The sequence below is a fragment of the Bradyrhizobium jicamae genome (assembly GCF_018130695.1).
Lineage (GTDB): Bacteria > Pseudomonadota > Alphaproteobacteria > Rhizobiales > Xanthobacteraceae > Bradyrhizobium > Bradyrhizobium jicamae_B.
On sequence record NZ_JAFCJX010000013.1, the window covers coordinates 170,134 to 225,612 of the forward strand.

Consider the following 55,479-nt stretch of genomic DNA (forward strand, 5'->3'; position numbering starts at 1 on the left):
CGCGGCCCGCCGAGCCCGCGATGGCGCCGGCACCGGCTCCCGCTCCCTCGCCGAAACTCTCTGCGGCGAAAGCGGTCGCCGCCGCCGCTGAAGCCTTCTCCGAGCGCCGGAGGGCCAACGGCCTCGCTGCATGAAAACGTTCCGTGACATCAGGGTCATTCCCGTCGTCCTGGTCGCGATCTTCGGCCTGATGGTTCTGAAGATCGCCGGCCTCGTGCTCGATGGCGGCTATGTGTTCGACTACGATCCGCAGTCGACCAAGTCGTCATGGGCCCAGGAGACGTTCAATTTCCCCGGTGGCAACAAGAGCGCGACCGTCGAAGCGAAGCCGAGAAGCGAGTCCGGACTGAGGCTCAAGGGTGATCCCGCCGACATCACGGGCTCCGTGCACGGCAAGGAAGAGAAGAAGGAAGAGCCGAAGCCCGCCGCCAGCAACGAGCCGCCGCCGAAGCCGGACGGCGTCGTCGTCAACATGGATCAGCCGCCGCAGGTCTCGGCGTCCGAGCGCGCCATCCTGGAGCGGCTGCAGGCGCGCCGCCAGGAGCTCGAGCAGCGCGCGCGCGAGGTCGAGATCCGCGAGAGCCTGTTGAAAGCTGCCGAGAAGCGCATCGAATCCAAGGTCGAGGAAGCCAAGGCCAACGACGCCAAGGCGGGCGCTGCCGCGGCCGCCAAGGCCGAAGCCGACGCTGCCCGCTTCAAGGGCATCGTCACGATGTACGAGAATATGAAGCCGAAGGACGCGGCGAAAGTGTTCGACCGGCTGGAGATGGGCGTGCTCTATGAGATCGCCTCGCAGATCCAGCCGCGCAAGATGTCCGACATCCTCGGCCTGATGCAGCCGGAGGCCGCCGAGCGGCTGACCGTCGAGCTCGCCCGAAGAGCCAGTGGCGACAAGTCGCAGGTCGAGGCGGAACTGCCGAAAATCGAAGGCAAGATGCTGGCGCCCAAGACGAATTAGCGCATGACCCGGAAAAGTGTGAAGCGGTTTTCCGAAAAGGTCATGCGCCAACAATGACCTAAGGCGCGATTCCTCGCGATTTAGTTTCGTATTTAACAAGTCCTTAAGCCAGCCAATCCAAGATCAGCCACGTGGGCGAGGGCATCTCGCGCCAGGTTTTATTGAGGTCCGAGAAGACGTTTCGAGATGGCGCGAACGGCTGCCGCTGGAACATGGTCGCAAGGCCGCGCATGGGCGCGGGCTGCCCGGTCATGCGCGCTCGTCTTCGGCCTGATCCTCACCAGCGTTTCCGTCCCGACTGCCGCGCGCGCCGATGATCCGGTCCCGGGCGTGGCGACCTTCTCCTCGGCCGGCGGCTTCGCCCGCCTGATGTTCAAGCTCAAGGAAGACGTCGAGTCCGAGGTCACGACCGCCGGCCAGATCATCGTGATCCGCTTCAAGCGCCCGGTCGACATCTCCGTCGACAAGCTGTCGGACGCGGTGCCCGACTATGTCGGCTCGGCGCGGCGCGATCCCGACGGATCGGCGATCCGCCTGTCGCTGCAGCGGCGGGTGACGGTCAACACCATGACCGCGGGCGAGCGCATCTATGTCGACTTCCTTCCCGACACCTGGAAGGGCCCGCCGCCGTCGCTGCCGCAAGACGTGATCAAAGAGCTGTCGGAGCGCGCCCGCAACGCCGAGCGGCTGCTGCGCGCGCAGCGCGCCGCCGATCTCGCCAAGAAGAGGCCGCCGGTGCGGGTGCGCGCGCTGGTGCAGCCGACCTTCGTGCGCTTCGTGTTCGAGGTGCCCGATGGCGTCGGCGTCAATTCGGTGCTCAACGAGCAGAAGCTGACATTGTCGTTCAACGCGCCGCTGGCGTTCGATCTCGCGGATGCCAAGATCGCAGCACCTCCCAATGTCGCCTCCATCAATGCGCGCGGCGACGCCGACACCTCGGCGGTCGACATGAGCCTGATCGGCGACGTCGATGTGCATTCGTTCCGCGACGAGAAGAACTACATCGTCGACGTCGCCTTCCAACAGAATGACCAGCCGCAGCCGGCCGCCGCGGGCCACGGACCGGCGCCGGCAAAGTCGTCGTCGCTGCCGGCCGTGCGCGGCAAGCTGAAAGAGGCGATGTCGCTGCAGCAGCCCGCGACGATCCCGCCGGCGACGTCGGAAACCATCGCCGAGCAGGCAAAGATCGAGATCAAGCCCGAGGCGGCCAAACCTGAAGCCGCAAAACCTGCGCCGGCCGAGCAGGCTGCGACCGAAGCTGCGCCGGTCGCCGAAAAGCCCGTCGTGGCGGAGAAGGCGGCTGAGAAGCCTGCGCCGGAAGTAGCGCCAACGGCTGCCGAGATGCCGACCGCGCCTGTCGCCAAGAACGCGGCCGCCGCCGGCGAGAATCCCGCCGAAGCAAAGCAGGCCGCGGCGACCGAAGCCGCGCCCGTCAAGGAGACGCCGGCGCCCGTTGCCGAAGCCGCGCCGAAAGCAAAGCCGGCCGCATCAGAAGCATCGTCCATCGCAAAGCCCGCCGGCAAGGCGGCCACCGTCGATGCGCAGCGCGACAGCGACGGCTTGCGCGTCACCTTCTCGTTCTCTGGCCCGGCGCCGGCCGCTTTGTTCCGCCGCGCCGATACGGTGTGGATGGTGTTCGACACGCTCGAAACCATCGATGTCGATCCGATCCGCGCCAAGGGCGGCGCGATCATGGCCGATGTCAGCCGCGTGCCGCTGGAGAAAGGGCAGGCGGTGCGCTTCCGCCTCAACCGTCCGCAGATGCCCTCGCTGGAAAGCGACGACCGCTCGCGCGGCATCAGCTGGACGCTGACCTTTGCCGACCGCGTGCAGAAGCCGCCGCTGCCGTTGTCGGTGGTGCGCAACATCACCGATCCCGCGCTCGCCAATGTCAGCGTGCCCCTTGCCAATCCCGGCCAGCTGCACCGGCTGGTCGATCCCGATGCCGGCGACACGCTGCTGGTCGTCACCGCGCCGCCGCCGACCCGCGGCCTGATCAAGCGGCAGGATTTCGTCGAGCTGTCGCTTCTGGAGTCGATCCACGGCCTCGTGGCGGTGCCGAACTCCGACGACGTCAAGGCCGAGGTCGGCGCCGACAAGGTGATGCTGGGCCGGCCGGGCGGGCTGACGCTGTCGTCGGCCGACGTCGCGGCCGAGCGCGCCACCGCGGCGGTGCGTCCGCTGTTCGACGTCGACGAGTGGCGCAAGAACAAGGCGGAGACGTTCCTGCCGCGGCTCGACAGCTTGATCAACGCTACCTCTGCTGTCAACGCCGAGCAGCTGCCGCAGGCGCGGCTCGATCTCGCCAATTTCTACATGGCGCGCGGCATGTATGAGGAGGCGCATGCGGTCGCCAATCTGATCCTGTCGGAGAGCAAGCGCGGCTCCGAGGAGCCCGCGGTGGTGATGGTGCATGCCGTCTCCAGCATGCTGATCGGCAAGCCGGCTGCTGCGCTGAAGGACCTCGCCAATCCCGTGATCGGCAACGGCTATGATTCCCAGCTCTGGAAGGCGCTGGCTTTCGCGCGCCAGGGCAAGTGGGCCGATGCGCGCGAGAAATTCAAGAACGCCGAGTTCTCGGTGGCGACGCTGCCGGCCGACCTGCAGCGCATCATCTCGATGGACTCGATGAAGGCCTCGCTCGAGGTCAAGGACTATGCGGGGGCCTCGAGGCGCAAGAGCGAGCTCGATGTGATCGGCGTGCCCGCCGAGATCAAGCCGGCCGTGGCGGTGCTGCGCGGGCGGCTGGCCGAGGCGCTCGGCCAGGAGAAGGACGCGCTCGACGCCTACCGCTACGCCGCGTTCTCGCCGGATCGCCAGGCCGCGGCCGAAGGCAAGCTGCTCGAAACCCTGCTGCGGCAGAAGCGCGGCGAGATCGGCCAGACCGAGGTGCTGAAGGAGCTCGAGCTGCTGGCGATGATGTGGCGCGGCGACACCATCGAATTGAAGACGCTATCCGTGCTGGCAAAGATCTACTCCGACACCGGTCGCTACGCCGACGCCTTCGCCGCCACCCGCGCCGCGACGCGGCTGCAGCCGAACTCGCCGGAATCGCGCCAGGCGCAGGATGCGGCGTCCGCGCTGTTCGTGCAGCTGTTCCTCGGCCCCAAGGGCGACGAGTTGCCGCCGATCGACGCGCTCGGCACCTTCTACGAATATCGCGAGCTGACGCCGATCGGCCGTCGCGGCGACGAGATGATCCGCCGTCTCGCCGACCGCCTCGTCAGCGTCGATCTGCTCGACCAGGCCGCCGACCTGCTGCAGTACCAGGTCGACAAGCGCCTCGAAGGCTCGGCGCGCGCGCAGGTCGCTGCCCGGCTCGCGATGGTCTATCTGACCAACCGCAAGCCCGACCGCGCCATCGCCGCGCTGCGTTCGACCCGCATCGCCGATCTCTCCGGCGAGCTGCGTCAGCAGCGGCTGCTGCTGGAGGCGCGGGCGCAGAGCGACGTCGGCCGCCACGATCTCGCGCTCGACATCATCTCCAATCTGACCGGCCGCGAGGCGATCCGTCTGCGCTCCGACATCTACTGGGCGTCGCGACGCTGGCGCGAAGCCTCCGAGCAGATCGAGCTTTATTACGGCGACCGCTGGCGCGACTTCGCGCCGCTCAATGCGGGCGAGAAGGCTGACGTGATCCGCGCCGTGGTCGGTTACGCCCTTGCCGAGGACGCGATCGGCCTGTCGCGGTTCCGCGAAAAGTATTCGCCGCTGATGTCGGGCGAGGCCGATCGTCTCGCCTTCGACGCCGCGAGCAAGCCGGTGGCGACGAGCAGCGCCGAATTCGCCGACATCGCGAAGATGGCGGCCAGGGTCGACACGCTCGACGGCTTCCTGCGCGAGATGAAGGCCCGCTTCCCCGACGCCGCCACCGCCCGCGCGCCGCTCGTTGATCCGGTCTCGACCGGTTCCCTGCCGGAGATCAGCCGGGCCGATCCCGTGCCGTCGCTGCCGCAGATCAAGGGTGAGCGCCGCGCTGCTGCGCGGTAGGCATGATCCGGAAAAGTGTGAAGCGGTTTTCCGAAAAGATTATGCCGAAACAAAGAGCTAAAGCGCGCGCGCTTTAGACCACTCGACAGACGCCGGCCAAATCGGCAACCTTGGCATCAACCAGAAATGCCGGGGAGATGTTGCGACCATGAGCAAGCCGATCAAGACTGAAGCCGAACTCATCGGGATGGCGCGCGCCGAGCTCAAGGCGCATGCCGACGGACCCGACGGCTTCGATATCTCCATCATCCGCGACGGCGACAGCTGGGAGTTCCGCGCCAGCGCCGACGCGGCCACGGTGGCAAAGCCCGGCTATCCCGAATCCGTCGCGATGCTGGTGCAAATCGGCGATCACCTCAGCAAGCAGTATGACGTGAAAGGGTAGGGCCAGAACGGCGGCCGGGCTACCGCATTTGCCTGAGCAATGTCTGCGCTTCGTCGATCTCAGGGAGATCGCGCTCCCTGTCAAAATCGCGGAGCACCGGCGTGAGTAGTTCGGATGCTGCCGCCGTTCGATCATATCTGACGTAAAGGCGCGCAAGTCCAAGGGCGCTGCGCAGCTCGAAAGTCTTGGTCTGTTGGTGCCGGGCAATTTCCAGCGCTTGATGAAAGGCCTCTTCGGCGGCGGGAATGTTCGACGGTTCGCTCCTCGACAAAAGGTCACCACGAACACGATGCAGTTCGGCATCCAGCCAATGCTGGCCGGTCTGCTCCGCCCAGCCGATCAGATTTCTCAGGATATCGAGGCCCGTCTCGCGTTGCCCCGCCTCTGCGTTCGCCAGCGCAACGTGCATTCCCCAAAACGGCTCACAGAGGTAGCAGTCATTTTCGTGAAGGAGCGCCCAGCCTCGCTGCATGTCCGCGAGTCCTTCCATTCGGTCGCCGGTGCGCCACTTTGCCAGGCCGCTCAAGTGCGTGCCGGCGGCCACATACAGCGGCATCGCGTGGTCGCGGGCGAGGGCAAGGATTGTCTCTGCTGCTTCCAGCATGCCTCCGCGCAGCCCTTCGAAAACGGCGCCGTGAACGAGCGCATTGACTTGAGCAAGCGCACGCTTTTCGCCGGGGGCACTCACCGCCTCCGCGGCGAGCCAGCGCGATCGTTCGATCTTGCCAAGCGGCCAAAGCACCAGAGCAAGAAACCTCTTGATGACGGACGGCAGGTCGAGCGTCGATGCCTTGAAGATCGCGGGATTTGGCTCGGCATCGTAGACCGCGAGAGCTTGCTCGAGATGCAGCCTGGCGTTCAGGTACTCGCCTCCGAACCAGGCGGTCACGCCGCTGGCGTAATGCGCGATGATTGAAGCTAGCGGCGAGTCCGGTCGCCGGTCGGCGGTGCTCGCTATTGCCGCTGCCAACTCTCGCATCGGCGCGAGCTCGCCGTGAGTCAGGCTGGCATTGAACAGGCCCGACTGGATCGGCGCCAGTTCAAAGGGATCATTGATGTCGGCGGCGATCTGTCGAGCGCGCGTCCATGCGGCCACGGTTTCGGGGGCGCTGTGTCCGAGGCTGCCCCGCAGCGCACGGCCATACGCGATTTGAAGATGCAGCCGGTTCACGGGGCCGCCCGGCTCATCGGGCAGCTCATCGGCGATCGCAATGGCCTTGCCGAGATGTGCGATGGCTTCGGAATATGCCGAGCGCTTCAGCGCCTGCTCGCCCGCCTTGCGCCACCATTCGAGGGCCACCACGCTCAATCCGGCTTCGGTGAAGTGGTATGCGACTATTTCCGGCTCGTTCTCGGCGATGACCGGAAACCTGTCGCGCAGGACGTCGCCAATGGACTTGTGCAGGATTTGCCGGCGGCTCCTGAGCAGGCTCTCATAGGCTGCCTTCTGAACCAGCGCATGCTTGAAGCTGTAGGTCGCATCCGGCGGCGTCCCATGGCGCAACAGCAGTTCGGCCTGCTCGAGCTGCCCCAGTGCGGCGCTCAGCGCCAGATCGTCGCGCCCTGCCACACAGCGCAGCAGCATGTAGGAGAAGTCGCGGCCAATTGCGGCGCCGATCTGGGCCACCTCCTTGACCGGCGCCAGCCGGTCGAGCCGCGCCATGAGCGAGTCCTGCAGCGTCGCGGGAATGGCGAGCGGTGGTACCGGAGTATCAAGGCGATAGCGCCCGGTATCTTCTACGAGCAGTCCGGATTCCAGCACCATCTTGGTCAGTTCCTCGACGAACAACGGGACACCGTCCGTCTTGTCGAGGATCTGCGTCAGCATTTCGCCCGGCAGCTGTCGTCCCACGGCCACCTGCTCGATCAGGGCACGGGTGTCTTGCCGGTCGAGCCGATCGAGCTGAAGCAGGCTGACATTGGCAAGACCGGTCCAGGGCGGCTCGAACTCGGGCCGGAACGTCATGAGCAGGAGGACCGGCAGTCCCCTGATCCGATCGACCGTGAGGTCGAACAGCTCGAGCGTCGTGGCATCGGCCCAATGCATGTCCTCACACACAACCAGCACCGGTTGCTGCCGCGCCAGGCCCTCGAGCTGGTCGAGAAGGGTGGCGAAGGTTTGCCGCCGCTGCTGCACGGGATTCAAGCCGAGCGACGGATAGCGATCGCCTGTCGGGATCGAAAGCAGCGCGGCAATGAGCGGCGTCGCTATGGCGAGCTGCTGCGTCCCGAGCGCCAGCATCGCCTCGAGCTTGTCGAGCTTCTGGCTGGACGTGTCCTGCGGCCGAATGCCGGCGGCGCGCTCGAGCTGGGCGATGAAGGGGTGAAGCGCGCTGTTGGTGTGGTAGGACGAGCACTGGTAGCGCACCCGGAGGTGTGAGCCGAACGCCAGGCGCTCCGACAGCGCTGCCACGAGGCAGGATTTTCCGATTCCGGCCTCGCCGGAAATCAGCACCACCTGGCCTTGTCCTTTGCCTTTTTCTTTGCCTTGGCTCTGCCACGCCAGCTGCTGCCGCGCGAGCACGAATTCGATCTCTGCCTTGCGGCCGACAAAGCCCAGGGAGCGGGCGGTGCGCACCGCCTCGAAGCGGCTCTCCGATGTCGTTCCACCTTCGACCACCCAGAGCTCGATGGGTTCGGAAATGCCCTTGACCTCGCGGCAGCCGAGGCTGCGAAACGTAAAGAGATCACCGAGCAAGCGGCGCGTCGAGGCAGCAACGACAACCGCTCCGGGCTCCGCCAGGCTCTGCAGCCGGGCGGCGACGTTCGGTGTATCGCCGACCATGGCCTGCTGTTCGGACGCGCCTTCGCTGATGAGGTCGCCAACCACGACGAGCCCGGTCGCAATCGCGATCCGCACTGCGACCCGTTCTTCCGCGCGCGTGTCGAGTGACCTGATGGCCGCGACGATGTCGAGCCCCGCTCGCACGGCGCGCTCCGCGTCATCCTCATGGGCGCGGGGATAGCCGAAATAGGCGAGGATTCCGTCGCCCACGAACCTGGCGATGATGCCGTCATACGTGGCAATCACCCTCGCGCAGGCGGCCCGATAGGCGCGGATCACCTCCCACATGTCCTCGGGATCGAGGCGCGTCGAGAGCGCAGTCGACCCGACAAGATCGCAAAACATGACGGTGACGTGTCGCCGCTCGGCATCGTGCTGACGAGCCGGCTCGGCGACCAACTCGGATTGATTGAGCTCGGCGATCACGCGCAGCATTTTGCGACGATGGCCGAGCAGGACCCCGAGCCGTTCCAGGTCCTGATCCGTCAGCTCGGGAAGGACACTGAAATCGATCCCGTTCTCGGCAAAACGCAGCGCGTATTGCCCAAGCCCAAGCTGTTCAAGCCAGTCCGCAATCTGCTGCATGGGCTCCACCGACTGTTGGGGTTGGCGGCTGGCCGAACTTTGGACCACGGCAACAGAAACGTTATTCCAATATTTCCCGGATGGCACGTCCTGTTTGCGGCCGTCCGGCGGCAGCTAGCGGTGGCTGCTCGCAACCTCGCGCAACCTGACTGATATGTGCAGACTGCGCCACGAGCGACACGCGGCAAGCAAACTTCCGCGCCGCGGAAAGCTCGAATTGCACGCAATGATGAAGATGATTTTTGGAGATGCCTCGCGTCGCGCGCGCAGGGCGGGATACGCCTCTTCTCACGCGTCGATGCATCGACGAGCTCGATTGCCAATTTTTCCCAAAAAGGTAAAGCTTGTGATCCAGTTCACTGCGCATTCCAGAAAGAATGATAGCGTGGGAGCTGGGTGCAGATGACATGACGGGAGTGAACCATGCCCGCCATATTCGACATTCTCTACCGCGAATACTGCCGGGCCCGCCTGGCCGAAATGCGCAAGCAGTTCCTGATCTCGCCTGAAAAGCACAAGGTCCCGGAAGCTCTTTCCGAGATCAAGGATGCTGACGAGGAAGACCAGGTGAGCGGCGGTGGGGGCGCAAAGCGCGAACTGCGGTACCAGTAGGCAAGGCCGCCGGGAAAGAAATGCCTCGCACATCAGCGATGAGATCGCCCACGCAGCTGACGGGTAAGAACCCATGACATGGGGACACCCGTCGGACGGGACCAAATCCTTGAGAAGACGCATCAAAGCATATCGGCCAACCCTTCTGTAGACACCACGTTCAGGGGTATTTGCCCGCCGGTCGCTTCCGACTAATTTCATCCCGGACACTTCCAGCAAGCGAGCCGTGATGGACCGCATCGACGCCATGAAAGTCTTCGTCGCCGCGGTCGATGAGGGCAGCCTTGCTGGCGCTGGGCGGCGGCTGAGGCGGTCGCCGGCGGCGGTGAGCCGGGCGATTGCATTTCTCGAGCATCATGTCGGCGCCGAACTGCTGCACCGGACCACGCGCTCGCTGAAGCTGAGCGAGGCGGGCGAGCGTTATGCGGCGGCGTGCCGGCGGGTGCTGACCGAGCTGGAGGAGGCCGACATCCTCGCCGGCGGCGAGCGGACGGCGCCGCGGGGCATGCTGACCTTGACCGCGCCTGTCGTGCCGGGCGAGGACGTGCTGCGGCCGGTGCTCGATGCCTTCATGAAGGAATATCCGGCGGTGACGGTGCGGCTGGTGCTGCTCGATCGCACCGTGAACCTGATCGACGAGGGGATCGACGTCGCGCTGCGCATCGCCCATCTCGCCGATTCCAGTTTCGTGGCGATCAAGCTCGGCGAGGTGCGCCGGGTGATCGCGGCTTCGCCCGCGTATCTGGCGCAGCACCCTGTGATCGACGAGCCTGCTGATCTGGCAAAACACCAGATCATCTCGATGACGCATTTCGGAATGGACTCCTGGAGCTTCCCGCCGGCGAAGAAATCCTCCGTGCCGCGCGCGGTGCAGTTCGCGCCGCGGCTGATCGTCAACACGGTGCGCGCGGCGGTCGCCTCCGCCGCAGAAGGCCATGGCGTCACGCGGCTGTTCTCCTATCACATCGCCGAGGAGATCCGCGAGGGCCGGTTGCAGATCCTGCTGGCGAAGGACGAGTATCCGCCGCTGCCGGTGCATCTGCTGGCGCCGCAGGGACGTTTCGCCGTGCCGAAGGTGCGCGCCTTCGTCGATTTCGCCGGCCCGCGGCTGAAGCGGTATTTCGAAAAACTGTCGCGCGAGGCCAGCCGGAACGCCGCGGCCATTCGTTCGCCGCGCGGAAGAGTGTCGTCCGAATAGCGGGCATTCGCTCAGGCAACGGACGGATCTAGCTTGCTCTCCATCGAGGCGGACATGACGCCCGCTTCTTCAAACGACGGAGAGAGATCATGGGTGCAGAGCAGAAGGTTGCCATCATCACCGGTGCGTCGCAGGGCATCGGTGCAGGCCTGGTCGAAGGCTTCCGCAATCGCAATTACCGCGTCGTCGCCAATTCGCGCAACATCAAGGCGTCGTCCGATCCGGACGTGCTGGCGGTGGCGGGCGACATCAGCGACCCCGAGGTCGCAGATCGTGTCGTCAAGCAGGCGCTTGGGCGCTTCGGCCGCATCGACACGCTGGTCAACAATGCCGGCATCTTCGTCGCAAAGCCGTTCACCGATTACACCGCCGAGGATTACGCCACGGTGCTCGCGATCAATCTCGGCAGCTTCTTCCATCTGACCCAGCGCGCCGCGCAGGAAATGCTGAAGCAGGGCTCCGGCCATATCGTGCAAATCACGACGAGCCTGGTCGATCACGCCAACAGCAACGTGCCCTCGGTGCTGGCCTCGCTGACCAAGGGCGGCCTCAATGCGGCGACCAAATCGCTCGCGATCGAATATGCCCGCAAGGGCGTGCGCGTGAATGCGGTGTCGCCCGGCGTCATCAAGACCCCGATGCATGGTCCGGAGACGCATGATTTCCTGTCCAACCAGCATCCGGTCGGACGGATGGGTGACGTCAAGGACATCGTCGATGCCGTGCTCTACCTCGAAGGCGCAGGCTTCGTCACCGGCGAGATCCTGCATGTCGACGGCGGCCAGAGCGCGGGTCACTAACGGAGCGGGTCGTGCCCATCGTCACCATCCAGGTCACACGCGAGGGGACGGCGCCGGGCGCGTCGTCCACCACGCCGGAGCAGAAGGCGGCCCTGATCAAGGGCACCAGCGAGCTGTTGCGCGACGTGCTCGGCAAGCCCGTGGAATCGACCTTCGTCGTCATCGAGGAAGTCGACACCGACAATTGGGGCTGGGGCGGGCTTCCCGTCCTCGACTATCGCAAGAAGCTTGCGGCACGCGCGAGCTGAGCTCGCCGATGACGGCGCAAGGTTTCCTTGCGCCGTCATCGCCGCGAACGATCGCAGCAATCGCAGCTGAGAGCGGTCGCGTCTCCGCCGGAGGTGGAACCCGCCCGGAACCGTAGTCCGATACAGGCGGTCCTAAATGCAACCATAAGTTAACTGCAACCGCAGCGAGAGGGCGGGATTGTTGGCGAGACTTTTCTGATTGTTAATGGGACGCAGAACAGTTTGGTTTCGGACACAAACCGGGATCGTGGGAACCATGCCGTCTCTCTCCATCGACGCTGCGCATGATGGCGCCAACCATCGGCTCGTTCGCTTTTTCAGTATCTGCCTGAGTTCCCTGGTCTTCATCTACGCCCTGCTGTCGATCCGCCTGTTCATCGAAGGACAGGCATTCGGTGCCGCCGACTGGCTGCTGATCGGCCTCCGCGTGCTGCTCGGCGCGGCGGCGCTGGTGGTTGCGATCTATCCGGCCTGGCTTGCCGCGCCTGTCGATCGCGAAATCGAGCGGATGGGCCAGTTGTTCGAGACCGGCTTCGCGGCGACCGAGACCCGCGACAAGGTGCGGCTGATCGTGCTGGTGACGATGGTCAGCCTGCTGCTCGAACTGATGATGATCCGCTGGCTCGCCTCGGTCTTCCCGGTGTTCTCCTATTTCAAGAACTTTACGCTGCTCGCCTGCTTCCTCGGGCTCGGCGCCGGCTACGCGGTCGCCGAAAAGCAGCCCTGCGCGCCGGCGCTGGTGCTGCCGATGCTGGCGGCATTCGTCACCATGATCACGCTGCTGCGCTATGACGTCGGCGCCTCCGCCGACGTGTTCACCGGCCTGCCGATGCAGGAGCAGACCTCGATCAGCATCTGGATGGACCGGCTCGACTGGTTCGCGATGATCCAGCAGAGCGTGCCGCTGTATCTGCTGCTCGGCATGAGCTTCGTGCTGTGCGCCTGCATCTGCTATCCGGTCGGACAGCTCTGCGGCAAGCTGCTGGGCAGCACCGATGCCCTGCGTGCCTACGGCCTCAATCTCGCCGGCAGCATCGTCGGCGTGCTGGTGCTGTTCGTGATGAGCCTGTTCTGGCTGCCGCCGGCGGTGTGGTTCACCGCGGTCGGCGGCACGCTGCTGGTGTTCGTGCTGGCGCGCGACGCGCGGATGCCGCTCGGCGTCGCCAGCCTCTGCCTGCTGCTGGTCGTGCTGTCCTGGCCGGTGCAGACCGAGATCCAGCGCATCTATTCGCCGTATCAGCTGCTGGAGCGGATGGGCAAGTCCGACGGATTGATGAACATCCTGTCCGGCGGCTCCTACTACCAGAAGGTCTTCAACTTCGCGGAAGCCAATCGCGGCCATGAGTCCGAGGAGGACGGTTATGTTCGCGCCTATTACGAGTTCCCGTTCAACTTCAAGAGGGCGCCCGAGCGCGTCGCGATCGTTGGTGCGGGCAGCGGCAACGACGTCGCCGCTGCGCTGCGGATGGGCGCCTCGCATGTCGATGCGATCGAGATCGATCCCGCGATCGCCTTCCTCGGCAAGCGCTATCACCCCGAGCACCCCTATGATGATCCGCGCGTCACGCTGCACATCAACGACGCCCGCAACTTCTTCCGCACCGCGCATCAGAAGTACGACCTGATCATCTACGGGGTGCTGGATTCCCACACCTCGCTGAGCCACGCCTCCAACCTGCGCGTGGATTCCTATGTTTACACCAGGGAGGGGATCACCGAGGCGTTCCGCCTGCTGAAGCCCGACGGCGTGATGTCGATCGCATTCGCGCTGCCCAACGAATCGCTCGGCTTCAAGCTGTCGCACATCCTGCAGGGCATTCCCGGCGCCGGCAGGCCGCTGGCGATCCGCGTCGGCTACGACTCCAAGACCACGACCGCGTTCGTCGCCCAGAACGGCCGCGACGTCAGCCTGGCCGATCCCGGTGGGCACGCCAAGTTCGGCTTTGCCGACGTCTCAGCGCATTTCGCGCAACCCTATCCGGCCGAGAGCATTCCGACCGACGATTGGCCGTTCTTCTACATGATCGCGCGGACCTATCCGGTGAGCTACATGGTGGCGCTCGGCATGGTGCTGCTGCTGTCGACGATGTTCGTCCGTCGGACCATCGGCTGGACCGGACCGGTCGAGCGCGGCTACCTGCCGTTCTTCTTCCTCGGCGCCGGCTTCATGCTGGTCGAGACCAAGGCGATCACCGAGCTCGGCCTGCATCTCGGCGGCACCTGGTTCGTCGTCGCGGCGACCATCATCATGGTGCTGGTGATGGCGTTCCTCGCCAATCTGATGGCGCAGCGCAAGCTGCTGCCGCGCACGGGGCTCGCCTATCTCGGCCTCTTGATCAGCCTCCTTGTCGGCTATTTCTCCGCGCGCAACCACGAGCTCACCATGTTCAGCCTGCCCGCGGTCGGCCTGGTCGTCAGCTGCGTGCTGCTGACGATCCCGCTGTTCTTCTCCGGCATGGTGTTCTCCGGCCTGATCGGCAAGGCGGACGTCAACGTCTCGACCGCGCTGGCCTACAATCTGATGGGCGCGCTGTTCGGCGGCCTGATGGAATACAACTCGATGTATTTCGGCTTCGCCTTCCTGTATCTGCTGGCGATGGGCTTCTATGCGCTGGCCTGGCTGTTCTCCGTGGCGCCTGCGGCGGCATGGACCCGGCGCCGCCTGATCGGCCAAGGGCTGCAATAGGCCGTGCGATTTGCGACGGCGGCCGTGCTTGCCCGGCCGTCGTCAAGTTTCTAATCTGCGCCGCGACCCGCGACCCGCGAACCAGAGCGTGGGCCTCGCCGACGCGAGCTTGATCCCTCAGGGAGCGCAGCGCTTGATCTCCTACGCCCAGAATTTCGAAGACGTGATGATCGCGCGATTGTTTCCGTCGGATCACCGCGGCTTCTACATCGACATCGGGGCGGCGGATCCGGTTCGCTTTTCGGTGACGAAGCATTTCTACGACGCCGGCTGGCAGGGCGTGAACGTCGAGCCGCTGCCGCATTTCTTTGCGCGGCTGACGGCGGCGCGGGCGCGCGATGTCAATCTGCAGGCCATGGTCGGCGTGGGGCAGGGGCTGCAGCCCTTCTACGAGATCGCGGAGTTCCGCGAGAATTCGACCGGCGACCAGAACGTGATGGAGAGCCTCAGGCAGCAGGGCGCGACGGTCCACACCCATGAGGTCGGCTGCACCAGCCTTGCCGAAATCTGCGAGCGCCATGCCGGCGATCGCGGAATCGATTTTCTCAAGATCGATGTCGAGGGTAGCGAGCGCGACGTGCTCGACGGTGCGGACTGGCGGCGCTTCCGTCCCGTGCTCGTTGTTGTCGAGGCTGTGGCTGTGAATCGCCGTGATGAAACCTGGGCCGTATGGGAGCCCGCGCTGACCGGGCACGAGTACGAAAAGGTCTGGTTCGACGGGCTCAACAATTTCTATCTGCGGCGCGAGAGTCTTGAGCTGAAGCGGCATTTCCAGCTGCCGCCGAATGTGTTCGACAAGTTCACGAAGGCCGAGCTGCGCGCGTCTGATGATGGCTGGATCGATCTGTCCGAGACGGTGCAGGTGATCGATGCCGATCGTATTGCCAAGCAGGCGGTGATCGATCACCTCATCAGGGATCTGGACGCCGCCAATGCGGACCGCGCGGCCAAGCAGGAGATCGTCGATCGCCTGGTGGCCGATCTCACCGCTGCCAACGCCGACCGCGAGGCGAAGCAGGCGGTGATGGACCGCCTGGTGGCTGATCTGACGTCAGCCAATGCGGATCGCATGGCGAAGCAGAACCTGCTCGACAGGATGACCGAGCGGATCACCGCGCTTGTCGGCCGATCTCAATGAATGCCGTCGTCGGCATCATTGGATCGCTAAAGCGCGATGAGATTGGGTTGAATCTTCATCGCGCTTTAGCTCTTTGTTTGAGCATGATCTTTTCGGAAAACCGCTTCACACTTTTCCGGATCATGCTTTAGATGATCTGATCCGCCGGCACGTCGCCGATCTTCACCGCCGGATTGCCGGCGACGATGGTGCCATCAGGCACGTCGCGCGTCACCACCGAGCCGGCACCGACCAGCGCGTTCTCGCCGATCGTGACACCGGGGCACAGCACGCTGCCGCCGCCGACCCGCGCGGCGCGCAGAATGCGCGGCGCGCGGCGGTCGAAGGTGAGCGACGGGCGGCGATGCGCGATGCGCTTGTCGTTCATGGTCAGGATGCCCGGACCGCAAAACACCTCGTCCTCGATGATGACGCCGCGCGTGATGTAGCAGCGGCTCTGCAGCGAGACGAAATGGCCGATCCTGACTTCGCCCTCGATGTCGACATAGGAGCCGATCACGCAATTCCTGCCGATCATGGTCCGGTCGCGGATCAGCACGAAATTGCCGATCCGCGTGTCGTCGCCGATCTCGGCATCGTCGGCGATCACGCAGTGCTGTCCGCTGGTCAGGGCCATGAAATTCCTTCCGGGAGAGCGGACAGCGATCAGCCGGCCGCGGCCGCCTATTTACGGCGGAACAGGCGCTCCCGCCAAGCGCCGGCGTGATGACGCAGTGTCGCGAGCGGCGACTGCAGGATGCTGTTGAGCTCGGCGTTCTCGGCTTGCGCGCCCGCGATCGTGGTCTCCAGCGTCTGCTTCAGCATGGCATATTCGTCTCGCAGGGTGTGCAGCTCGTCGTCAAAGGCCTGACGCAGCGCGAGGATGTCCTGGTCACGCGCAGCGATGCGGGCCTCGAGCGTCTGCTGCTGCTGCAGATGATCCTCGGCCAGCAGATCGGCGCGCGCCTGCAATTGCGCGAGTTGCTGCCGCAGCGTGGCGTTCTCGGCGACCACGCCCTGATGCTCGGCCGCGAATTTGTGGGCGGCCTGCAGCGTGTCGAAATTCTCCGGGATCATGCCTTCGCCGAGCCGGCGCAGCCAATCCGTGATGAAAGCGCCGGTGGCGCGGAGGTCATCCACGGCATTGGGCACGAAGCGATCGGCGAGGAGGCCGCGGTGAACGGCCTCGACCTGATCGAGATAAGCCGACAGTGATGCGGTTTCGCGGATGCGCGCAGAGGCGAGCGCGGCGTCGGCGGCATCGTAGCGCGCGATCTCGGCGGCGATCGTCTCCGGACCAGGCTGACGCGTCAGCAGGCTGAGGCCGAAATTCCTGGCTCGCCAATCGTCGACCACGGATGATGTCACGAGCCCGGCAAGCCCGCGCCCGTCGACGACGATCACGGCGCAGCCGACTGCAATCGCCTCCAGCGCCATCCGCGCGGTGGCGAAGACGAGGTCGTAGCCCTTCAGCCGCTCGTGGAGATCGTCGGCCTCGTTGCCGAAGGCGCTGCCGATCTCGTCGAGCGCGATGCCGGCCTTGCTCGCCGCAATGCGGACAGCGTCGGCATGGGCATTGTTCTTGGCGAGCAACAGTGCGCGCATTGGTTTTGCCGGCAGCGCTACGCGCGGCTCGAACAGATCGGTGTCGACGGCGTTGAGCAGCAGGGTGATCTCATCGCTGCCGCGGCCGGTGTCGGTGGCGACACGCGTGCGGCAGGCCTCATCGACCGCGCAGAGTTTTCGCACCCGGGGCAGCGCGGGCGGGCCGTCGAACCAGAAGTTCGAGGAATGGCAGACGAACAGCGCCGGCGCCTTCGGACAGGCGGCGAGCGCCGCGGCCAGCACGTGATTGTGGTGACCGTGGATGACATCAGGCGACCAGGGGATCTTGGCGGGATCGTCTGCCACCACGATGTCGTGGCGCCGTAAAATCTCGGCGCTTGGGCCCGGCATCGGCGTCAGCACGCAGACCTCATAGCCGCGGCGGCGCAGGCCGAGCGCGAGATCAATCGTCACCACCTCGGTGCCGGAACGGCCCCGCAGGGAGCAATTGGTGGTCAGCACGCGCATCTATAGAGGCAGCTCGCTCCGGAATCGTCGGAACCATAGTGCGGGCAGGGCCGTTGGCGGGCAACCCTCGGGAGCCTAATGGGGTGCCGATTTCGCCGGCGCAGAGGTGACTATTTCGGCGGAGGCGAGGTTGACGTCGCGATGACCGCCGGCGGCCGTGAACAGGACGAAGCCGGCCAGGATCGATCCGTAGACCGCAAACGAGGTGAGGGCGACGCGCCGCGCCAGATGGCGATCGGCGTCGCTCAGTTCGTGGAAATGCTTTTGCATGGGCGCCTCCAGGTTTTCTTTTCGAGGAGATTGCACAGCGGTCATCACGGCTGATGTGAAGCAGTTCACGTTTGAGCGGCGAGCTTCGGCGGCGTGGTTAGGGAACCCTGACCAATCCGCCGGCGCATGGACTGAGAGCCGCGAAGATTTAATCCGGCTTTACCAATCGCTAACCGTGAATTCTAACTTACCCTCCACGGATGCGACTTATGCTCGGTACCGGGTAGAGAAACGCGTGACGGCTGAAGTGCTCGCCAGGAGCCGGGGTCCGTCGTGAAGTGCGAGCAGACAAACAAATTGCGCCGGATCGCAAAACCATCCGAGGTGGGGCAGTCATATGCCGTGCGCCTGATGCAGCACCTGGTCGTGCCGACCTTCGTGCTGAATCCGGCGCGTGAGGTCGTGGTCTGGAACCGGGCCTGCGAACGCCTGACGGGGGTCGCCGCCGAGGACGTCATCGGCACCAAGAAGCACTGGCGCGCGTTCTATCAGACCAAGCGCTATTGCCTCGCTGATCTTGTGGCGCTCGAGCGTCCCGATCTGCTCAACAGCCTTTATCCGGAATTCACGGTGTCGGCGCACGGGCTCGGCTTCAGCGCCGAGAACTGGTGCGTGATGCCGCGCCTCGGCAACCAGCTCTATCTCGCGATCGACGCGGGCCCGATCCATGACGAAGACGGAAGGCTGATCGCGGTGGTCGAGACGCTGCGCGACATGACCGACCAGAAGCGCGCCGAATCCGCGCTGCAGGCGCTGGCCTCCAGCGACGGCCTCACCGGGCTCGCCAATCGCCGCTCGTTCGACCAGGCGCTGACGCTGGAATGGGCGCGGGCGCAGCGCACGCGCTCGCCGCTGTCGCTGCTCCTGATCGATGTCGATCACTTCAAGCTCTACAACGACCTGCACGGCCACCAGAAGGGCGACGACTGCCTGCGCGCGGTGGCCGCCACCATGGGCGCCAGCTTAAGGCCCGCCGATGTCGCGGCACGCTATGGCGGTGAGGAATTCGCGATCCTGATGCCGGATACCACCCACGATATCGCGCTGCATGCCGCGGAGCGGCTGCGTGAAGCCGTGTGCAATCTGCGCGTGGCCCATGGCGCGGCACGGGCCGGCAAGCACGTCACGCTCAGCCTCGGTGTCGCCACCGAAGTGCCGATGGACGAGATGAACTCGGACAACCTGGTGACCCGCGCCGACCAGGCGCTTTATGCCGCCAAGCATTCCGGCCGCGATCGCGTGCTTTCGAGTGAGCGGGCGCTGGCCGCGTTCGCGCAGGGCGCAATGCCGTCAGGCAAGCGGAAAGCCCGCACGCGCTAACGACGCACGATCTTTGCAAGTGTTGCCACGAAACGATCGGCATCCGCTTCGTCATTGAACACGTGCGGCGAGACCCGCATGCGGCCGAGCCGCAGCGCGACGTAGATGTTCTCCAGCGCAAGCTTCTCGATCAATCCGTCCGGCAGCCCGCCGGCAAAGCCGAGGCTCAAAATGTGCGGTGAGCGCAGCCGCCGCTCCAGCACATTGACGCCGAGATCGCGCACGCCGTCGGCGATGCGGTCGGTGAGCATCGCGATCCGCTCGGCGACAGCAGCCGCGCCCCAATCGGAGAGCATCTCCATCCCGATCGCCGCCATCTCCATCGAGATGAAGTAATCGCGCTCGCCCATGTCATAGCGGCGCGCGTCGTCGAGATAGGCGAGATCGGTGAAATAGACTGCGTTCTCGGCGCGCACATTGCGGCGTGCGGCGGAGATCTGCTCCAGCGGCACGCCATTCTGGTGGCGTTTGGCCATATAAAGGAACGCGCGGCCATAGGGGCCGAGCAGCCACTTGTAGGTCGGGAAGATCACGACATCAGGGTCGAGGCGCTTGACGTCGAGCGCGAGCACGCCGGCGCCCTGTGTCGCGTCGATCAGGAACATCGCGTCATGCCGGCGCAGCGCGACCTGAATTCGGTCGATGTCGAGCATCCCGCCGTCGGACCAGTGCACCGAGGAGATCGAGGCGAGGCTGACCGGCGGCGCGCCCGTGCGTTCGATCGTGGCAAGCACGGCCGAGGTCCAGTCGCCATCGGCGGGCTGCTTCACGGTCTCGACCGTGAACCCCTGCGCTTCGGCGCGTTCGTGCCATTCCAGCACCGGCGAGGAGTGGTCGTTTTCCAGCACGATGACGCGTGAGCCGCGCGGGATGGTCAGCACCTTGGCCGCGGTGGCGACGCCGTAGCTGATCGCCGGGATCAGCGCGACGTCGCCCGGATCGGCATTGATCAGCCGCGCCGCGGCGCTCCGGGCGCGCTCGTTCTGGCGATTGGCAAAGCCCGCATCCAGCGTCCACGGCTGGCCCTTGCGGCCGACCGCGGCGCGGCCGGCCTCCTGGGTTTTCAGCGGCAGCGGGCTGTAGGACGCCGAGTTGAGGTAGCAGACGTGACGCGGGATATCGAAGAGGTCGCGCTGTGAGGCAAGCATGCAGATACTCTGATTAGCCCTGGTATTCGAGCACGTGAAGGCCCGCATTCCAATCGGTGGTGAAGATCAATCCATCTTTCGTGACATAGAGATCGGCGCTCTTGGCGGCGAGCGCGACATTCGGGCGTGGATCGATCAATTTTGCCGGCGCCGGCGGGATCCAGTAGGCGAGCTCCTTCGGCGCGAACTGATCCCTGATGTCGAAGACGCGGACGCCGCCGGCATTGTAGGTCGCAAAGATCGTCTCCTCGCTCTGCATCGAGCCGGGCCGGTTCTCATGCAGATTATGCGGGCCGAATGTGCCGGGAGCTGCGCAATAGGCACGGTCGCGCGGCACCGGCATGGTCGCGATGGTGACAGGGTTTTCCGGCGCGCGCACGTCGAGCACGAAGATCGGGAACATCCCCTTGGCGCACTTCTCCGCATTCGCTTCGTCGGCGACGACTGCGAGGTTGCGGCCCGGCAAGGGCAGCGGCGTGTGCGTGCCGCCCGGAAATGGCGGCGACCAGGTGATATGCGATAACAGTCTTGGCTGAGCGGGGTCGGAGACGTCGTGAATCGTGAAGCCGCCGTCGCGCCAGGCGCCGTAGCCGAGCTTGCCGGCCACGATCATGTGATGCAGCGCGTAGCGCTTGCCCTTCGGTGCGGTCGAGACTTCGCCGGCGGCGCGGTTCATGCCCGGGATCCACCACTTCGACACGATGACGGGCCTGGTGATCTCCTGGAGGTCGACGATGCACAGGCAATGATCGGTGAAGCCGTCGAAATGCGCGGAGACGTAGGCATAGCGCCCGCCCATCCAGGACAGGCGGTTGATGCCCAGCCCCGGCATTTCCAGGAACGCGATCTCCTTCATCTCGCCGGGCGTTGAGATATCGTGGATCGACAGGCCGCTGCGGAAATTCTTCCGTTTGCTGATGCTGTCGGCCAGCGTGTTCTCGAAATAGCCGCGCTGGTCGCTGTAGGACTGCATCGCGACGATGTTGGCGCCGTTGGCGACCAGCAGCAGATCGTCGGAGGCCTGCAGGTGATGCGTCCTTGTATATTCGCCGGCGGTGAAGAAGTTCACCGGCTTCGGCTTGCGGGGGTCGCTGACGTCGAGGATGGTGACGCCGTCGCTGAACATATGGCCGACATAGAGGTGATTGCGGTTCAGCATCAGCTGGACACTGTCGGGATGTCCGGCCATGTCGCTGTAGGCGAGGTGCTTGATGCCGCGGCCGATGCCTTCCGGCGGGACCGGCGGATCGTCGGCGCGCGCCGCCTGCGGCATCGCGGCAACTGCGGCGAGGCCAACAAGGCCTTGCAGATGGGCGCGGCGGCTTTGCATGCGTGTCTCCCCCGTTTTATTTTTTTTCGTTCTGTATTGGCCGTCCAGTCTCAGTCGAATTGATCCGGCCCCATCGCCCACAGCGCCTCGTCGTGACCATGGGCGTAGGTGCGGTTGGTCTGTGCGGGATTGCGGTTGACGAGCTGGCGCATGAACATCGGATGCGTCGCGCTGCGCACCTCGTGCTCCACCGTGAACAGGTATCGGCCGTCGGCGGGATCGACGATGTCGCAGAAGCGATACTGGTACGGGTTGTCCTCGCGCGACACGAGCTTGCGTTCGAGCAGCCGCTTGTAGGGCCCGGAGAAGTCGGTGATGTAGATCTGCACGTGGTGGCCGTCATACTCGCCGTGCACGCGATCGCTCTCGCGGAATTGCAGATACTGGTCCCTGCCGACTTTTGCGCGCGCGAAGCCATTGCTGACCTCGGCCGGAATCCCGACGACCTCCGGATAGAAGCGGCTGATCGCTTCCGCCGTGCCATGCGGCACGTCGAACTCGACATAGGGGATGCCGAGCGAGATGCGGCCGAACCGCGCCGCATCCGGCTCGTAGCAGCGCAGGCGATTGCCCCAGGGGCAGGTCGCCTCGACATAATCGTTGTGCTCGCTGAAGCCGAAGGCGGTACCCTCGAGCTTGCGCGCGACGGAGGCGAGGCGGTCGAGCAGCGCCTGCCGCCCGGCGATGACGATGCCCGTGTGCCCGCGCAGCACCTGCGGCTTGCCGCTCGGCAGATGAAACTGGCTTCGGCCGACATTCACCCACATGTTGCTGTCCGACACCATCAGATAGGGATCGCGGGTCAGTCCGATGCCGGCGACATAGAACAGCGTCGCCAGCCGCTGGTCCGGCACCTGGACGTTGACATGCTCGAAATGGATGGAATTGCCGAGATCTTCCGCGGCGCGGTCGAATTGCTGCATGGACATCGTTCTCCGGATGCGTTGCCGCGCATGATAGTGGAACGCGGCGGCTGATCCAGCGCGACGGCCATGAATGTTTCGCGGGTCTACCCCCCGTAACTCTGCACCAGGCTCCCGGCGACCAGCGACCAGCCGTCGATCAGGACGAAGAAGATCAGCTTGAACGGCAGCGAGACCGTGACCGGCGGCAGCATCATCATGCCCATCGACATCAGCACGGACGCGACCACGAGGTCGATGATCAGGAAGGGCAGGAACAAGAGGAAGCCGATCTCGAAGGCGCGCTTCAATTCCGAGATCATGAAGGCTGGCACCAGGATGCGCAGCGACATCGCTTCGGGCGAGGCCGGCGGCGGCTCGCCGGAGAGATCCAGGAACAGCTTCAGGTCCTTCTCGCGGACGTTCTTCTGCATGAAGCCGCGCAGTGGCACCGAGGCGCGCTGCAGCGCGTCCTCGACGCCGATCTGGTTGGCGACCAGCGGGCGGATGCCGTCGTCATAGGATTTCTGCAGCACCGGCCCCATCACGAAGGCGGTGAGGAACATCGCCAGCGCAATCATCACCGAGTTCGGCGGCGCGGTCGCCGTGCCCAAGGCGGTGCGCAGCAATGACAGCACGACGACAATGCGCGTGAACGACGTCATCATCACCAGGATCGATGGCGCGATCGAGAGCACCGTCAGCAGCGCGATCAGCTGGATCGCGCGCTCGGTGACCCCGCCATTGCCCTGGCCGAGATTGATGCTGATGTCCTGCGCCATCGCGGGGTCGGCGAGCGCCCCGGCGGTGATCAGTGCAGCGATGAAAAAAACTCTACGCGGAAGGGCCCCGAACCTCACGAAGGCGTCTTCGGACGTCCGAGCAGGGACGCCATCTCGTCTTCGAGATTTTCAAAGCCGCTCTTCTGCGGCGCGGCCGGAGGAGTTGCCGGGCGGGCAGGCGGAGCTTCCGGCGCAACCGGCGGCGCGACGGTCGTCTCAGTGGGAGCGCCGGCCGGGCGGCGCAGTGCCGCTTCGAGACGCTGCGCCATCTCGGCGAGATTGGCGTCGGCGCTGGAGGGCGCGGGCGGCCCTGCAGGTGCTGCTGCGGCGGGCGCGGGCGGGGGAGGCGGCGGCGGAGCCGCGGCGCGCTCGGGGTTACGGACGACCGGCGGCGCCTTCGGCGGCTCGCTGCTGCGCGGCGGGCGCGGAATGGCGGGTTCGGAACGCGGCAGGCGCGGCGGCAGTTCGGGCCGTGGTTCGGCGCGCGTCCCAATCGGCTCCGGCGTCAGCCCAGCGAGCGGATCGCTGCGGCGCTCGCCGATCGGCGGCGGCGCGGGGCGGCGGACTTCATCGGCGAAGGACGGCCGTGCCGGGCGCGGCGGCGGCTCCGGCATCGCAGGCTCTTGGTCGAACGTGTCGGCGCGGGCGCCTTCGCCCTCGGTCCAGGCGGTGTCGGGCAGCGGCGCGATCCGCGGCGGGGTGTCGCCGGTCACGGCGGGGCGGGCGGCCATCTGGTCGCGCGCGGGCATGGCGCGCACGATATTGGGCTCGACCACGATGTCGCTGGGGCCGCCGATCATCAGGAGATGCTCGACATTGTCGCGGCGGACCAGCACCAGGCGCCGGCGGCCGTCGACCGCGGCGGCATCGATCACGGCGAGCCGGGGCATCCGTCCGCGGTTGGCGTTGGCGCCAAGACGATTGCCGCCGAAGCGGCGGAGCGCCCAGGCAAACCCCACGATCAACGCCAATACGGCGATGAAAGCGAAGATGAACCACACGACGTTCGGCATACTGCTGTCCCCGGCCATTTGGCCCTACTCACGTGCTGGCTTCGACGCGCCCTCGAAGCGATCCCATCCACGAATCAGGCCCGCGATTCGCCTTAATTCTTAATCTGCCACGGCATGCGAGCCGACAACCTTATTAATAGACCAAGAATCGCTTGTGCCAAAACGAGTTCTCAACCCGCGCGCGGTCTCTGCTGTGGGCTGGTTAACGCAGCCATCGTGGCGAAAATGCGCTCAAAAAGGCTCATTCCCGTAGTCTCCACGAGGGCGGGTCACATCTTAACCAGCCGTTAACCATACACCGGGCAAATTCTGCCTACCTCGGAAGGCCCAAGGGGTTGTCCAAGAGGTTAACGGAGCCGTGCCAATGGCCATGAACGATCTTCCGATCCTGTCGGCGCTGCGCACCAAGATGCAGTGGCATCAGGAACGCCAGCGGGTGCTCGCCGAGAACATCTCCAACTCCGACACCCCGAACTTTCGGCCGCGCGACCTGGTCGAGCCGAAGCTGGATAATGCCGGTTCCGTGGTCGGCGGCGGGATGGGAACGCTGCCGATGATGCGCACCAGCGGCAGCCACATCGCGGCGTCGGGTGCACCCGAGACCTTCGAAAACGACCACGGCCGCAGCGGTTTCCAGACCCGTCCCGCGGGCAACGCGGTCAACCTCGAGGATCAGATGCTGAAGGTCTCCGCCAACCAGATGGATTACGCGGCGGTGACCTCGCTCTACACCCGCAGCCTCGGGATGCTGAAGACCGCGATCGGCAAGCGCTGAGGGGAGATAGGCCATGGCAGACGAGACAAGCGACTTCGCCCGCTCGATGAGCATCGCAACGTCGGGCCTGCGTGCGCAGGCCGGGCGGATGCGGGTGATCTCCGAAAACATCGCGAATGCGGATTCCACCGCGCAGGCCGCGGGCGGCGATCCCTACCGCCGCAAGGTCCCGACCTTCTCGTCCGCGCTCGATCGCACGCTCGACGCGCGCGTCGTGACGCTCGGCAAGGTGCGGCCGGACCAGTCCGCCTTCCGCGTCAAATACGAGCCGAGCAATCCGGCGGCGGATGCCGCGGGCAACGTCAAATATCCGAACGTCAATTCGCTGGTCGAGATGACCGACATGCGCGACGCCCAGCGCTCCTATGAGGCGAACCTCAATATCATCAGCGCCACGCGGCGGATGATCCAGCGCACGCTCGACATCCTCAAGGCCTGACACAAGCAACGTTAGCAGGGAATTCGCATCATGGCTTCACCGACAGTTGCCGCCAACGCCTACGCCAATCTCGCCAAGATGATGGAGCGCGGCGGCGCCGAGAAGGCCGCGAGCGGCCCCGCCGGCCCGTCATTCTCCGCGCTCTTGAAGGATGCCGTCGGCAGCGTCATGGAGGTCGGCAAGAAGTCCGACGCGCAGACCATGGCGATGGCCTCCGGCAAGGCGAATGTGATGGACGTCGTCACGGCGGTTGCGGAAACCGACGTCGCGGTCTCCACGCTGGTCTCGGTGCGCGACAAGGTGATCCAGGCCTACGAAGACATCATGAAGATGCCGATCTGACGGGGGTGGCGAATGGCGAGTAGGGAATGGCGATGGGGAAAAATCCATTCGCTACTCGCCGTTCACCATTCGCGGCTCCGTAACGTAACAAGTGAAAGCTGAGAGACGACAATGACCGGTGCTGAAACTCTCGACGTGGCGCGCGATGCGATCTGGACCCTGGTGGTGGTTTCGGCGCCGCTGATGGTGGTCGGCCTCGTGGTCGGTGTCGTGGTGTCGCTGTTCCAGGCGCTGACCCAGATCCAGGAGCAGACCCTGATCTATGTGCCGAAGATCCTCGCGATCTTTGTCACGCTGCTGTTGGCGCTGCCGTTCATGGCGGATTCGCTGCACGCCCACATGATGCGGATTTCGTCGCGAATCATCGGCGGGTGATGCATCTTGCGTAAGGTATGCGCATCGATGTCTCCCTGCTGCCGGCGCTCGCCGCCGTCTTCGTCCTGGTGTTCGCGCGCGTGGGCGCGATGGTGATGCTGTTGCCGGGATTTGGCGAGAGCAACATCCCGACGCGGGTGAAGCTGTCGATCGCGCTGCTGCTGACGCTGATCATCCTGCCGCTGCATCGCAGCGCCTACACCGTCGATCTCAACTCGATGACCTCGCTCGGCGTGCTGATGGTGCATGAGATCATCATCGGCATCGTGCTCGGGGCCACCGCGCGCGTGACGCTGTCTGCGCTCTCGGTGGCGGGCTCGGTGATCGCCCAGCAGCTCGGTCTCGGCTTCGTCACCGCCGTCGATCCGACCCAGGGCCAGCAGGGCCAGATCATCGGCAACTTCCTGACCATTCTGGGCCTGACGCTGCTGTTCGCGACCGACAGCCATTACCTCGTCATCGCCGCGCTCAGCGACAGCTACCGCATCTTCGCGCCGGGCGATCTGATGCCGTCGGGCGACGTCGCCTCGCTTGCGACCACCGCCTTTGCCGCCTCCTTCAAGCTCGGCCTGCAGCTCTCGGCGCCGTTCCTGGTGTTCGGCCTCGTGTTCAATATCGGGCTCGGCGTGCTGGCGCGGCTGATGCCGCAGATGCAGGTCTATTTCGTCGGCGTCCCGCTCTCGATCATGGCCGGTTTCCTGATCTTCGGCCTGGTGCTGGCCGGGATGATGGGGACCTATCTGGATTACTTCATTGGCGTCATGCATCAGCTGACGCCGCCGCTCAAATAAAATAACGGAGCGGCGATGGCCGACGAGAATGACGACAAAACAGAAGACCCTACGCAAACACGTCTCGATGACGCGCATGCGAAAGGCGACGTCGCCAAAAGCCAGGAGGTCAACACCTGGTTCGTGATCGCGGGCGCGACGCTCGTGCTCTCGACCTTCTCGGGCTCGTTCGGCAGCGGCATCATGATGCCCCTGCGCAATCTGATCGCCAATTCCTGGATGATCCGCACCGACGGCGCGGGCCTGCTCGCGCTCAGCCAGTCGCTGGTCTACGCCGTGATCGCCGCGGTCGGCGTGCCCTTCCTGATGCTGGCGCTGGCGGCGATCGCCGGCAACATGGTGCAGCACCGCCTGGTGTGGTCGGGCGAGTCGCTGAAGCCGAAATTCTCCAAGATCTCGCCGGGCGCGGGCTTCAAGCGCGTGTTCGGCAAGCAGGCCTTCGCGAACTTCCTCAAGGGCCTGTTCAAGGTGATCGCGCTCGGCGCCGTCATGTGCATGATCCTGTGGCCGGAGCGGCTGCGGCTCGAAGCGCTGATCCATATGGACATCGCCGAGATCCTGCCGGCCACCACCAGCCTGACCGTGCATCTGCTCGGCGCCGTCGTCGCCATGCTCGCGGTGGTCGCGATCGGCGATTACTTCTTCCAGTACCGCACCTGGTACGAGCGGCAGAAGATGTCGCTGCAGGAGATGAAGGACGAGTTCAAGCAGTCGGAAGGCGACCCGCACGTCAAGGGCAAGATCAAGCAGTTGCGGGTCCAGCGCATGAAGAAGCGCATGATGGCCCAGGTTCCCAAGGCGAGCGTGATCATCACCAACCCGACCCACTATTCGGTGGCGCTGGCCTACGACCGCGGCATGTCGGCGCCGATCTGCGTCGCCAAGGGCGTCGACAATATCGCCTTCAAGATCAGGGAGATCGCCAAGCAGCACGACATTCCGCTGGTGGAAAACGTGCCGCTGGCCCGCGCGCTCTATGCCACCGTCGAGATCGACAAGGAAATCCCGGTCGAGCACTATCATGCGGTTGCCGAAATCATCGGCTACGTGATGCGGCTGAAGCGCGGCTGGTCCAGCGCGCAACGGTGACGGAGGACCGAAATCCGCTCGAAAAGCGCCGATAACCGCCTGACGGACTTGCGTTTGCCGGTCCGATTCAGGCACTCAGGAGCGGGCGGCCGGACCGGGCGCCTCCGTGACGCCGTTGAACCATGTCCCTTCAGATGACCGCCGAATCCAACAGTAATCGCGCGCCCGAGCCGTTCGTGGCCCACGGACCGGCACGGCGCGGCGGCAGCATCCTGCTGGTGCTTGCGGTCGCCATCGGCATCGTCGCGGTGGCGCTCTGGCTGATGACCATCGGCCGCGCCCAGGCGCAGCCCTATATCCTCGGTGTGCTGGCGCTGCTCGCCACTGTCGGCCTGTTCACCCTGTTCGCCTATGCCGCCGGCATCATCCGCTTCTCCGACCGCACCTCCGACGACCCCGTGATGGGCCGCATCGCCGACCATGCCTATGACGGGCTCGCGGTCACCGATGCCCGCGGCCATGTGGTCTATTCCAACGCCGCCTATCTGACGCTGACGGGGGCGGCCGGACCGCAGGATGTGCGTCCCGTGGAGCGCGTCTTCATCGGCAATCCCGATGTCTCCGAGGCGGTCTTCCGCCTGCTCAAGGCCGCCCGCGAGGGCAAGCGGCAGCAGGAGGAGGTCCGCATCGCCGGCACCGACGGCGCGCAGGGCCGCTGGCTGCGGATGCGGGTGCGTCCGCTGGGCTCTGCCAAGCGCGACTCCAGATATGCGGTGTGGTCGATCGCCGATATCACGCGCGACCGCGAGCGCCAGGAGGACGTGTTCCAGGAGCTGCAGCACGCCATCGAATATCTCGACCACGCGCCCTGCGGCTTCTTCTCGGTCAATCCGGCCGGCGAGATCGCCTATGTCAACGCCACGCTCGCCAACTGGCTCGACTACGACCTCGCCGAGATCGGCTCGGGCGGGCTGAAGCTGACCGACATCGTCTCCGGCGATGGCGCATCGCTCCTGACCTCGATCGTGCCGGTGCCGGGCGAAGTGAAGACCGAAGTCTTCGACATTGATCTGCGGATGCGCGGCGGCAAGACCGTGCCGGTGCGGCTCTATCACAAGCTCGCCTTCGGCGCCGATGGCACTGCGGGCGCCTCGCGCACGCTGGTCATCAGCCGCGCCCGCGACGAGCGCTCCGATCCCGAGCGCGCCGCCGAAGTCCGCTTCATGCGCTTCTTCGACCACACGCCGATGGCGATCGCGACCGTGGATCGCGGCGGCAACATCGTCGGCGCCAATGCGCGCTACGCCAAGCTGGCGCAGACCCTGGACGGTGACGGCGCGGCGGCGAAGTCGATCTTCCGCGCAGTCAATCCGCGCGACCGCGGCCTGTTGATCGCGGCGATCAACCAGGCCGCCGAAGGGCAGGGCGACATTGCGCCGGTCGAGGCGATGCTCGATGGGCCCAAGGAGCGCTTCGGCCAGTTCTTCGTCACGTCGGTGGAGAAGGACGAGCGCGACGCCGAGACCGCGATCGTCTATCTGCTCGAGACCACCGAGCGGCGCACGCTGGAAAACCAGATCAACCAGTCGCAGAAGATGGAGATGGTCGGCCAACTCGCCGGCGGCATCGCCCACGACTTCAACAACGTGCTCTCAGCCATCATGATGGCGAACGACTTCCTGCTGAACGCGCACAAGCCGACCGATCCGTCGTTCCAGGACATCATGCAGATCAAGCAGAACGCGACCCGCGCGGCGACGCTGGTGCGGCAACTGCTGGCGTTCTCGCGACGGCAGACGCTGCGGCCGCAGGTGCTGGATCTCGGCGATGCGCTGAGCGACCTCACCATGCTGCTGCGCCGGCTGATCGGCGAGAAGGTCAAGCTCGACCTCGTGCACGGCCGCGACCTCTGGCCCGTCAAGGTCGACGTCTCCCAGTTCGAGCAGGTCGTGGTCAATCTCGCGGTCAACGCGCGCGACGCGATGCCCGACGGCGGCAAGCTTATCGTCAGGACCGCCAACGTGTCGACCGAAGAGGCCGCGCAACTCGCCAACAAGGGCATGCCGGCAGCCGATTACGTGAAGATCGAGATCGCCGACACCGGCACCGGCATCCCGCACGAGATCATCGACAAGATCTTCGAGCCGTTCTTCTCGACCAAGGAAGTCGGCAAGGGCACCGGCCTTGGCCTGTCGACGGTGTACGGCATCGTCAAGCAGACCGGCGGCTTCGTCTATGTCGATTCCAAGCCGGGCGAGGGCACCAATTTCCGGATCTACCTGCCGCGGCATCGTCCGGAGCAGGAGGTTGCGCCGGAAGCGCCGGCCGGCAACGGCGCGGCGAAGGAAGCTGCCGTCGCAGAGGCTCCGAAGCCGAAGCAGGATCTCACCGGGCAAGGCACCATCCTCCTCGTCGAGGACGAGGATGGCCTGCGCTCGCTCAACGCCCGCGGTCTGCGCTCGCGCGGCTACAGCGTGATCGAGGCGGCCAACGGCCTCGAGGCCGTGGAAGCGCTGGAGGAAAAGGACGGCGCGGTCGACCTCGTCGTGTCCGACGTCGTGATGCCGGAGATGGATGGTCCGACGATGCTGAAGGAGATGCGGAAGAAAAATCCGGAGCTGAAGATCATCTTCGTGTCGGGCTACGCCGAGGACGCTTTCGAGAAGAGCCTGCCGGAGAACCAGCAATTCGCCTTCCTGCCGAAGCCCTTTGCGCTCAGCGCCCTGATCGAGAAGGTCAAGGAGACCATGACCGCGCAGTAGAGCATGATCCGGAAAAGTGTGAAGCGGTTTTCCCTCGCGACAAACGCGGAACGCGTTTGCGCGGAGATCATGCTCAAACAGAAAAGCTAAAGCGCGATGAATCTCATCGTGCTTTAGAGCGCAACTCGCTCACGGCCCCTGGTCCAGCCGTGTGATGGGCAAGAGATCTCCCTTCGCCGCCGGCACGATCCGGTTGGACACCATGCCGGCATCGCTCTCGGGCTCCAGCAGGGCGAACACCAGGCCTGCCAGGGGCTGGTCGGCCGGCACGAAGATATCGCCGGGCCGCGCCTGAACGGTCGCCTGCTCGAGAACGAAGGTGCCCTTGACGATCGCGCCGGCGCCGGTGTCGTCGCCGCGGCCATCTTCCTTGGCCCCGACCGCAAGCTCGGTCGCCCTGTAGCGGCTGCCCGCAACGGTCGTCTCCGCAGTGATCGCGCGCGTCGTCAGGCCGGCGCGTTGCAGCGCATCGATCGCGGCGGTCTGCTCGCGCTCGATCAGGTAGCCGGCCGGGCGCGGCCGGGTCAGGACGGGATCGATCTGCAGCGCCGAGAGCCACGCCACCGACACGGGCTTGTCGGCACCGGTCGCGGGGTCGACGAACACCATGTCGCGCCGCTCGGGGTGCGGATGCGCTGCTACCACGACGGGACTGCCTGACGTGCTGGCCTCGGTCGCCGCCTGCTTCGACAGCGCCATGAAGGTGGCGGGATCGCGGGCGGCCTGCCGCAGGATCGCTTCGGCGGCCACGACATGGGTCTGCACGCGCCTCGCCAGATGCGCCCGGCCGAGGCCAACGCCCCGCGTCTCCAGCAGGAAGCTGACGGCATTGCGCAAGCCGGCGACGTTGCGCCCGGTATCGGGCTCGATCCCGCCCATCGCAACCGGCGAGTCGGGTCGGCTGCCATCGGTCGTGAAATACCAATCATGCGTCAAACCGTTCGCGTCGAAGGCTGCGAGAATGGCCGGCAGGAAGATCTGCTGCTCGGCGCGGTCCAGGCTCGGCGGCAGATTGGGGACGGTCGCGTGCTGGATCATCGCGTCGGTCCGCACCAGGCCGCCGAACTTCTGCACCCAGCGGCCGCCGACCGTGAACTCATGGCAGTCGAGGACGAGTTGCGGATGATAGCGCGTGAACAGCGCGCCGAGGTTGCGAATCTCCGGCGTTCGCAACAGCGTGTGGTCGCGGTTCGGATCTATTCCGTTCGCCAGCCCCCGCACGAACGCCGCGGCGCCATCCGGATTGGCGCGCGGCACGATGATGACATCGATCGACTGCAGCAGCGCCGCGAGGTCACCCGTACCGAGGCGTTGCGCCAGCACCAGGGCGGCTTCTCCGCCTGCCGGCTCATTGCCGTGTTGTTGTCCGATGATCAGGACGACCGGCTTCACACCGGTGCCGATGCCGTGATGGGCCGTCGAGAACGACAGCACGGGCAGTTCGCGTCCCTGTTGGGATCGGGCGTCCGCGTCGAGCCGCATCAGCGGTGCTCGAGATGCGAGGCTCCGCAGGAACGCCATCAGTTCGGCCTGCGAGGTGAAGTCCTGCTTGCCGGTTGCGAATGCCGGCGTCGCGTAGGCGACCGGCGGGTCAGGGTAGCGGGCAGCGACTCCCGGCGCTTCCACCAGCGCGGATGATGGATCGAATTCTGCCAAACCTGTGGCGGGAGCTGTGGCGATGGCGGCGGCGATGCCGGCTCGGATCAGGCTGTAGCGAAGCATCGATATGTCCGTCATCCTTGGCGGCTCTCTGGTATCGCAACCTGTGCTGTCGATTCCGGCTGTGAGCAAGGCCCTTTTTGGGGTTTTTTCAGCCGGCAATTGCGGTTATTGCCGCATCTCCGCGACTGAGGGCCGCAGCCGCGGTTCCCGTTTACCGCTTCCATTTTCAGCAACCCTGCCCATCTTAGGGGCGTTTCCCCATGCCGGGGAGATTTGAGGAAACCAAGATGAATTTCTCGCAACGTACGCGCGGAATTGTTCGGGCACTGGCCGTCGCGATGGCTTTGGCATTGCCCGTTGCCATGACCATTTCAGCGGCCGACGCCCGCGTCGGCGGCGGCATGGGCTCGGGGTCGCGCGGCTCGCGCACCTACTCCGCGCCGCCTTCGACCAGCACCGCGCCGGGTACGGCGGCGCCGATGAACCGCACCTTCAGCCAGCCTGGCAGCCCCAGCATGGGTGCGCCGGCGGCAGCGACCTCCGGCGGCCTGTTCGGCCGTGGCGGCGCCGGCCGCGGCCTGCTCGGCGGTCTCGCCGCAGGCTTCCTGGGCGCCGGCCTGCTCGGCATGCTCTTCGGCGGCGGATTGTTCTCCGGTCTCGGCGGCCTGTCGTCGATCCTCGGCCTGCTGCTGCAGATCGGCCTGATCGTGCTCGTCGTCCGCCTCGCGATGTCGTGGTGGCAGCGCCGCAACGCGCCGGCCGAGGCCTATGCCGGCGGCCCGGCGGCGGGTGCTGCCGGTCCGCAGCCGAACGCCCGCTCGGGCTTCGGTTTCGGCCTGGGCGGTGGTTCGTCGAACGCGCCGGTCGAGATCGCACCCGCCGACTATGAGGCGTTCGAGCGCCTGCTCGGCGAGATCCAGGCCGCGTGGTCGGACGAGGACATCGCCAAGCTGCACACGCTGGCGACGCCGGAAATGGTCTCGTACTTCACGAAGGACCTCGAGCAGAACAAGGCGAACAACGACATCAACAAGGTGTCCAACGTCAAGTTGCTGCAGGGCGATCTCGCGGAGGCCTGGCGCGAAGGCGACAGCGAATACGCCACCGTCGCGATGCGCTTCTCGCTGGTCGACAAGACGCTGGAGCGCGGCTCCGGGCGCCTGGTGGCTGGCAGCGAGCAGCCGATCGAGGTCACGGAGGTCTGGACCTTCGTGCGCCAGCGCGGCGGCAACTGGGAACTCTCGGCGATCCAGCAGACCAACTGATCGATTGCCGATCGTCACGAAAAAGAGGCGTCGCGGAACATTCGCGGCGCCTTTTGCTTTACGCGTCACGCGCGCGTCGCGGCGGCGGAATAATGGCTCGCAGCGAGGGTTGGTCTCAGGAGCGTTTTCCAGCGAAGTGGACACCGGTTCGCGTGAAGAAAACGCGTCAAATAAGAAGCGCATCATAACAACCACCGGGAGGATGAGATGAAACTGTTGACCAAGATCGCCATGCCGGCCTGCTTTGCTCTGGCTGTGATCGCAGCGCCGCCGGCGCTGGCGCAGACGGCTTCCGACACCAGCTTCTTCCTGACCAGCAACGGCGTCGGCAATGGCGGCAATCTCGGCGGGCTCGCCGGCGCCGACAATCAATGCCAGACGCTTGCGCAGGCCGCGGGCTTCGGTGCGCCGAAGACCTGGCGCGCTTATCTCTCGACCCAGGCCGCCGACGGCCAGGGCGCGGTGAATGCGCGCGACCGCATCGGCAAGGGACCGTGGAAGAATGTGAAGGGCGTCGTGGTCGCCAAGGACGTCGCCGACCTGCACAGCGCCGGCAACAATTTGACCAAGGAGACCGCGCTCTCCGAGAAGGGCGAAGTCGTCAATGGCGCCGGCGACAAGCCGAACCGTCACGACGTGCTGACGGGCTCGCAGGCCGACGGCACGGCCTTTGCGGCCGGCGAAGACCGCACCTGCAAGAACTGGACGAGCTCGACGCAGGGCGCCGCGATGGTCGGACATTTCGACCGCAAGGGCCTGCGCGACGATGACGCCTCGAAATCGTGGAACACGTCGCATCCGTCGCGTGGGCCGGATGGCGGCTGCTCGCAGGCGGACCTGAAGAGCACCGGCGGCGACGGACTGCTGTACTGCTTCGCGGCGAACTGATCCCGATTTAGTGCGTTGACGTGTGTGATGTGGCCCCGCAGGTTTGCGGGGCCATGTTCGTTGTTCAAGCACCGAGGGTCATTGATGCGCTACCAGCTCTACTACTGGCCGATGATCCAGGGCCGCGGCGAATATGTCCGGCTCGCGCTGGAGGATGCCGGCGCCGATTACACCGATGTCGCGCGCGGCAAGGGCGGCATGTCGGCGATGATGACAATGATGGAGGCGCGCAAGGGCACGCCGCCCTTTGCGCCGCCGTTCCTGAAAGCCGGCAATCTCATGATCGCGCAGACCGCCAACATCCTGCTCTATCTCGGCGCCCGCCACGGGCTGGCGCCGAAGGCGGAGGCCGGGAAAATGTGGGTGCACCAGCTGCAGCTCACCGTCGCCGACTTCGTGCTGGAGATTCACGACACCCATCATCCGCTCGGGCCCTCGCTCTATTATGAGGACCAGAAGGCGCCGGCGAAGAAGCGCACCGAGGAGTTCTGGAAGTCGCGAGTGCAAAAATATCTCGGCTATTTCGACGAGATCGTCGGCGCCAATGGCGGTGCCTGGCTCACCGGGCGCCGCGTGACCTACGCCGATCTCTCGCTGTTCCAGATCGTCGAGGGCCTGCGCTACGCTTTCCCGAAGCGCATGCAGGCGTTCGAAAAGAAGATTCCCCGCCTGACTGCGCTGCGCGACCGCGTCGCGGAGCGGCCGAACATCAAGGCCTATCTGGCCAGCGAACGGCGGATCCCGTTCAACGAGGAGGGCATCTTCCGCCGCTACAAGGCGCTGGATCTTTGACGCGCGCTCACCACAGCCCCGGCAGCAGCCGATAGCGCACTCGCGCCGCATACTCGGTGTAACCCTCGAGGCCCGCGCGCAGCGTGCGCTCCTCGATCCGGGTGCGGACCGCGAACATCAGGAAGAACACCGGCAGGAAGGCGAGGCCCCACCATGATCCCATCATGAGCGGCACGCCGGCAAAGAACAGCATCACGCCCCCGTACATTGGATGGCGCACCCACGCATAGGGCCCGGTCGAGATCACCTGATGATCCCGTTCGGTCTGCACCTTCACCGTGGGAGCTGCGAACGAATTGGTGCGGAACACCCACATGATCAGGACGGTGGAGAGCAGATAGAGCGCGAGGCCCAGCGCCATCAGCGGCAGCGAGCTGTCTGCGTCATGAAAGCGCCGGTCCAGTCCCATCGCGACGAACCAGAGAAACGCGACCATGGCGAAGGCCAGCATGAAGAGCTTGTCTTCCGCAGGCTGTTCGTTGCGCGCGGTCAGCTTCATGCGCTCGGCTAGCAGGCCGGGATCGGTCCGTGCGAGCCAGATGCCACAGATCGGGCCGAGGGCCGCGGAGACGATGAGGAGCGCCCATGCGCCGGGCCAGTGCCACGTGCCGGCGGATGCAAACAGCACGACCGCTATGGCGATAACGAAGAATGCGTTCTGCGCCAGCAGCTTTGCGATCATGGCGATCATCCCGGTCCTTCCGGCCACGATGATCGCGCGCATTCCGGCAAACTTGCGACCGCCGCCATCAACTTTCGGATCACGGCTCACCACGAGTTCCGCGTTGACATTTATATAAGTAATTACTTATATATTTGCCATGGCCAGCGCGATACAGATCACCAGCGTGATGAAGACCCTCGCGGACCCGACGCGGCGGGCAATGTTCGAGCGCATCGCGCGGGAGGGGGAGATCGCGGCGACCGGGCTGGTGCGTGGCTCAAAAGTGTCGCAGCCGGCGGTGTCACAGCATCTGCGCGCGCTGCGCGATGCCGGCCTCGTCATCGAGCGGCGCGACGGGCGCCACATCCATTATCGTGTCGCGCCGAAGGGGCTCGGCCCGCTGTTCGACTGGCTCGGCCACTACCAGAATTTCTGGCAGGAGCGTTTCGAGAATCTGGAACGGCTGTTGAAGGGGAGTGAGTGATGGGCGAGACGCGTGCGATCACGGTCGAGAAGGTGTTGCCCTATCCGGCGGAGAAAGTTTGGCGGACGCTGACCACCAGCGAGCTCCTGGTGAAATGGCTGATGCCGAATGATTTCGTTGCCGCGGTCGGCCACAGGTTCAACTTCCGTACCCGACCGATGGGCGACTGGGACGGCGTCGTGCAGTGCGAGGTGCTGGCCTGCGACCCGCCAAAACTGCTGCGCTATTCCTGGAAGGGCGGCGCCGACACCAATCCGGACTACGGCTCGAAGCTCGATTCAACCGTGACCTGGACGCTGACGCCGGTCGACGGCGGCACGCATCTGCGCATGGTGCATGACGGCTTCGTCTTCCCCGGCAACCGGTTCGCCTTTGACGCGATGAGCCCGGGCTGGGGCAAGATCATGGACGCGATCGGGCGCGTCACCGCGGAAGCATGACGCGGCTCACTCGTCCTTGCCGCGCGTGATCGCGATCGACGCGTCGGTCTTGGTGCGCGTGCATTCCATGTTGAGGCGGCGGTAGCGCATCGAGACCTTGTCGCCGCGCAGGATGCCCATCCGCTTCAGGCAGCGCGACGAGCCGGTGGTGGTGTCGTCCTTGGTCACGGTGAAGACCAGCGCGGCGCTGGCGCCGACCAGATTGTAGAACTCCGGCTTCGGCTTGCGGTCGCCCTTGGCGTAGAGCTCGATCGAATATTTGTCGCCGCGGCAGCCGAGCGACAGCTCCTTGGCGGCGGGATGGGTGAGGTAGACGATGTTGGCGGCGCGGAAATTGACCTTCAGCCCGTCGATCTGGTTGGCCAGCACTTTTGCGATCTCGTCGCACTGATCGGCGCGAGCAGGGGAGGCGGAGACGGCGGCACCGAGCGCCAGCAAGGCAATGGACAGCGTGGAGCGGACGCAGGACGGAAAACGAAGGCGCAGTTGTCGTGTCATGAAACCCCCGCGGTATGAAATGCGGGAAGGTTCATGCAGGGACTTGGCCACCGCGTCAATACGCACCGTGACTGCGTGATGCAGTCACGGTGCGCATTTCATGAACACCGTGTCGGCCGTGCAGCGGTTCAGTACGCGGCTTTCTTGCACTTGCCGTTGTGCAGCTTGGAGACGCCGGCGGCCTGGCGTTCGCAGTCATTGCCGTAGGTCTTGTTGTCGCAACCGCACACCGGCCGGAAGATCTTGGTGCAGATCTGCGGCTTGTTTGCGCAAACGCCCTGTTGGTCGCCACGTCCGCAGACGCCGGGCTTGAAGTTGCAGAATTCGTTGGGAGCGCATTGCAGCGGAATGATGCCGCCGCAGGCCTGTCCAACGACCGCCTGGGCGCCTGACGTGGCCGAGATCAGCAAGACGAGCGCTGCGAACGAGACGAAAAGCCGGGTCTTCATGATTGCCTCCCTTGGGTTGGGTCTCACATGGTCCGTCAATCCATACGACAACCTGAGATTACATGTCTGTGAGGCATTCCACAATGATTGCCGTTTTTCGCGCATGGCAGGGGTCGTGCGGCTTCCCTTTCCTTTGCCGGAAAAATGCTTAGAACGGCTCTATGTTGCCGGCGGCCCAAATCCCTCCGGCCCTCGAACAAACGAGCAGCCCATGAACGCCCCCACCGCCTTTCCTGACCAGCAGAAGCCTGTTCCGCCCTATAAGCACACGCCCTTGTTCCCGCTCGGCGCGGACACCACGCCCTACAAGAAGATCACCAGCGAAGGCGTGCGGGTCGAGAAGGTGCTCGGCAAGGAGATGGTCGTGGTGTCGCGCGAGGCGTTGCGGGCGCTCTCGGAAGCCGCGTTCGGCGACATCAACCACTATCTGCGGCCGGGGCACCTGAAGCAGCTCCGCAACATCCTCGAGGACAAGGAGGCCAGCGACAACGACAAGTTCGTCGCCTTCGACTTCCTGAAGAATGCGAACATCGCGGCCGGCGGCGTGCTGCCGATGTGCCAGGACACCGGCACCGCGATCATCATGGGCAAGAAGGGTTGCAACGTCATCACCGACGGCGACGACGAGGCGGCGCTCTCGGAAGGCGCGCGCGACGCGTACCTCCGCCGCAATCTGCGCTACTCGCAGGTGGCGCCGCTGTCGATGTATGAGGAGAAGAACACCGCGAACAACATGCCGGCGCAGTGCGAGATCTACGCCGAGGGCGACGACGCCTACAAGTTCATGTTCATGGCCAAGGGCGGTGGCTCCGCCAACAAGAGCTTCCTGTTCCAGGCCACGCCCTCGGTGCTGACCAGGGATCGTCTGCTCGCCTTCCTGAAGGAGAAGGTGCTCACCCTCGGCACCGCGGCGTGCCCGCCCTACCATCTGGCGATCGTGATCGGCGGTACCTCGGCCGAGCTCTGCATGAAGACCGTGAAGCTCGCCTCGGCGCGCTATCTCGATGCGCTGCCGACCCATGGCTCGCCCGACGGCAACGCGTTCCGCGATCTCGAGATGGAGCAGGAGATCCTGAAGATGACGCAGTCGCTCGGCGTCGGCGCGCAGTTCGGCGGCAAGTATTTCTGCCACGACGTGCGCGTGATCCGGATGCCGCGCCACGGCGCGTCGCTGCCGATCGGCCTCGGCGTGTCCTGCTCGGCCGACCGCCAGGTGCTCGGCAAAATTACAAAAGACGGCGTCTATCTCGAGGAGCTCGAGCACAATCCGGCGCAGTATCTGCCTGTTGTCGAGCAGTCGCTCGGCGGCGAGGTCGTCAAGATCGATCTCAACCAGCCGATGAAGGACATCCTGGCGACGATGTCGCAATATCCGATCAAGACCCGCGTCTCCATGACCGGCACGATGATCGTCGCGCGCGACAGCGCACACGCCAAGCTGCGCGAGCGGCTGGAGAAGGGCGAGCCGCTGCCGGATTACTTCAAGAACCATCCGGTCTATTACGCCGGTCCCGCCAAGACGCCTGACGGCTACGCCTCCGGCGCATTCGGCCCGACCACGGCGGGCCGTATGGACTCCTTCGTCGACCAGTTCCAGGCGGCGGGCGGCTCGATGGTGATGGTCGCCAAGGGCAACCGCGCGGTCGCGGTGCGCGAGGCCTGCAAGAAGCACGGCGGCTTCTATCTCGGCTCGATCGGAGGTGCTGCGGCGAACCTCGCCGAGCACTGCATCAAGAAGGTCGAGGTGGTCGAATATCCCGAGCTCGGCATGGAAGCGATCTGGCGCATCGAAGTGGTCGACTTCCCGGCCTTCATCATCATCGATGACAAGGGCAACGACTTTTTCAAGGAATTAAACCTCGGTTGAGGGCGATCGGCCTCGACGGATTCTCCAAAGGCTGGGTCGCCGTCTCCTTCGACGGCGACCGGCAATCCATCGCCTTTCATCTCGACATTTCGGACGCGCTGGCGCGTCCGTTCGACCGTGCCGGGATTGATATCCCGATCGGCATGACCAACGATGGTGTGCGCGATTGCGATCTGATTGCGCGCCAAAAACTCCGTCCGCATGCGTCGCGCGTCTTCACCGGTGCGCGGCGCTGGCTCTGGCAGGAGTTTGATGATCCAAGCAAAGCGAACGACGACGCGCTGCGCCGCGGCCAGACGCGCGTGTCGCGCCAACTCTGGCATCTCGGCACGAAGATCATGGAGGTCGACGCGTTCGTTCGCGCGCATCCCCGCGCTGATATCCGCGAAGTCCATCCCGAGCTGGTGTTCCTGCGGCTGAACGACGGCAAGCCGTTATCGCCGAAGAAGTCGGAGGAGGGCGATGCCCTCCGCCGCAAGCTGCTCAAGCGATCCGGCTTCCGCGACATCGAGGCATGGCTGAACGAAACGCGGATCGGCCGCGGCGCCAAGCGTGACGACGTGCTGGATGCCTGCGCGGTGGCGCTTGCCGCGCGCGAACCATGCGGATGCGTTCCGGAGGGACCGGCGCCGCTGGATGCGCATGGCCTGCCGATGCAAATCTGGTTCTAGCGCGGGCGTGCTGTAGCAGCCGTTACCGCAAGTCTTGCCTGTATCGCTTGTATTAACCACGACGCGGCGAGTGCGACGTTTTGGCGCGTGCGAGGTTGCGCCTGTTCAAGAATGCAACTCTTTCCGGCCAAGGAGCCTTAACGTTTGTCGCCGACCCTGCGCGCCATCGAAAGAAGCGGGCATGGGCGGCATGATGCGATCGACGATGGAGCAGGCGGGATGGGCGGTGCTTGCGCTCGCGGCCATCGGCCTCGCGGGCTGCAATGAACGGCCGCCCGGCGTTTATGACGTCAGCGTCAACGAGGCCTATCGGCGCCTGGTCGGCGACACGCTGCCCGACATGGTCTACGCCAAGCAGTGCGGCATTCTCATCCATGTGACGCCGACGGGTGTCCCCGGCTACTCCGTCACCTGGAAGGTCAACAGCAGCGGCAAGGAGGTCGTGCGGTTCACGGCCATGCTGTCGGCCGTCAACGACAAGCAGACCAGGGTCGAGATCCGCGTGCCGCCGGCGCCCGACGGCGGCGAGATGTATGACGGCTCGAAATTCTACAAGCGGCCCGCGTTCAACCAGCCGCTGCGCCCCGCGGTGCAGGAGCAGGTCGCGGCGATCCTCGAGGGGCGGAAATTCGATGTCCGGCGCGTCGGCCCCGGCAAGGACAAGGTTTGCGACGTGCAGCGCGGCGGTCTTGATGCCGGCGTCGCGCGGTTCAGCGTCAACGATTGATGGATGGAGATTGACGATGAGGCCCGTGTACCTCGGCGCATTTGTCGTGGCCTGTGCCGTGATCTACTTCTTCACGATGCGTCCCAGCACCAACGGTGCGGTGTATCGCGTGCCGCTCGCGCAGGTGCGCCAGGATCTTGCGAAAGCGGATATTCCACCCGTGTTCGGCAGTACGCCGCTGGATGTCCAGGCGCGCGGGATCGGTGATGCCGTCGTCTGGACCGTCCGTCAGGGCAGGGAGGAAATCTTCCGCTACACCGCCGACTTGAAGGTGGAGGGCGACGGGGCCACCCGCGTCAAGGTGAAGATGGAAGGTACCGGCGCCTACGCCAAGCGCCTGGCGGACAAGCCCCTGATCAGGGACATGTATCTCATCGCCATGGAGGAGCGCGTTGCCTCCACGCTGGAGCATCGGGAGTACGACATGACCCGCGTCTATCCCGCGATGTCGGCGGCCGTGGTGTCGAACATGGGCAACTTGCAGGCGTCCGCGGACCAGGCGGCCGCAGCCTCCGAACGGGAGAACCGCAGGAATTACGAGAAGGCCTATCGTGACGAGGCCGCCGGGCGCCGCTGAGCGGTCGGAACGAGTGGCGCGGGCGGCGCGCCAGATCTGGTTCTAACCATTCGTCATGCCCGGGCTCGTCCAGGCTCGTCCCGGGCATCCACGTCTTCAGGTCGATCTTCCCCCAGGGCAAGACGTGGATGGCCCGGTCAAGCCCGGCCATGACGGCTGCCCCTCAAAATGAGTTGCGTACCTCAAAAACCCTCTGCTAGGCTACCAGCATGAGGGACGAGGTCGCGACCGCACCGCTGACGCTGAAGGACATCGCCCGCCAGGCGGGCGTGAGTCTCGCGACCGTCGACCGCGTGCTGCACAACCGCCCCGGCGTGCGGCCGGACACCGTCCGGCGGGTCAGGGAGGCGATCGAGCGCAATTCCTTCCAGCCGCATGTCGCCGCCGCCGAGCTCGCCCGCGGCCGGGCGCGGCGCTTCGCGTTCGTGATGCCGTCCGGGCCGAACCTGTTCATGCAGCAGATCGAGGCCTATCTCGGCGAGATGGCGGGCTGGCTCGCGGCGCGGCGTCTCTCCGTCGAGATGATCGCAACCGACGTGTTCGATGCGAACGCGCTCGCCGATTGCCTGGAGCAGCTCGCCGGCGACTATGACGGCGTCGCCGTGGTTGCGCTCGATCATCCCAGCGTGCGCGCGGCCATCAACGATCTCGTCGATGGCGGCACCGAGGTCGTGACGCTGGTCTCCGATGTGCCGTCGTCGCGGCGGCATCACTACGTCGGCATCGACAATATCGCGGCGGGCCGCACCGCCGGCGCGCTGGTCGGCCGCCTGGTGGGTGCACGTCGCGGCAAGGTCGCGATCATCGCGGGCTCGCTAGCGCTGCGCGACCACGCCGAGCGCATCTTCGGCTTCAACCAGGTGATGGCGTCCGAATTCGCCGGCCTTGAGGTGCTGCAGGTCGAGGAGGGGCGCGACGACGATGCGCAATCGGAAGCGCTCGCCGCGCGGCTGCTGCGCGACCATCCCGACATGGTCGGGCTCTACAATGTCGGCGCAGGTACGCCGGGCGTCGCCAGGGCGCTGAGCGAGTCCGGACGCGACAAGGAGGTCATCTTCGTCGGCCACGACGTCACGGTGCTGACGCGAAAGCTGCTGCTGTCGGGTGTGATGGATGCGGCGATTTCGCAGAACCCCGGCCATGAGGCGCGCGCCGCGGTGCGCGTGCTGTTGGCGCTGGCGCGCGGCGAGCCGATCCTGAGCGAGCAGGAGCAGATCAGGATCGACATCGTGATGCGGGACAATCTGCCGTAACCGGAAAACCGGACGGCAGAAATTTGCAAGACGACTCTCGGGCGGCAAGGGCGACTTGAGTTCGCTTCCCCGCAAGGGACGAAGGGAGGACAGGTTCGTGTATCTCGGAATGGACGTCGGCACGTCCAGCGTGAAGGCGGTACTCGTTGATGACGCGGGCGCGGTGATTGCGATCGCCGCACGCGAGCTTGCGCTGTCGCACCCGGCACCGTTGTGGTCCGAGCAGGATCCCGACGCCTGGATCAGCGCCGCGATCGGCGCCGTCGACGATCTGGCGGCGGCGCATCCACGCGAGACCGCGGCGGTGCGCGGCATCGGGCTATCCGGCCAGATGCATGGCGCGACACTGCTGGACGCGGATGGCCGTCCGCTGCGTCCGGCGGTTCTCTGGAACGACGGCCGCTCGCACGCCGAATGCATCGAGATGGAGCAGAAATGTCCCGCACTGCATGACATCGCCGGCAATCTCGCGATGCCCGGCTTCACCGCGCCAAAACTGTTGTGGGTGGCGAAGCATGAGCCGGAGACGTTCAAGCGCGTCGCAAAAGTGCTGCTGCCCAAGGCTTACGTCCGCTATCGCCTGACCGGCGAGATGGTCGAGGACATGTCGGATGCCGCCGGCACGCTGTGGCTCGACGTCGGCCGCCGCCGCTGGTCGGAGGAACTGCTGCAGGCAACCGGGCTCGACAGCAGCCACATGCCGCGGCTGATCGAAGGCAGCGACGTGAGTTCGGTGCTGTCGCACGAACTCGCGCAGCGCTGGGGCATGGCGGATGGCGTCGTCGTGGCCGGCGGCGCCGGCGATTGCGCGGCGAGCGCGATCGGGCTCGGGGCGATCGCGCCGGGCGATGCGTTCCTGTCGCTGGGAACGTCGGGCGTGCTGTTCCGCGTCACCGACCGCTTTGCGCCGGCGGTTGGGTCGGCGGTGCATGCGTTCTGTCACGCGTTGCCCGGGCTCTGGCATCAGATGGGCGTGATGCTCTCCGCCGCCGCGTCGCTGGCGTGGCTTTCGGATGTGATGGCGACGCCGGCGCCTGCATTGCTCGCGCCGCTCGGCGAAGCCGTCGATGGACCGAGCCCGATAAAGTTCCTGCCTTATCTCGATGGCGAGCGCACTCCGCACAATGACGCGGCGGCGAGCGGCGCCTTCGTCGGCTTGCGCGGCGCCAGCGGTCGCCATGCGATGGTGCAGGCGGTGCTCGAAGGCGTCGCCTTCGCCGCGCGCGACAATCTCAATGCATTGGCGAGCGCCAGCTCAGAGATCAAGGAAGTCGACTTCGTCGGCGGCGGATCGCGCTCGGCGCTGTGGGCGCAAATCTGCGCCGACGTGCTCGGCATTCCCGTGCACCGCGTCGAGGAAGGCGAGGTGGGCGCCGCGCTCGGTGCGGCCAGGCTCGGCCGGCTTGCCGCGACCGGCGAAAAGCCGGCCGACGTCTGCACACGTCCGCGGCGGCTCGCCACCTTCACGCTGCGCGCCTCGGCGCGGGCTGCCTATGACGACGCCTATCACCACTGGCGAAAGCTTTATCCCGTGCTGAAGGAGTTTTAAGTGACCGCGGCATCCGAATTCTTCACCACACGCGCGCCGATCGCCTACACCGGCGCGCAGGCCGCCCATCCGCTCTCCTTCCGCTGGTACGACAAAGACCGCGTCGTGCGCGGACGGCGGCTCGAGGATCATCTGCGCTTTGCGGTGTGCTACTGGCACTCGCTGTGCTGGCCTGGTCTCGATCCCTTCGGTGGCGAGACGTTTCTGCGGCCGTGGCATCACGGCACCGATACGATGGCGATGGCGCGCGCCAAGGCCGACGTCGCCTTCGAGCTGTTCCGCCTGCTCGACGTGCCCTTCTTCACCTTCCATGACGTCGACGCCGCGCCCGAGGGCCGCACGCTCGCCGAGTCCGTCGCCAATCTCAATGCGATTGCCGATGTGTTCGAGCAGAAGATGGCTTCAGCAAAAGTTCGGCTGCTCTGGGGTACAGCAAATCTGTTCTCGCATCGCCGCTACATGGCGGGTGCCGCGACCAATCCCGATCCTGATATCTTCACCTATGCCGCCGGGCAGGTGCGCGCCGCGCTGGAAGTGACGCACCGGCTCGGCGGCCAGAACTATGTGCTATGGGGCGGCCGCGAGGGTTACGAGACGCTGCTCAACACCGACATCGGGCGCGAGCTCGACCAGCTCGGCCGCTTCGTGTCGCTGGTGGTCGAGCACAAGCACAGAATAGGCTTCAAGGGCCCGCTGCTGATCGAGCCGAAGCCGAGGGAGCCGTCCAAGCATCAATACGATTTCGATGTCGCGACCTGTTACGGCTTCCTGCAGCGCTATGATCTCTTGAAGGACGTCAAGCTCAACATCGAGCAGAACCACGCCATTCTTGCCGGCCATTCGTTCCAGCACGAGGTGGCGCTGGCGGAGGCGCTTGGCGTGTTCGGCTCGCTCGACATCAACCGCGGCGACGATCTGCTCGGCTGGGATACCGACCAGTTCGCGATGAACGTTCCCGAACTTGTCCTGGTGTTCCACGAGATGCTGAACCGCGGTGGCTTCACCACCGGCGGCCTCAATTTCGATGCAAAAGTTCGCCGGCAGTCGATCGATCCTGATGATCTCCTCCACGCCCACGCCGGTTCGATGGACGCCTGCGCGCGCGCCTTCCTCGCGGCATCAGACATGCTCGACGCCGGCGTGCTGACGGCGCCGCTCGCCGATCGCTACAAGGGGTGGGGCGATGCCGAGGGGCGCGCGATCCTGAGCGGGCAGCGCTCGCTCGCCGATCTTGCCGATCGCGCGATGGCACACAATTTCGATCCGCAGCCGCGCTCGGGCCGGCAGGAATATCTGGAATCCCTCGTCAACCGCTACGTCTGAGCGAGGCCGCCATGGCAAGTGCAAGCGTGCAACCGGTCCTGGAGCTGACCGGCATCGGCAAGGAGTTCGGCGCGATCCGCGCGCTGCACGACGTCGACTTGCAGGTCTATCCCGGCGAGGTGGTCGGCCTGATGGGCGACAACGGCGCCGGCAAATCGACGCTGGTGAAGGTCATCGCCGGCAACTTCCCGCCGAGTCATGGCGAAATGCGGTTCGACGGCAACGCCGTGCAGTTCTATCGCCCGGTCGATGCCCGCGCGGTCGGGATCGAGGTGGTCTATCAGGACCTCGCGCTATCGGACAATCTGACCGCGGCGGCGAACGTCTTCCTCGGCCGCGAGCTGAAGCGCAGGATCGGCCCGTTCGCGCTGCTCGATCACAAGGCGATGGCGGCGCGGGCGCTGGAATTGTTCGGCGAGCTGCGCTCCGAGACACGGCCCGATGATCTGGTCAAGCAGATGTCGGGCGGCCAGCGCCAGGCGGTCGCGATCGCGCGGACGCGGCTGTCGAACGCCAAGCTCGTGATGATGGACGAGCCGACGGCGGCGATCTCGGTGCGCCAGGTCGAGCAGGTGCTGGGCCTGATCCATCGCCTCAAGGAGCAGGGCGTCGCCGTGATGCTGATCTCGCACCGCATGCCCGACGTGTTCGCGGTCTGCGACCGCGTCGTGGTGATGCGGCGCGGCGAGAAGCGGGCCGACAAGCCGATCGCTGACACCAGCCCCGAAGAGGTGACGGCCCTGATCACCGGCGCGAAGGAGGCGGCGTGATGGCGCTCCCGATGGAATCCCCTGTTACCTTCAGCAATGTCGGCAAGACCGCCTGGTGGCAGCGCGGCGTGTTCGCCTCGCAAACCGCCTATGTCACGCTGGCGCTGCTCGTGCTGCTGGTCATCATGCACTTCGCCAGCCCGTATTTCTTCACCGAAGGCAACATGCAGAACGTGGCGAAGAACTTTTCGTTCATCGCCATCGCCACGCTTGGCGTCACCTTCGTGATCATCACCGGCGGCATCGATCTCTCGGTGGGATCGATGATGTGCTTCTCCGCCATGATCACCTCGATGGTGATGACTGCTCTCTCGACGCCGGGCATGCCCGGCGCGTCACTGTTCGTGCACCTCGCCGCCGACGGCAAGACCGTGGTCGCCAATGTACCGGGCCTGATCCTCGTGACCTCGGTGCTTTCGGGGCTCGGCGTCGCGCTGATCGTCGGCCTCGTGAACGGCTTCTGTATCGCGGTGCTCGGCCTGTCGCCATTCGTCACCACGCTCGGCATGCTCTCGATCGTGCGCGGCCTCGGCTATGTCGTCTCGAACGGCCGCGGCAGTTTTCCGGGCGGACCGGACGCCGACTATTTCTACAGACTGACGTCCGGCGATCTGCTCGGCGTGCCCATGCCGTTCCTCTATCTCGTGATCCTCGCGCTCATCATGGCGGTTGTGCTGCATCACACCACGTTCGGCCGTCATGTCTTTGCGCTCGGCGGCAATGAGAAGGCGGCCGAGCTCACCGGCGTCGCGGTGGTGCGGGTCAAGATCGAGGTCTATGTGATCTGCGCGCTCGCCGCCGGCCTGCAGGGCATCATCATCTGCGGCTGGCTGGGATCGGCGCCGGCCAACATGGCGACCTCCTACGAGCTCAACGTGATTGCGGCTGCGGTGATCGGCGGCGCCAATCTCGCCGGCGGCATCGGCGGGCCGCTAGGTGCCATCGTCGGCTGCGTGCTGCTGGAGGTGATCCGCAACGGGCTCGTGCTCGCGCAGGTCAACTCCTACTGGCAGCAAACCCTGGTCGGCGTGATCATCATCCTCGCGGTGCTGGTCGATCGGGTCCGTTCGCGCATGCTCTAGGCGTTTTGAGGCTGGCCGGGAGACAACAACGTCGTCTATCCGCTCCCGGATCAGACCATTCAGGATAGGCAACAAAAATTGTGGAGGGAAACAATGAGGAAAGTTCTGCTTGCCGGCATGGCCTTTGCGATGATGGCGACGCCGGCCTTGGCCCAGACCTACAAATTCGTCATCGTCCCCAAGGCGATGAACAATCCGTTCTTCGATTTCGCGCGCGACGGCTGCCAGAAGCGCGCCAAGGAGCTCGGCAACATCGAGTGCATTTACAAGGGCCCGGTCGAGCATGAGCCTGCAACGCAGGCGCAGATCATCCAGGATTTCGTCACCCAGAAGGTCGACGGCCTCGCGATCTCGGTCGCCGACGTCGCCGCAATGACCAAGTCGATCGAGGCGGCGGCTGCGGCCGGCATTCCCGTCATCACCTTCGATGCGGACGCGCCGGGCTCTAAGCGCATCGCCTATATCGGCACCAACAACAAGGAGTTCGGCGTCTCCCTCGGCAAGCAGCTGCTGCAGCTCCGTCCTGAGGGCGGCAAATACGCGATGATCTCGGGAGGTCCGGGTGCCCGAAATCTCGCCGAGCGCGTCGATGGCGTGCGCGAGGCGCTGAAGGGCTCGAAATGGGTCGAGGTCGGGGGCTCGCCGACGTTCTGCAACGACGATCCCGCGCTCGCCGTGCAGCAGATGACCGATCTGCGCACCGCAACGCCCGATCTCGCCGCGATCGTGCCGATCGGCGGCTGGCCGATGTTCGCGCCCGAAGGCTTCAAGGCCTTCGCCAGCAAGTACAAGAAGGACATCGATGCCGGCAAATTCACGCTCGTCGTCGCCGATACCCTGAAGATGCAGCTCGAGCTGCTGCGCGACGGCTACGCCAACGCGCTGACGGGACAGCGGCCGTTCGAGATGGGCGAGAAATCGATGGACGTGCTGCTCGCGATCAAGAAGGGCGAGAAGGTGCCGGAGATCGTCTATACCGGCCTCGACCTCGTCACCAAGGACAACGTCGCGCAGATGCTGAAGTGAGTTAGAGCGGCTTGCTCGCTACACCTCTCCCGCTTGCGGGGGAGGTCGCATCGCATCGAAGATGCGATGCGGGTGGGGGCTCTCTCCGCGATACGACTCGTGGAGAGAGCCCCCACCCCAGCCCTCCCCCGCAAGCGGGAGAGGGAGTCTTATCCCTTCGCGGCTGATTGTGTGTTTACGCCCGCGAGCCCGTGAACGGGAAGCTGCCCATCGGGCCGATGCCCATCTCGCCGGAGATGCTGTCACCGGAGACCTTGCCCGAGAAGTCGAGCGTGAGCGGCATCGGGTTGGTGATCGAGACCTTCCAGGCCACGTCGTCGCCGTTCACGGTGCCCTCGAAGATGTCGGTCGAATTGCCTTCGGCGCCCTGCGTGCCGGTCAGCGTGCCGCCGGCGCTCTTCAGCGACAGCGTCGCCTTGCGCTCGCCCATCGGCGTCGTCATCGTCAGATTCCAGTTGCCGTCCACTGCCATATTGTACTCCCCTCAAGATAAGGCGTGCGCGGGTATAGCCTATCCCGCCGCGCAGTTCTAACGGTTTAAGCCTGCGCCGCGGCGCGCAGCCGGCTGCCGACCGCGAAGCGGAACGCGACGTACTGGATCGCGAAGGCCGCGACCTTGGCGCCGACCAGCACGACCGAGACGTAGAACGCCCACAGCTTCATGTCGCCGGTCCACGCCACCGCAACGGTGCCCGCGGCGAGCACGAACATCAGCGCGGCCCAGGCATAGCCCGCGACGGTGACATACTCCGGAATGGTCTCGGTCACGATCGGCGGCAGGTAGCGCAGCAGCCAGCCGCGCTTGAGCATGATGGCGCCGATCGCGATGTGGCCGATCGCGGGCTTGGCCAGCACGAAGCGCGGATCGTTGGTCAAGAGCGTGGCGCCGCCGAGCACGATCACCAGCGCCAGGCTCGCCCAGGTCATGTAGCCGAGCGCCTGGCCCTTGACGCGGGCCCAGATCACCTGGGCGATCGCGCCCACGATCGCAACTGCGGTCGCCAGCACAACGTTGTCGGTGGCGAGATAGATTACCAGGAAAACGATGGTGGAGAGAAAATCCGAGGCGAGGCGGCGAAAGACGTCTTTCATCGTCGTTGAGTCCTGTGTCTTTTCGTGGATGGCTAGTGCGAGGTGACGGCGTTGGCCGGGGGCGGGGTGAGCTTGGCCTTGCGATATTCCGGATACCATTGCGTGAAGTAGACTGCACTGTTGCGGGCGGCGAATGCGACCAAGAGTCCCGTCCACAGCGGCAGGGTCGGCACATAGAGCAGCAGCACATTGCCGGCCATCATCAGCACCATGGCGCCGACCCAGGCCCAGGTGATCGTGTAGTTGGCGCCGATGAAGCCGGGATATTGCGCGGTCTGCGCGTCCACCGTTTCCAGCGCGTATTGCAGCGTGAAGGGCCGGCGGAAGATGATCGAGAGCAGGCAGACCAGGAAGATGCCGGCATCGACCGCGAACTTCACGGCAACCGTGCCGAGCGTATGGTCGACCAGGGCGACGTAGCTTCCGACCGCCATGAAGGTGATCACCGAGCCGACGCCGAGGATCTTGATCGAGCGGCCGCCCGCGATGTCGTAGGCGATCACGCCGAGGCAAAGGGCCGCGCTGGCGAACAGGCTTGTTGTCGCCGAGGTCACCATCATCAGCAGGGCGAAAACACCGTAGGGAGCAAGGACCAGGAAGACCGTCATGGCAGAGCCTCATGGGCTAATCTTTACATCGTAAAGATACCCTAGGGGTGCGGGCGGGAATCGTCAAGGAAAATCTTTACAGTGTCAAAATAGAGTGATGCACGGTAAGAAAGCATAATTAAATCAAAAGATTGCGTCATTTTTCGTGTGATGCGCCGATCCCTCCGCATCGTCATGGCCGGGCTTGTCCCGGCCATCCACGTCTTTCCTTGCACCGGATTCAAAGACGTGGATGCCCGGGACAAGCCCGGGCACGACGAGTTCGTGGAAACGCTTCCCTTCTCACGGATGCAGAATCCCGCTTCCCGCGCTCCCCCGCGACCTCCCCAACGACTTCATTCCGGGCCGCGCGATGGCGCGACCCGGAATGAAGGATGGCATGTGACGTCCTGCGACTCCTACGCCGCGACCCAATTGCCGTGGAATCCATCCGGTACGCGATGGCCGAGATGCACCAGCGCGACGGGGCCGGCATCGACATCGGTCGCGTTGAACACCGCGAGGTCGCTGCAGTTCTCACGTGCGCGCCAGACCACTGCGAGCAGCCAGCCATCGCCGTCGGCGGCGTCCTTGCCGCGCTCGACGAACACCGGCTCCGAGATCGTGTCGCCGGCTGGCAGCTGATAGTGGCCGAGCCGTTTGCCCTTGCCGTCGACATGCGCGATGCCGGAGAGCCAGCTGAAGGTCGGCGAACCCGCCGGCGCACAGGCGTACCAGCCATGGCGGCTGGCGCGGCCGGCGAAGCGATCGTCGATCCGCGGGAATTCGCCGGTGAGGTCGTCGAGATAGGTTTGCGTGAAGCGGTCGGTATTCCCGGCGAGATCGAAGGTCCAGCGGCACAGCCGTGCGCGCGACTTGTCCGGATCGGTCGGCGTGCCGTCGGGATGGTTGAACAGCGGCGCTTCCTCGAACTGCATGACATCGGCGATGATGCGGTCGCCTTCCTCCCAGGCGTTCATGACGTGGAAGACGTAGCAGCTCTCGGCGCGGAACCAGACGATGTCCTTCGCCGATCCCTGGCGCTTCATCACGCCGACATAGCTGCCCTTCTCAGGCTCCCAGGCGTAGGGCGCCTTGCCGCGCATCGCGCGCTCCATGCTGCCGGTGATCGGCAGCACCGGGAACAGCAGATGGTTTTCGGTGACGATGAAGTCGTGCACCATGCTGGCATAGGGTGCCTCGAAGCGATCGAACCGCGTCACGATGCCGGATGAATTGACCGAGCCGAACGACAGCATCGCGGTGAGGGGACCTGCGGCGTTGTAGCCGAAGAACACCATCTCGCCGGTCTTGGGGTCGATCTTCGGATGCGCGGTGAATGGGCCTTGAATGGCGCCATTGTAGTCGCAATAGCTTTTTCGATTGAGCGTACCGGGCTCGATCTCGGTCGGCAGATGGCCTTCCTCCAGCGCGAGCAGGCGGCCGGCGTGCGCGATGATGTTGGTGTTGGCAACGCCGCCATCGGTCGGCGCGGAGGCGGGCGCATCCGGCAGCTTGCGGCCGAAACCGCCGTACAGCGCGCGGCCGGCGTCGTGCTCGGCCTGCCATTTCGGCGTGCGGATCCAGCGATTGCGATAGCTGGCGCGGCCGTTCTCGAGATGGAAGGCGTGCAGCATGCCGTCGCCGACGAACCAGTGCGCGCCCGGTGCCTCGAACTGCGGATTGGGGCCGTTGCGATAGAGCGTGCCATTGAGCTCGCGCGGCAATTCGCCGGTGATCTTGAGGAACGGCGCGTCGCATTCCATCGGGATCGGCGCCACATTCGGCCGCTTCGAATTCGTCACATTGTCGAGCATGTCACCTCCTCTGTCCTATCTTTACATCGTAAAGATATCCGTACAGGCGCGCAGCGCGACGGTCAAGCAAAATCTTTACAGTGTAAAAATTGCGCCTTATAAGAATCGGCATGACCAGATTGTCCAAAGAAAACAAGGCAAGTCCCGTCGCCAGGCGCGCCGGGCGGGTGGCCAAGGCAACGGTGCAGCGCGCTCCTGCTGGTCGCCGGCGCGCCGCTGATACGCCCTATCATCACGGCGATCTCCACGACGCGCTGCTGAAAGCCGCCGAGCGCGTGCTGGAGCGCGACGGGCTTCCGGGCCTGACGCTCCGCGCGGTGGCGCGCGAGGCCGGCGTCTCGCACGCCGCGCCGACGCATCATTTCGGCGATCTCACAGGGCTGCTGAGCGAGCTCGCGGCGATCGGCTTTCAGCAATTCGGCGCGGCGATGGCGGCGGCCGGCGCGTCCGGAACGCTGCAAGAGAAGGGCATGGCGAGCGCCAAGGCCTATGTCGCCTATGCGCAGGCCCATCCCGGCATGTACGGGCTGATGTTCCGCAACGAGCGCCTGGATTACTCACGCCCCTCGCTGCACGAAGCGTCCGAAGCCTCGTTCGCAGGCCTGTCCCGCGCCGTCGGTGCCAACAGGCAGGAGCAGATCGCAAAGGACGCACTGACGCTTGATCAGGCCGCCGCGATCGCAGCCGCCTGGTCGACGGTGCATGGCTTCACGATGCTGCTGCTCGACGGGCGCCTCAGCAAGATCATGAGCCTGCTGCCCGAGGGCACCACGCCGGAGACGCTGTTGACCGCGATGCTGCGGCTCGGCGGGCGGCATCGGCCGCCGGCGCCTTAGGCCGACGCAAAGCAACCCTTGCCGTGCTCGCGCGTTGAGCCGGCATGGCAAGATCCCCGCGTGCCCCCTGGAAACGGCCCAATCCGCGCAAGCGCGCCGGCAAGGCTTCCAAGCATTTGTCGCCGGCGAAGAAGGCCGTCGCGAAAGCGAGCGCGCGCCGGGCTGGTCGCCACTACCCGAATCTCGTGGACAACATGCGCATGGCAGCGAAGACGAAGAGCAAGACCTCGCCGAAAAAACGCGCGGCGCACAAGAGTGCGTCCGCGAAGAAGAGCAAGAAGCGCAAGACTGCGAAGAAAGCGAAGAAGCGCGCCGCCAGCATGCGCGAAAAGGATCCGCGGGGCGGCCTCACCGCAGCTGGCCGCAAGGCGTTCGCGAAGAAGCAGGGCGCCCATCTCAAGCCTGGCGTCACGAAGAAAGAGTCCGACATGACGCCGCAGGAGATGCGGCGCAAGGGCAGCTGGGCGGTACGCTTCTACGGCCGCAAGCAGCTGCCGCCGCTGGTCGATGCGCGCGGCCGGCCGACGCGCCACGCGTTGTCGGCCCATGCCTGGGGCGAACCGGTGCCGAAAACGGTTACCGCCGCGCGCCGGATCGCGGCCAAAGGCGAGCGGCTATTGGCGCGCTACAAACGCGCCAGGCAAAAGGCTAGCGCTTGATCAATTCGCTGGTCCGGCCGCTCTGGCCGACCGTCCTGATCTCGTCCTTGCCGCATTTGAAGTCGCGCGCGACATCGTCGGCGGCCTTGCGGGCGAGCTCGTTGGCGTTGGGATTGGCGATCGCGTCGACATAGGCGACGTGGCAGACCGGTCCGGGCCCGAGACGAGTCACCACCAGCATCGCCTTGGTCTTCGGACGATCGTTCTTGTCGAGGTCGGCGCCGTCGGCGATGTGCCAGCGTTGGATGATCGCGAACGGCTTGCCGTTCTGCATCCGCCACTCCACCGTATGCTCGCTCGAATTGAACGGGCCGAACCAGACTTCGGCGGCCGGTTCCTTGGCTGCTGCCATTCGGTTCCTGCCGACCGAGACGATCTCGCGCAGATCGTCCTCGCTGATCAGCACCACGAGCCCGGCCTTGCCGGGGCAGACCCGCGTGGTGCTGCCGTCGAGCTCGCTCGGCCTGCCGATCATGCGGCAATCCTTCGGCGCGGTGGAGGTGTAGAGACTGCCGAAGGATTGGGCGGATGCCGCGCCGAGACCCATCAGCAGGACCGTCGCGACCGTTGCAAATCTGACGCAATTCATCGGAAAAATCCGTGTTCCCTGGCGCTTCTCTTGGTCTGACGTGAGCAATCTGGGGAAGGTTCAAGAGATCGGCGCGAAACACCTGACAGCGGCGCGGATTCGTCCTAGAAGAGCGGCTTCGCAATTTCTCCGTTTGACCAGCGTGTCCGTCAGCTAACTCCTCATGCCCTCCGTATCTCCGAACAAGCCCTATCGCGTCGGCCGCTCCCGTACCGGGTTAGGCCTCTTCGCCACCAAGCCGATCAAGAAAGGCACCAAGATCATCCGCTATTTCGGGCCGATCCTGGATTCGAAGAAAAAGGAAGAGGACGAGATCGAGAACAAGTACCTGTTCGAGCTCAACAACCGCTGGACCATCGACGGTTCGGTCCGCGAGAACATCGCCCGCTACATCAACCACGCCTGCCGGCCGAATGCGGAATCCGACGTCAAGCCGCGCAAGCGCAAGGTGTTCATCCGCGCCATCAGGAACATCGAGCCGGGCGACGAGATCAACTACGATTACGGCACCGATTACTTCAAGGCCTATCTGAAGCCGATCGGCTGCAAGTGCGACGCCTGCGAGAAGAAGCGCAAGAAGAAGCGCGCCGAGGCGAGGGCGGAGCGCGTGCGGCTGAAGGAAAAGGCCGAGCGCAAGGCGCAAAAGCAGGCCGAGAAGCTCGCCATGGAAAAGGCCAAGGCGAAGGAAAAGGCGAAGAAGAAAGCCGCCAAGGCTGCGACCAAAGCCAATGGCAAGCTCAACGGCAAGCACCTGAACGGCCATTCCCTGCCGAAGGTCCTGGGCAAAAAGGCACCCGCTGCGAAGCGCGGCTCGGCACGGGCGCTGCACGCCTGAGGCGTGCGCGGCCCCAACGCAGACATCCCCTCGATCCCTTAGTGCCGTCGCGGTCCAAGGCGCGGCACAGTGACCCCGTCGCGGGGCGCGATCGTTCACGCCAAAGTTAACAGGTAAACTGCAAAGATCATCTTTACAGTTTACCTTCATATCCATTATCCCAACCCTTATGAACAATCCGCCAGCCAGTGCCGGCGCGGCGCGCACGTCCGCGCTCGCTGAAGACCTTCGTCTGCTGATCGGAACGCTGAAGCGCCGGCTGCGCGAGCAGGGGCAGCGGGAGGATCTTCCGCCATCCCAGGTCGCGGTGCTGCTGCGCCTCGAAAAGCATGGACCCGCGACCGTGTCGGCTCTCGCGCGAT

55 protein-coding genes (2 of these 55 cut by a window edge) are annotated in these 55,479 nt (G+C 65.2%); 37 read left to right on the forward strand and 18 right to left on the reverse strand.

What is annotated here, in order from left to right; translation table 11 throughout:
* The 4 genes from JQ604_RS20540 to JQ604_RS20555 form a co-directional block, all read left to right on the forward strand.
* A protein-coding gene (locus tag JQ604_RS20540; protein WP_212360529.1) for a DUF6468 domain-containing protein crosses the window boundary here: on the forward strand, window positions 1-134 show its final stretch. 322 nt of this gene lie to the left of the window's left edge; 134 of the gene's 456 nt are visible here — the last part of the coding sequence; its start codon lies off the left edge, out of view; its stop codon occupies window positions 132-134.
* A complete protein-coding gene (locus JQ604_RS20545; RefSeq protein WP_212360533.1) occupies window positions 131-958 on the forward strand; it encodes a MotE family protein in 828 nt (275 codons plus the stop codon). The genes JQ604_RS20540 and JQ604_RS20545 overlap by 4 nt, the downstream gene beginning before the upstream one ends.
* Window positions 959-1,144: 186 nt before the next feature.
* Window positions 1,145-4,948, forward strand: a complete 3,804-nt coding sequence (locus JQ604_RS20550) for a tetratricopeptide repeat protein (protein WP_212360535.1) — start codon at window positions 1,145-1,147, stop codon at window positions 4,946-4,948.
* A gap of 148 nt (window positions 4,949-5,096) precedes the next feature.
* Window positions 5,097-5,333, forward strand: a complete 237-nt coding sequence (locus JQ604_RS20555; RefSeq protein ID WP_212360538.1) for a hypothetical protein — start codon at window positions 5,097-5,099, stop codon at window positions 5,331-5,333.
* Between the two features lie 19 nt (window positions 5,334-5,352).
* On the opposite strand, the gene JQ604_RS20560 is transcribed toward JQ604_RS20555, so the two are convergent.
* Window positions 5,353-8,703 carry an adenylate/guanylate cyclase domain-containing protein gene (locus JQ604_RS20560; RefSeq protein ID WP_212360541.1) on the reverse strand — a complete coding sequence of 1,117 codons (3,351 nt, stop codon included), beginning with the start codon at window positions 8,701-8,703 and terminating at the stop codon, window positions 5,353-5,355.
* A 423-nt stretch (window positions 8,704-9,126) separates the two neighbouring features.
* Here JQ604_RS20560 and JQ604_RS20565 point away from each other — a divergent pair, with 423 nt between their 5' ends.
* From JQ604_RS20565 to JQ604_RS20590, 6 genes are all read left to right on the forward strand, one after another.
* A complete protein-coding gene (locus tag JQ604_RS20565; RefSeq protein ID WP_212360544.1) occupies window positions 9,127-9,315 on the forward strand; it encodes a hypothetical protein in 189 nt (62 codons plus the stop codon).
* Between the two features lie 229 nt (window positions 9,316-9,544).
* Complete coding sequence (locus JQ604_RS20570) at window positions 9,545-10,513, forward strand: LysR family transcriptional regulator (protein ID WP_212360547.1); 969 nt, start codon at window positions 9,545-9,547, stop codon at window positions 10,511-10,513.
* Between the two features lie 89 nt (window positions 10,514-10,602).
* Window positions 10,603-11,313, forward strand: coding sequence for an SDR family NAD(P)-dependent oxidoreductase (locus JQ604_RS20575; protein ID WP_212360551.1), 711 nt, complete (start codon window positions 10,603-10,605; stop codon window positions 11,311-11,313).
* 11 nt (window positions 11,314-11,324) lie between these two features.
* Window positions 11,325-11,561 (forward strand): tautomerase family protein, encoded by a 237-nt coding sequence (locus tag JQ604_RS20580; protein WP_212360555.1) that lies wholly within the window; start codon window positions 11,325-11,327, stop codon window positions 11,559-11,561.
* Between the two features lie 256 nt (window positions 11,562-11,817).
* Window positions 11,818-14,247: a hypothetical protein gene (locus JQ604_RS20585; RefSeq protein ID WP_212360559.1), complete on the forward strand. Its 2,430-nt coding sequence runs from the start codon at window positions 11,818-11,820 to the stop codon at window positions 14,245-14,247.
* Window positions 14,248-14,380: 133 nt separating this feature from the next.
* Window positions 14,381-15,385 carry an FkbM family methyltransferase gene (locus JQ604_RS20590; RefSeq protein WP_212360563.1) on the forward strand — a complete coding sequence of 335 codons (1,005 nt, stop codon included), beginning with the start codon at window positions 14,381-14,383 and terminating at the stop codon, window positions 15,383-15,385.
* Between the two features lie 127 nt (window positions 15,386-15,512).
* Here JQ604_RS20590 and JQ604_RS20595 read toward each other — a convergent pair whose 3' ends face one another.
* From JQ604_RS20595 to JQ604_RS20605, 3 genes are all read right to left on the reverse strand, one after another.
* Window positions 15,513-16,001 (reverse strand): acyltransferase, encoded by a 489-nt coding sequence (locus tag JQ604_RS20595; protein WP_212360567.1) that lies wholly within the window; start codon window positions 15,999-16,001, stop codon window positions 15,513-15,515.
* A gap of 47 nt (window positions 16,002-16,048) precedes the next feature.
* Window positions 16,049-17,437 (reverse strand): glycosyltransferase, encoded by a 1,389-nt coding sequence (locus tag JQ604_RS20600; RefSeq protein ID WP_212360569.1) that lies wholly within the window; start codon window positions 17,435-17,437, stop codon window positions 16,049-16,051.
* 75 nt (window positions 17,438-17,512) lie between these two features.
* Window positions 17,513-17,707, reverse strand: a complete 195-nt coding sequence (locus JQ604_RS20605; RefSeq protein WP_212360572.1) for a hypothetical protein — start codon at window positions 17,705-17,707, stop codon at window positions 17,513-17,515.
* 351 nt (window positions 17,708-18,058) lie between these two features.
* Between JQ604_RS20605 and JQ604_RS20610 the strand changes: the two genes are divergently transcribed.
* On the forward strand, window positions 18,059-19,027 hold the full coding sequence (locus JQ604_RS20610; protein WP_212360576.1) for a sensor domain-containing diguanylate cyclase: 969 nt from the start codon (window positions 18,059-18,061) through the stop codon (window positions 19,025-19,027).
* Here JQ604_RS20610 and JQ604_RS20615 read toward each other — a convergent pair.
* The 5 genes from JQ604_RS20615 to JQ604_RS20635 form a co-directional block, all read right to left on the reverse strand.
* Complete coding sequence (locus tag JQ604_RS20615; RefSeq protein ID WP_212360580.1) at window positions 19,024-20,175, reverse strand: aminotransferase class V-fold PLP-dependent enzyme; 1,152 nt, start codon at window positions 20,173-20,175, stop codon at window positions 19,024-19,026. The genes JQ604_RS20610 and JQ604_RS20615 overlap by 4 nt on opposite strands.
* A 13-nt stretch (window positions 20,176-20,188) precedes the next feature.
* Complete coding sequence (locus JQ604_RS20620; RefSeq protein WP_433996268.1) at window positions 20,189-21,448, reverse strand: LVIVD repeat-containing protein; 1,260 nt, start codon at window positions 21,446-21,448, stop codon at window positions 20,189-20,191.
* Window positions 21,449-21,555: 107 nt separating this feature from the next.
* The gene (locus JQ604_RS20625; RefSeq protein WP_212360587.1) at window positions 21,556-22,428 is read right to left on the reverse strand and encodes a hypothetical protein; all 873 of its coding nucleotides are present in this window, start codon (window positions 22,426-22,428) and stop codon (window positions 21,556-21,558) included.
* Window positions 22,429-22,514: 86 nt separating this feature from the next.
* Window positions 22,515-23,267, reverse strand: coding sequence for a flagellar type III secretion system pore protein FliP (fliP, locus tag JQ604_RS20630; RefSeq protein WP_212360590.1), 753 nt, complete (start codon window positions 23,265-23,267; stop codon window positions 22,515-22,517).
* On the reverse strand, window positions 23,264-24,202 hold the full coding sequence (locus tag JQ604_RS20635; RefSeq protein ID WP_212360593.1) for a flagellar biosynthetic protein FliO: 939 nt from the start codon (window positions 24,200-24,202) through the stop codon (window positions 23,264-23,266). Before JQ604_RS20635 ends, fliP begins: the two co-directional genes overlap by 4 nt.
* Window positions 24,203-24,566: 364 nt before the next feature.
* Between JQ604_RS20635 and flgB the strand changes: the two genes are divergently transcribed.
* The 7 genes from flgB (at window position 24,567) to cckA (ending at window position 30,715) form a co-directional block, all read left to right on the forward strand.
* Entirely contained in the window at window positions 24,567-24,977 is a 411-nt protein-coding gene (gene flgB / locus JQ604_RS20640) for a flagellar basal body rod protein FlgB (RefSeq protein ID WP_212360596.1), read from the forward strand.
* A 13-nt stretch (window positions 24,978-24,990) separates the two neighbouring features.
* Complete coding sequence (gene flgC / locus JQ604_RS20645) at window positions 24,991-25,416, forward strand: flagellar basal body rod protein FlgC (protein WP_212360599.1); 426 nt, start codon at window positions 24,991-24,993, stop codon at window positions 25,414-25,416.
* 30 nt (window positions 25,417-25,446) lie between these two features.
* Window positions 25,447-25,758: a flagellar hook-basal body complex protein FliE gene (fliE, locus tag JQ604_RS20650; protein WP_212360604.1), complete on the forward strand. Its 312-nt coding sequence runs from the start codon at window positions 25,447-25,449 to the stop codon at window positions 25,756-25,758.
* 111 nt (window positions 25,759-25,869) lie between these two features.
* Entirely contained in the window at window positions 25,870-26,133 is a 264-nt protein-coding gene (gene fliQ / locus JQ604_RS20655) for a flagellar biosynthesis protein FliQ (protein WP_212360607.1), read from the forward strand.
* A 17-nt stretch (window positions 26,134-26,150) separates the two neighbouring features.
* Window positions 26,151-26,924: a flagellar biosynthetic protein FliR gene (fliR, locus tag JQ604_RS20660; protein ID WP_212360610.1), complete on the forward strand. Its 774-nt coding sequence runs from the start codon at window positions 26,151-26,153 to the stop codon at window positions 26,922-26,924.
* Between the two features lie 15 nt (window positions 26,925-26,939).
* Window positions 26,940-28,013, forward strand: coding sequence for a flagellar biosynthesis protein FlhB (gene flhB / locus JQ604_RS20665; protein WP_212360614.1), 1,074 nt, complete (start codon window positions 26,940-26,942; stop codon window positions 28,011-28,013).
* Between the two features lie 134 nt (window positions 28,014-28,147).
* Window positions 28,148-30,715: a cell cycle histidine kinase CckA gene (cckA, locus tag JQ604_RS20670; RefSeq protein ID WP_212360770.1), complete on the forward strand. Its 2,568-nt coding sequence runs from the start codon at window positions 28,148-28,150 to the stop codon at window positions 30,713-30,715.
* Window positions 30,716-30,844: 129 nt separating this feature from the next.
* On the opposite strand, the gene JQ604_RS20675 is transcribed toward cckA, so the two are convergent.
* The gene (locus tag JQ604_RS20675) at window positions 30,845-32,437 is read right to left on the reverse strand and encodes a M14 family metallopeptidase (protein ID WP_212360617.1); all 1,593 of its coding nucleotides are present in this window, start codon (window positions 32,435-32,437) and stop codon (window positions 30,845-30,847) included.
* A gap of 200 nt (window positions 32,438-32,637) precedes the next feature.
* Here JQ604_RS20675 and JQ604_RS20680 point away from each other — a divergent pair, with 200 nt between their 5' ends.
* The 3 genes from JQ604_RS20680 to JQ604_RS20690 all read left to right on the forward strand — a co-directional run bounded on the left by JQ604_RS20680 (window position 32,638) and on the right by JQ604_RS20690 (window position 35,322).
* Window positions 32,638-33,642, forward strand: coding sequence for a Tim44 domain-containing protein (locus tag JQ604_RS20680; RefSeq protein WP_212360620.1), 1,005 nt, complete (start codon window positions 32,638-32,640; stop codon window positions 33,640-33,642).
* Window positions 33,643-33,849: 207 nt separating this feature from the next.
* Window positions 33,850-34,530, forward strand: a complete 681-nt coding sequence (locus JQ604_RS20685) for a lectin (RefSeq protein WP_212360623.1) — start codon at window positions 33,850-33,852, stop codon at window positions 34,528-34,530.
* Between the two features lie 84 nt (window positions 34,531-34,614).
* The gene (locus JQ604_RS20690) at window positions 34,615-35,322 is read left to right on the forward strand and encodes a glutathione S-transferase (protein WP_212360626.1); all 708 of its coding nucleotides are present in this window, start codon (window positions 34,615-34,617) and stop codon (window positions 35,320-35,322) included.
* A gap of 7 nt (window positions 35,323-35,329) precedes the next feature.
* Here the strand turns inward: JQ604_RS20690 and JQ604_RS20695 are convergent, their stop codons facing one another.
* Complete coding sequence (locus JQ604_RS20695; protein ID WP_212360630.1) at window positions 35,330-36,004, reverse strand: methyltransferase family protein; 675 nt, start codon at window positions 36,002-36,004, stop codon at window positions 35,330-35,332.
* Window positions 36,005-36,143: 139 nt separating this feature from the next.
* On the opposite strand from JQ604_RS20695, the gene JQ604_RS20700 reads away from it, so the two are divergent.
* Window positions 36,144-36,470 (forward strand): ArsR/SmtB family transcription factor, encoded by a 327-nt coding sequence (locus JQ604_RS20700; protein WP_212360634.1) that lies wholly within the window; start codon window positions 36,144-36,146, stop codon window positions 36,468-36,470.
* Entirely contained in the window at window positions 36,470-36,910 is a 441-nt protein-coding gene (locus JQ604_RS20705) for an SRPBCC family protein (protein ID WP_212360638.1), read from the forward strand. Before JQ604_RS20700 ends, JQ604_RS20705 begins: the two co-directional genes overlap by 1 nt.
* A gap of 6 nt (window positions 36,911-36,916) precedes the next feature.
* On the opposite strand, the gene JQ604_RS20710 is transcribed toward JQ604_RS20705, so the two are convergent.
* Together JQ604_RS20710 and JQ604_RS20715 are read right to left on the reverse strand one after the other, a co-directional pair.
* Window positions 36,917-37,408, reverse strand: a complete 492-nt coding sequence (locus tag JQ604_RS20710) for a hypothetical protein (protein WP_212360641.1) — start codon at window positions 37,406-37,408, stop codon at window positions 36,917-36,919.
* Window positions 37,409-37,536: 128 nt separating this feature from the next.
* Window positions 37,537-37,857: a Kazal-type serine protease inhibitor family protein gene (locus JQ604_RS20715; RefSeq protein WP_212360645.1), complete on the reverse strand. Its 321-nt coding sequence runs from the start codon at window positions 37,855-37,857 to the stop codon at window positions 37,537-37,539.
* A 211-nt stretch (window positions 37,858-38,068) separates the two neighbouring features.
* On the opposite strand from JQ604_RS20715, the gene JQ604_RS20720 reads away from it, so the two are divergent.
* The 10 genes from JQ604_RS20720 (at window position 38,069) to JQ604_RS20765 (ending at window position 48,702) form a co-directional block, all read left to right on the forward strand.
* Window positions 38,069-39,724, forward strand: coding sequence for a fumarate hydratase (locus JQ604_RS20720; protein WP_212360649.1), 1,656 nt, complete (start codon window positions 38,069-38,071; stop codon window positions 39,722-39,724).
* Entirely contained in the window at window positions 39,721-40,395 is a 675-nt protein-coding gene (locus tag JQ604_RS20725; RefSeq protein ID WP_212360652.1) for a DUF429 domain-containing protein, read from the forward strand. Before JQ604_RS20720 ends, JQ604_RS20725 begins: the two co-directional genes overlap by 4 nt.
* Before the next feature lie 190 nt (window positions 40,396-40,585).
* The gene (locus JQ604_RS20730; protein ID WP_212360655.1) at window positions 40,586-41,122 is read left to right on the forward strand and encodes a hypothetical protein; all 537 of its coding nucleotides are present in this window, start codon (window positions 40,586-40,588) and stop codon (window positions 41,120-41,122) included.
* Window positions 41,123-41,138: 16 nt separating this feature from the next.
* The gene (locus JQ604_RS20735; RefSeq protein ID WP_212360658.1) at window positions 41,139-41,699 is read left to right on the forward strand and encodes a hypothetical protein; all 561 of its coding nucleotides are present in this window, start codon (window positions 41,139-41,141) and stop codon (window positions 41,697-41,699) included.
* Between the two features lie 209 nt (window positions 41,700-41,908).
* Window positions 41,909-42,952 (forward strand): LacI family DNA-binding transcriptional regulator, encoded by a 1,044-nt coding sequence (locus JQ604_RS20740; protein ID WP_212360661.1) that lies wholly within the window; start codon window positions 41,909-41,911, stop codon window positions 42,950-42,952.
* 97 nt (window positions 42,953-43,049) lie between these two features.
* Window positions 43,050-44,501: a xylulokinase gene (gene xylB, locus JQ604_RS20745; protein WP_212360664.1), complete on the forward strand. Its 1,452-nt coding sequence runs from the start codon at window positions 43,050-43,052 to the stop codon at window positions 44,499-44,501.
* A complete protein-coding gene (gene xylA / locus JQ604_RS20750) occupies window positions 44,502-45,824 on the forward strand; it encodes a xylose isomerase (RefSeq protein ID WP_212360669.1) in 1,323 nt (440 codons plus the stop codon). It abuts the gene before it with no gap.
* Between the two features lie 11 nt (window positions 45,825-45,835).
* The gene (locus JQ604_RS20755; RefSeq protein ID WP_212360672.1) at window positions 45,836-46,594 is read left to right on the forward strand and encodes an ATP-binding cassette domain-containing protein; all 759 of its coding nucleotides are present in this window, start codon (window positions 45,836-45,838) and stop codon (window positions 46,592-46,594) included.
* The gene (locus tag JQ604_RS20760) at window positions 46,594-47,676 is read left to right on the forward strand and encodes an ABC transporter permease (RefSeq protein ID WP_212360675.1); all 1,083 of its coding nucleotides are present in this window, start codon (window positions 46,594-46,596) and stop codon (window positions 47,674-47,676) included. Before JQ604_RS20755 ends, JQ604_RS20760 begins: the two co-directional genes overlap by 1 nt.
* A gap of 93 nt (window positions 47,677-47,769) precedes the next feature.
* Entirely contained in the window at window positions 47,770-48,702 is a 933-nt protein-coding gene (locus tag JQ604_RS20765) for a sugar-binding protein (protein WP_212360678.1), read from the forward strand.
* A gap of 175 nt (window positions 48,703-48,877) precedes the next feature.
* Here the strand turns inward: JQ604_RS20765 and JQ604_RS20770 are convergent, their stop codons facing one another.
* The 4 genes from JQ604_RS20770 to JQ604_RS20785 all read right to left on the reverse strand — a co-directional run bounded on the left by JQ604_RS20770 (window position 48,878) and on the right by JQ604_RS20785 (window position 52,198).
* Window positions 48,878-49,174 carry a hypothetical protein gene (locus JQ604_RS20770; protein ID WP_212360681.1) on the reverse strand — a complete coding sequence of 99 codons (297 nt, stop codon included), beginning with the start codon at window positions 49,172-49,174 and terminating at the stop codon, window positions 48,878-48,880.
* A gap of 65 nt (window positions 49,175-49,239) precedes the next feature.
* The gene (locus JQ604_RS20775) at window positions 49,240-49,794 is read right to left on the reverse strand and encodes an inner membrane-spanning protein YciB (protein ID WP_212360685.1); all 555 of its coding nucleotides are present in this window, start codon (window positions 49,792-49,794) and stop codon (window positions 49,240-49,242) included.
* Window positions 49,795-49,826: 32 nt separating this feature from the next.
* Window positions 49,827-50,402: a hypothetical protein gene (locus JQ604_RS20780; protein ID WP_212360688.1), complete on the reverse strand. Its 576-nt coding sequence runs from the start codon at window positions 50,400-50,402 to the stop codon at window positions 49,827-49,829.
* A 398-nt stretch (window positions 50,403-50,800) separates the two neighbouring features.
* Window positions 50,801-52,198: a carotenoid oxygenase family protein gene (locus tag JQ604_RS20785; protein ID WP_212360691.1), complete on the reverse strand. Its 1,398-nt coding sequence runs from the start codon at window positions 52,196-52,198 to the stop codon at window positions 50,801-50,803.
* 119 nt (window positions 52,199-52,317) lie between these two features.
* On the opposite strand from JQ604_RS20785, the gene JQ604_RS20790 reads away from it, so the two are divergent.
* A complete protein-coding gene (locus tag JQ604_RS20790) occupies window positions 52,318-53,034 on the forward strand; it encodes a TetR/AcrR family transcriptional regulator (protein WP_433996269.1) in 717 nt (238 codons plus the stop codon).
* A gap of 200 nt (window positions 53,035-53,234) precedes the next feature.
* Window positions 53,235-53,693, forward strand: a complete 459-nt coding sequence (locus JQ604_RS20795; RefSeq protein ID WP_249158500.1) for a DUF6321 domain-containing protein — start codon at window positions 53,235-53,237, stop codon at window positions 53,691-53,693.
* Here JQ604_RS20795 and JQ604_RS20800 read toward each other — a convergent pair.
* On the reverse strand, window positions 53,683-54,282 hold the full coding sequence (locus tag JQ604_RS20800) for a hypothetical protein (RefSeq protein WP_212360701.1): 600 nt from the start codon (window positions 54,280-54,282) through the stop codon (window positions 53,683-53,685). The genes JQ604_RS20795 and JQ604_RS20800 overlap by 11 nt on opposite strands.
* Before the next feature lie 163 nt (window positions 54,283-54,445).
* On the opposite strand from JQ604_RS20800, the gene JQ604_RS20805 reads away from it, so the two are divergent.
* Window positions 54,446-55,117, forward strand: a complete 672-nt coding sequence (locus tag JQ604_RS20805; RefSeq protein ID WP_212360705.1) for an SET domain-containing protein — start codon at window positions 54,446-54,448, stop codon at window positions 55,115-55,117.
* A 169-nt stretch (window positions 55,118-55,286) separates the two neighbouring features.
* Window positions 55,287-55,479 carry the start of a MarR family winged helix-turn-helix transcriptional regulator gene (locus JQ604_RS20810; RefSeq protein WP_212360708.1) on the forward strand. The gene runs 260 nt beyond the window's last position, so only the first 193 of its 453 coding nucleotides appear in the window; it begins with the start codon at window positions 55,287-55,289; its stop codon lies beyond the right edge, outside the window.

Excerpts from the sequence above, each read along its gene's own strand:
- JQ604_RS20545 (WP_212360533.1), top strand. The coding sequence starts at position 131 with ATGAAAACGTTCCGTGACATCAGGGTCATTCCCGTCGTCCTGGTCGCG.
- JQ604_RS20550 (WP_212360535.1), top strand. The coding sequence starts at position 1,145 with ATGGCGCGAACGGCTGCCGCTGGAACATGGTCGCAAGGCCGCGCATGG.
- JQ604_RS20555 (WP_212360538.1), top strand. The coding sequence starts at position 5,097 with ATGAGCAAGCCGATCAAGACTGAAGCCGAACTCATCGGGATGGCGCGC.
- JQ604_RS20560 (WP_212360541.1), bottom strand. The coding sequence starts at position 8,703 with ATGCAGCAGATTGCGGACTGGCTTGAACAGCTTGGGCTTGGGCAATAC.
- JQ604_RS20565 (WP_212360544.1), top strand. The coding sequence starts at position 9,127 with ATGCCCGCCATATTCGACATTCTCTACCGCGAATACTGCCGGGCCCGC.
- JQ604_RS20570 (WP_212360547.1), top strand. The coding sequence starts at position 9,545 with ATGGACCGCATCGACGCCATGAAAGTCTTCGTCGCCGCGGTCGATGAG.
- JQ604_RS20575 (WP_212360551.1), top strand. The coding sequence starts at position 10,603 with ATGGGTGCAGAGCAGAAGGTTGCCATCATCACCGGTGCGTCGCAGGGC.
- JQ604_RS20585 (WP_212360559.1), top strand. The coding sequence starts at position 11,818 with ATGCCGTCTCTCTCCATCGACGCTGCGCATGATGGCGCCAACCATCGG.
- JQ604_RS20595 (WP_212360567.1), bottom strand. The coding sequence starts at position 16,001 with ATGGCCCTGACCAGCGGACAGCACTGCGTGATCGCCGACGATGCCGAG.
- JQ604_RS20600 (WP_212360569.1), bottom strand. The coding sequence starts at position 17,437 with ATGCGCGTGCTGACCACCAATTGCTCCCTGCGGGGCCGTTCCGGCACC.
- JQ604_RS20605 (WP_212360572.1), bottom strand. The coding sequence starts at position 17,707 with ATGCAAAAGCATTTCCACGAACTGAGCGACGCCGATCGCCATCTGGCG.
- JQ604_RS20610 (WP_212360576.1), top strand. The coding sequence starts at position 18,059 with ATGCAGCACCTGGTCGTGCCGACCTTCGTGCTGAATCCGGCGCGTGAG.
- JQ604_RS20615 (WP_212360580.1), bottom strand. The coding sequence starts at position 20,175 with ATGCTTGCCTCACAGCGCGACCTCTTCGATATCCCGCGTCACGTCTGC.
- JQ604_RS20620 (WP_433996268.1), bottom strand. The coding sequence starts at position 21,448 with ATGCCGCAGGCGGCGCGCGCCGACGATCCGCCGGTCCCGCCGGAAGGC.
- JQ604_RS20625 (WP_212360587.1), bottom strand. The coding sequence starts at position 22,428 with ATGCAGCAATTCGACCGCGCCGCGGAAGATCTCGGCAATTCCATCCAT.
- JQ604_RS20635 (WP_212360593.1), bottom strand. The coding sequence starts at position 24,202 with ATGCCGAACGTCGTGTGGTTCATCTTCGCTTTCATCGCCGTATTGGCG.
- flgB (WP_212360596.1), top strand. The coding sequence starts at position 24,567 with ATGGCCATGAACGATCTTCCGATCCTGTCGGCGCTGCGCACCAAGATG.
- flgC (WP_212360599.1), top strand. The coding sequence starts at position 24,991 with ATGGCAGACGAGACAAGCGACTTCGCCCGCTCGATGAGCATCGCAACG.
- fliE (WP_212360604.1), top strand. The coding sequence starts at position 25,447 with ATGGCTTCACCGACAGTTGCCGCCAACGCCTACGCCAATCTCGCCAAG.
- fliQ (WP_212360607.1), top strand. The coding sequence starts at position 25,870 with ATGACCGGTGCTGAAACTCTCGACGTGGCGCGCGATGCGATCTGGACC.
- fliR (WP_212360610.1), top strand. The coding sequence starts at position 26,151 with ATGCGCATCGATGTCTCCCTGCTGCCGGCGCTCGCCGCCGTCTTCGTC.
- flhB (WP_212360614.1), top strand. The coding sequence starts at position 26,940 with ATGGCCGACGAGAATGACGACAAAACAGAAGACCCTACGCAAACACGT.
- cckA (WP_212360770.1), top strand. The coding sequence starts at position 28,148 with ATGACCGCCGAATCCAACAGTAATCGCGCGCCCGAGCCGTTCGTGGCC.
- JQ604_RS20675 (WP_212360617.1), bottom strand. The coding sequence starts at position 32,437 with ATGCTTCGCTACAGCCTGATCCGAGCCGGCATCGCCGCCGCCATCGCC.
- JQ604_RS20680 (WP_212360620.1), top strand. The coding sequence starts at position 32,638 with ATGCCGGGGAGATTTGAGGAAACCAAGATGAATTTCTCGCAACGTACG.
- JQ604_RS20685 (WP_212360623.1), top strand. The coding sequence starts at position 33,850 with ATGAAACTGTTGACCAAGATCGCCATGCCGGCCTGCTTTGCTCTGGCT.
- JQ604_RS20690 (WP_212360626.1), top strand. The coding sequence starts at position 34,615 with ATGCGCTACCAGCTCTACTACTGGCCGATGATCCAGGGCCGCGGCGAA.
- JQ604_RS20695 (WP_212360630.1), bottom strand. The coding sequence starts at position 36,004 with ATGATCGCAAAGCTGCTGGCGCAGAACGCATTCTTCGTTATCGCCATA.
- JQ604_RS20700 (WP_212360634.1), top strand. The coding sequence starts at position 36,144 with ATGGCCAGCGCGATACAGATCACCAGCGTGATGAAGACCCTCGCGGAC.
- JQ604_RS20705 (WP_212360638.1), top strand. The coding sequence starts at position 36,470 with ATGGGCGAGACGCGTGCGATCACGGTCGAGAAGGTGTTGCCCTATCCG.
- JQ604_RS20710 (WP_212360641.1), bottom strand. The coding sequence starts at position 37,408 with ATGACACGACAACTGCGCCTTCGTTTTCCGTCCTGCGTCCGCTCCACG.
- JQ604_RS20715 (WP_212360645.1), bottom strand. The coding sequence starts at position 37,857 with ATGAAGACCCGGCTTTTCGTCTCGTTCGCAGCGCTCGTCTTGCTGATC.
- JQ604_RS20720 (WP_212360649.1), top strand. The coding sequence starts at position 38,069 with ATGAACGCCCCCACCGCCTTTCCTGACCAGCAGAAGCCTGTTCCGCCC.
- JQ604_RS20730 (WP_212360655.1), top strand. The coding sequence starts at position 40,586 with ATGATGCGATCGACGATGGAGCAGGCGGGATGGGCGGTGCTTGCGCTC.
- JQ604_RS20735 (WP_212360658.1), top strand. The coding sequence starts at position 41,139 with ATGAGGCCCGTGTACCTCGGCGCATTTGTCGTGGCCTGTGCCGTGATC.
- JQ604_RS20740 (WP_212360661.1), top strand. The coding sequence starts at position 41,909 with ATGAGGGACGAGGTCGCGACCGCACCGCTGACGCTGAAGGACATCGCC.
- JQ604_RS20755 (WP_212360672.1), top strand. The coding sequence starts at position 45,836 with ATGGCAAGTGCAAGCGTGCAACCGGTCCTGGAGCTGACCGGCATCGGC.
- JQ604_RS20760 (WP_212360675.1), top strand. The coding sequence starts at position 46,594 with ATGGCGCTCCCGATGGAATCCCCTGTTACCTTCAGCAATGTCGGCAAG.
- JQ604_RS20765 (WP_212360678.1), top strand. The coding sequence starts at position 47,770 with ATGAGGAAAGTTCTGCTTGCCGGCATGGCCTTTGCGATGATGGCGACG.
- JQ604_RS20770 (WP_212360681.1), bottom strand. The coding sequence starts at position 49,174 with ATGGCAGTGGACGGCAACTGGAATCTGACGATGACGACGCCGATGGGC.
- JQ604_RS20775 (WP_212360685.1), bottom strand. The coding sequence starts at position 49,794 with ATGAAAGACGTCTTTCGCCGCCTCGCCTCGGATTTTCTCTCCACCATC.
- JQ604_RS20780 (WP_212360688.1), bottom strand. The coding sequence starts at position 50,402 with ATGACGGTCTTCCTGGTCCTTGCTCCCTACGGTGTTTTCGCCCTGCTG.
- JQ604_RS20785 (WP_212360691.1), bottom strand. The coding sequence starts at position 52,198 with ATGCTCGACAATGTGACGAATTCGAAGCGGCCGAATGTGGCGCCGATC.
- JQ604_RS20795 (WP_249158500.1), top strand. The coding sequence starts at position 53,235 with ATGGCAGCGAAGACGAAGAGCAAGACCTCGCCGAAAAAACGCGCGGCG.
- JQ604_RS20800 (WP_212360701.1), bottom strand. The coding sequence starts at position 54,282 with ATGAATTGCGTCAGATTTGCAACGGTCGCGACGGTCCTGCTGATGGGT.
- JQ604_RS20805 (WP_212360705.1), top strand. The coding sequence starts at position 54,446 with ATGCCCTCCGTATCTCCGAACAAGCCCTATCGCGTCGGCCGCTCCCGT.